Raw genomic sequence first — 57074 nt, 5'->3', positions numbered from 1 at the left:
CGCAGATGTTCATCACCGGCCCCGACGTGGTCAAGGCCGTCACCGGTGAGGAGATCACCCAGAACGGCCTCGGCGGTGCCGACGTGCACGCCGAGACGTCCGGTGTGGCGCACTTCGCGTACGACGACGAGGAGACCTGCATCGCCGAGGTGCGCTACCTCCTGTCGATGCTCCCGCAGAACAACCGCGAGTACCCGCCCTGCGCTCCCTGCTCCGACCCGCAGACCCGCCGCTCCGAGGTGCTGCTGGACCTGGTTCCGGCGGACGGCAACCGGCCGTACGACATGGCCAGGGTCATCGAGGAGATCGTCGACGACGGCGAGTACCTGGAGGTCCACGAGCGCTGGGCCCGCAACATCATCTGCGCCCTGGCCCGCCTGAACGGACAGGTCGTCGGCATCGTCGCCAACCAGCCGCAGGCCCTGGCCGGCGTCCTGGACATCGAGGCCAGCGAAAAGGGCGCCAGGTTTGTCCAGATGTGCGACGCCTTCAACATTCCGATCGTGACCCTCCTGGACGTTCCGGGGTTCCTGCCGGGTGTGGACCAGGAGCACGGCGGGATCATCCGGCACGGGGCGAAGCTGCTCTACGCCTACTGCAACGCCACGGTGCCGAGGATCTCGCTGATCCTCAGGAAGGCCTACGGCGGTGCCTACATCGTCATGGACAGCCAGTCGATCGGCGCGGACCTCACCTATGCCTGGCCGACGAACGAGATCGCGGTGATGGGTGCCGAGGGCGCCGCGAACGTGATCTTCCGCCGGCAGATCGCCGACGCCGAGGACCCCGAGGCCATGCGGCAGAAGATGGTCAAGGAGTACAAGGCCGAGCTGATGCACCCCTACTACGCGGCCGAACGCGGACTGGTCGACGACGTCATCGACCCCGCCGAAACCCGCGAGGTGCTCATCCGCTCCCTGACCATGCTCCGCACCAAGCACGCCGACGTGCCGTCCAGAAAGCACGGCAACCCACCGCAGTGACGGAGCAAGTGATGGTCAAACAGGAACGTGCGGTGCGCACGCGGGAAGCCCTCATCAGGTCCGCGGCCGAGGTCTTCCACCAAGAGGGCTTCACCGCTGCCTCGCTCACCGTGATCAGTTCGAGGGCCGGGGTGAGCAACGGGGCCCTGCACTTCCACTTCGCCAGCAAGGCGGTGCTGGCGGACGCGGTCGAGGACGCGGCCGCCGGCGTACTGCAGACCATCATGGACCGGAGGAGCAGTGCGGCGTCCTGCATCCTCCAGCACATCGTCGACGCCACCCACGAACTCGCCTGCGGGCTGCGGAACGACGCGGTCCTGCGGGCGGGGTTCGAGCTGAGCGGGGAGGCGGGCCGGGTGCCGCGCACCGACCTGCGGCTGCGCTGGAAGAGCTGGGTCACGGACATGGTCGAACGGGCGGGGCACAGCGGCGAGTTGCGCGAGACCGTGGCACTGGAGGGCGTCGCGTCCGCCGTGGTGGCCGCCACCGTGGGCTTCGAGGTGCTCGGCAACCGGGACGCGGCATGGCTGTCCCGGCGCACGGTCTCCCAGTTCTGGCTGCTGCTCCTGCCGGCGCTCACCTCGGTGTCCTTCGCCGGCGACCTGGAGGCCGGGGGGTCCTCGCCACGATAGATCCAGAACCGTTCGGTTTGTTTTGGCGCCCTTCCTTATCCGGACAATCCGGTCATGCTCGAAGGAAGGGCGCTCTTCTTGTCTCCGTGGGCCCCCGCTCCGTCCCGCTCCGTCCATGGCTTCTCGCCGAAGATTTTCAGCCATAGTCTCCCGTCGCTGCACAGGGCTCGATTCCGCTTGCCGGTGACGCGTTGCCGGGGCCCCACGGAGCAGGAACGCCTGTTCCCGGAGCGGATGTGGGCAGACGTTCGACGAGTGTTTGACCGAATCGCGACGGTACCGAGACGTAGCCAAGGGCGCACATTGACAAACCGACTGCGCTGTTTTTTTATCGAGACTGCAACCGCGCACCGGTCCCCGGTCGGCGGGAGATGCACAGGCCGGCCACGGCCTGCGGCCTGAACTCATGGGGGAAACGTGGACATCGAAGTGCTGGGTGCGCTGTCGGTGCGCGAGCACGGAGTGTCGGTCGTACCGACAGCGCCCAAACCGCGCCAGGTCCTTGCCCTGCTCGCGCTCAACGCCGACCAGGTGGTCCCCGTCCCGGCGCTCATCGACGAGTTGTGGGGAGACAACCCTCCGCGCAGCGCACGGACCACGCTGCAGACCTACGTCCTGCAACTGCGCGAGCTGATCGCCGAGGCCCTGGCCCACGACGAGAACGAACGCTGCACCGCCAAGGACATCCTGGCCACCGTCCCGGGCGGCTACCGGCTGGAGACGCGCCAAGGACACGTCGACTACCGGGAGTTCGAGCAGCGCGCGGGCGTCGGCTACCGGGCCATGGACGCCGAGGACTACACCGGCGCGGCCCGCCGGCTGGCCGACGCGCTCTCCCTGTGGAACGGGCAGGCCCTGACCGACATCCAGGCCGGCATCCGCATCGACACGGAGATCAAGCGGCTGGAGGAGGCCCGGCTGTGCGCGCTCGACCAGCGCATCGAGGCGGACCTGCGGCTCGGACGCCACCGCGAGCTGCTGTCGGAGCTGACGGTCCTGGTCAACCGGTACCGGATGCACGAGAGCCTGCACGGGCAGTTCATGCTGGCCCTGCACCGCTCGGGCCGGCGTGGTGAGGCGCTCAACGTCTACCAGCGGCTGCGCGGCACGCTCGTGAACGAACTGGGCCTGGAACCCTCCGCCGCGCTCAGCCGCCTCCAGCGGTCCATCCTCATGGCCCGCCCCGAAACCCCGGTCTCCGCCGGCGGCAGCGGCCGGCTCGTCACCCGCTGAACCGGCCCGTCCCGTCCCAGCCGGGCGCATGACGTGCCGTGAGCCGGTGAGCCGGGTGAACCGTTCGGACAGCTCCCGCTGCTCCTGGTGGAGCAGCTCCACGTGGTCGCGCAGCAGAGCCGACTCCGCGCACAGGGCCCGCGCATCCCCGTCCGCCCGCTCCGCCGGCCATGCCCCGGCCGCGTCGGGCGCCCCCTGCGGAGGCCGCAGGGGCCTCCGCCCCACCGGTGCGGTCCCGTCCACGACGGGGTCGCACCGCCGCACGACCGCCTTCATCCGGCCGCGCGGCACCGGACCCGGTTCGACGCCCTGACCGTGGGCCGGCAGCCGGCTCCGGCTCAGCCCGTAGCCCAGTGGGGAGGTCTCCACCCACGCGCGGGGCGGGGTGCCCGAGCCGGGCGCGGGCACCGGCAACAGGCGGCGAATCCGAAACTCCCTCGCGCCCTTGCCCGGGAAGCACCCGATTCCGCATCTGCGGACCCGTATCACGGCCCAGGTATTCGCTCACGAATAGCGGATGCACTTCCTTCGGCTCGGACACTAGCCGTCCGTGGTGTCCGGCGCGGGATTTTCCGGCGGGCTGCCGCCCCGTGTGGAAGAATCCTCGAGGGTTCTTCAGTCTTCGTGGTCCCGGCTCGTTCAGAGCCGGTCGGACGTCAGCTCCGGAAATCCCACCCGGACCTCCCGCCGGTGATAGGCGCTCAGTACGGCCAGCAGTCGGGGCCAGGGCAGGTCCGGTGCCAGGGCGGCCTCGTCCGGGCGGTCGGACAGCGCCAGACGTTCGAGGAGACCGCGGGTGAGCGGGTCCGCGCCGCGGTCGGCGGCCGTGCTCTGCGATGTCGTCGCCATGGCTGGGAAAGTAACAGCACCCATACGTTCACGACAGTGCTTCACAGCGGAAACTCCCGTCCACGGGCGGTATGTCAGTGATAGGTGGGCACAGAATCACTTCCCGCCTTCCGGGGCGGGTCGAGAATTACTTGAGTCACCCTCGTGCGCCGATACAGGAAACGTCCGGTTCTCCTTGCCGCGGCGTGGCGGGAATGACACGGGCAGGCTCGACGGGACAGTATCTGATTGTTCAATCAACGGCTCAGAACCAACCGCCCTGACAAGTTGCGGAGGGAATCGTGAAAATAAAAGTCCTGGGTGCGTTGAACGCTGAATTCAATGGAATCCCGGTCGTGCCGACCGCCGGCAAGCCCCGGCAGCTCCTGGCGCTGCTCGCCCTGTACCCCGGGCGGGTCGTGCCGGTGCCCACGCTCATGGAGGAGATCTGGGGCATGGACCTGCCGCAGAGCTCGCTGACCACGCTCCAGACGTACATCCTCCAGCTGCGCCGTCTGCTGGGCACCGCGATGGGCCCGGACGTACCGGGCTCGGCCAAGGACGTGCTCGCCACCCGCTACGGCGGCTATCTGCTCCAGATCCCCGCCGAGGCGGTCGACGCGTTCGCCTTCGAGCGACTCGTGGCCGAGGGACGGCAGGCGTTCGAGAAAGGCGAGGACGAGCGTGCGGCCGCGGTGCTGCGCGAGGCGCTCGACCTGTGGGAGGGACCCGCCCTGGTCGACGTACGGGTCGGACCGGTGCTGAGGATCGAGGCGCTGCGGCTGGAGCAGAGCCGCCTGGTCGCCCAGGAGCGCCGCATCGACGCCGATCTGCGGCTCGGCCGGCACGTGGAGCTGATCGCGGAGCTGACCGACCTGATCGCCCGCCACCCCCAGCACGAAGGGCTGCACTCGCAGGCCATGGTGGCGCTGTACCGCTCCGGCCGGCAGGCCGCCGCGCTCGAGGTGCACCGCAGGCTGCGGCAGCGGCTCATCGAGGAACTCGGCGTCGAACCCTCGCCGCAGCTGCAGCGGCTGCACCAGGCGATGCTCGCCGTCGACCCCCGGCTGGACATCGCCGCGGGACCGCGCCGCACCTCTACGTTCGACCTGTACGCGGCGTGAGGACCGGCGGTGGTCCGGCTCACCGCGCACGGGACGCCGAACCGCGCACGGGCCGCCGATGGGACGGGAGACCACCGGCGTCGGTGCAGAGTCGAGCGTCGCGCGAGCCGTGCGGGCCACGCTCGGTGCGTACATGTCCGCACCATGCGGACCGGCGCCGTGCGCGGGCACCACGCGGCCGGCGATGACGACGTCGGCCTCGGCGGTGGCATCACCGCCCCGCACGTCGCACCGCGCCGAGACGCCGTTGTCCCGGACCGCGCCGGGCACAGCCGCTCACGAGGAGGGGGACGGATGGCTTCCCGCACCCAGGTCCACAAGGCGGGGGCCGCACGGGTCACGCTCAACTGCCTCGCCCACGCGGGCGCCGGCGTGGCGAGCTACCGAGGCTGGTCCACGGCGGTCGGCCCCGGCGTCGACGTGGCCGCCCTGCCGTTGCCCGGCCGGGACAGCCGCCGCCGCGAGCCACGCCTGACCGAACGGGCCGGCCTGCTCGCCGATCTGCTGCCGGGGCTGCTCGAGACCGCACGGCGTGGCCCGTACGCGCTCTACGGCCACAGCATGGGCGCCCTCGTCGGCTACACGCTCACCCGGGCCCTGGCCGACGCCGGCGCGCCGCCGCTGTTCCTGGCGGTGGGTGCCTGCCCGCCCCCGCACACCACCACGGCCCTGGCGGGCGCGGCGGACCTGCCCGACGAGGACCTGCTGCCGCTGCTCGACGACATCGGCTCGCTGCCGCCGGGCGCCTCCGCGTCCCCCGGCGGGCTGTGGCGGCGCTCCGTCCTGCCCGTGCTCCGCGACGACCTGCGGCTGGCCACGTCGCTGCGCAACGCGGCCCTCGACCCGGTCACCGGGGGGCCCGTGAACGTCCCCGTCCTCGTCTTCGCGGGCCGGGACGATCCGCTCGCCGCCCCCGCCGCGCTGCGGCACTGGCAGCAGTGGACCACCAGCCTGACCGAGCTGCACACCGTCGCAGGGGGGCACTTCTTCGCGAGTTCCCCGAACCTGGCCGAACGCGTCGGCCGGGCCTGCCGCGACCAACTGGCCGCGCTGCCGACGGGAGGCGGCCTGTGAAACGCGTCGTGATCACCGGGATCGGCGTCGTCGCCCCAGGCGCGGTGGGCACCAAGAACTTCTGGGACCTGCTGACGGTAGGCCGCACCGCGACCCGCAGGGTCACCCTCTTCGACGCCGCCGACCACCGCTCGCGCATCGCCGCGGAGGTCGACTTCGAACCCGCCGCGCACGGCTTCACCCTCGCCGACACCGAACGGCTCGACCGGGCCGCGCAGTTCGCGCTGGTCGCGGCCCGCGAGGCGGTCGCCGACAGCGGAGTCGGCGACCGCCTCGGCCGCGACCCGCTGCGCACCGGCGTGAGCCTCGGCAGTGCGATCGGCTGCACCACGGGCCTGGCCACCCAGTACGCGATCCTCAGCGACTGCGGAAGCACGTGGGCCCTCGACCACACGGAGGCGGCCGAGTCCCTCTACGACTACTTCGTGCCCAGCTCGCTCGCGGCGGCGGTCGCCCGGGACTGCGGCGCGCAGGGGCCGGTCGGCCTCGTCTCCAGCGGCTGCACCTCCGGCCTGGACGCCATCGGCCACGCCGCCGACCTGATCCGGGAGGGCAGCGCCGACGTGGTCGTCGCCGGCGGCGCGGAGGCACCCATCTCGCCCATCGCCATGGCCTGCTTCGACCGCATCCGGCTCACCAGCTCGCGCAACGACGACCCCGCGACGGCCAGCCGGCCCTTCGACCGCACCCGCGACGGTTTCGTGCTCGGCGAGGGCGCGGCCGTGCTGGTCCTGGAGGAGCTGGAGCACGCCCGCGGGCGCGGTGCCCAGCCGTACGCCGAGCTGTCCGGCATCGCCGCGCACAGCAGTGCGCACCACATGACGGGGCTGCGGCCCGGGGCGCAGGAGATGGCCGACGCCATCCGGGCCGCGCTCGACCAGGCGCGGCTGAACCCCGCGGAAGTGGACTACGTCAGCGCCCACGGCGCCGGGACCCGGCACAACGACCGGCACGAGACGCACGCGTTCAAGGCGGGCCTGGGCGGCTACGCCCACCAGGTGCCCGTCAGCTCCATCAAGTCGATGATCGGGCACGCGCTGGGTGCCGCCGGCGCCCTGGACCTGGCGGCCAGCGCGTTGGCCATCCGGCACGACACCGTGCCGCCGACGGCCAACCTGCACGAGCCCGACCCGACCTGCGACCTGGACTACACGCCGCTGTTCGCGCGGGAGCAGCGCACCAGCACCGTGCTCAGCGTCGCCAGCGGCTTCGGCGGATTCCACACCGCCGCGGTGCTCACCCGGCCGCGGCTGAGGGAGGCGGCGTGAGGGAACGGACGGTGTTCACCGAACCGGCCCGGGCGGCGGCGGACGACCGGGAACGCCCGCGGGAGGCCCTGGTCACCGGCATCGGTGTCGTCGCGCCCAACGGTCTGGGGACGCGGGTCTGGTGGGACGCGGTGCTGCGCGGCGACAGCGGCCTCGGCCCCATCACCCGCTTCGACGCCTCCGGCTACCCCGTGCGCATCGCGGGCGAGATCGCCGGCTTCGTCGACGAGGAGCACATCCCCAGCAGGCTGCTGCCCTCCACCGACCGCAGCACGCGCATCGCGCTCGTCGCGGCCAAGGAGGCGCTGGAGGACGCCGGGGTGGAGCCGGAGGGGCTGTCCGGGTACCGGGCGGGCGTGATCACCGCCAGCTCCGCGGGCGGCGCCGAGTTCGGGCAGCGGGGTCTGGCCGCGCTGTGGAGCAAGGGCGCCCAGTACGTGAGCGCGTACCAGTCGCTCGCCTCCTTCCACGCGGCGGCCCCCGCGCAGATCTCCATCCGGCACCGGCTGCGCGGCCACGGCTCCAGCATCGTCAGCGAGCAGGCGGGCGGTATCGACGCGCTCGCCCGGGCCCGGCGGCGGATCCGTGACGGCACGCCGGTCATGGTCACCGGCGGGGTCGACTCGACGCTGTGCCCCTGGGGCTGGGCCGCGCACCTGGCGGACGGCCGGCTGAGCCGGTCCGTCGAACCCCGGGACGCCTACCGGCCGTTCGCGGCGACGGCCGACGGCCACGTGGTCGGTGAGGGCGGCGCGCTGCTGGTCCTCGAGGACGCCCGGACGGCGGCGCGCCGAGGTGCCACCGGCTACGGCGTCGTCGCCGGCTGCGCGTCCACCTTCGACGGCCCTGACGAGCCGCGGCTGCGGGAGGCCGCCGAACTGGCCCTCACGGACGCCGGCCTGACCGCGGACCAGGTGGACGTGGTCTTCGCGGACGGGGCGGGCGAGCGGGCCGCCGACCGGACCGAGAGCCGGGCCCTGTGCGCCCTGTTCGGGCCGTACGGGGTGCCGGTCACCGTGCCCAAGACGATGACCGGGCGGCTGGGGGCCGGCGGGTCGGCGCTGGACCTGGCGGCGGCCCTGCTCGCCCTGCGCGAGAAGGTGGTGCCGCCGACCACCGGCACGACACGCGTCGCGGACGACTGCCCGCTGGACCTGGTCACCGGAGTCCCGCGGGAGCTGCCGGAGCTGCGCGTGGCGCTGGTGCTGGCGCGGGGGCGGGGCGGTTTCAACTCGGCCGCGGTGGTCCGCACGCCGCAGGCCGACTGACCGGGGCTCGCCGGGCGTCTGCGGCCGTGGCTCACCCACCCGGGCCTGGACCGGAGCGTTCGTCCCGGCGGAGCAGCGCCCAGAGGGCGTGTCGCTGGGGCGAACGCAATCGTCCGCTCGACGCCTGCGCCCAGCAGGCAGACCACGCGGGACTGAACCTTGCCGGGCACGAGATCGTCCGCGTACGAGCCGCTCAGCGCCTTTACGGGGTGGTCTGAGCGGTCCGCCGACCTCGGGGTCAGAACAGGGTGGATCCCGGTGAGGCCCCGGCCGGGGGCTGGGCGTAGTCGGCCATCCACGGGTTGGCGGCCAGCAACTCCGCGCGGAGACGTGTGTCTTCCTCGGCCGCGGCCGCCGCTGCCTCCGAGGCGACGTCCTCGACGGCCGGGGCCGCCTCGGCTGCGCGCCGGGCCCTGCGGCGCTTCACCACCGGTTCCAGTGCCTCACGCTCCATCGCCGTGTCGTCCTCCTGCCGTGGAGAAGCCTGCCGTGGAAGAGCCTGCCGTTGAGGGGACTGCTGTTGAGGGGCCTGCCGGGGGAGGCCGGCCGCGAGGGCGGCAAAGGCGGCCGTGGCCTCGTCGGTGCACCGCCGACACACGCCCTCAGCGGGGACGGCACCCGGGAACGGGCGGCCGCAATCGAGGCACTCGGGCGCCCGGGCCTTCCCCGCACCGGACCCGCCCGCGGGCGGGGTCCTCCCGGCGAGGCGGTCGGCCCGGCGAGTCTCGCGGCGCTCCGAGCAGGCCCGGCATTCCTCGCGGGTGTCGATCATGACCCCGTCCTCGCATGACGGGTCCGGGCAGTAGGGCGTCGGGGCGATCAGTTCCAGGGCGACGCCGACCGCCGACCGCAGGCGGCCGTCGTGGAGGGCGGGCTCATACCCGTAGGTCGTCCACCGAGCGGTGATCCGCTCCCGGAGCTGCTCCACCGTGCGGGACTCCAGTGCCTCCAGGACGGCCGTCCGGTTCCGTCTCGGGATGTGCCCGTACGGCAGCTCGGCCACCAGCGGCGGCGGCAGCAGGGCCTCCACAGCGTGCACGGCCGCCGTCTGCTTCCCGGTCACGTCGGCCGGGTCCCGCTGCCCCGGCACCCAGGCCTTGCCGCCCTTCCTCGACGACGAGCCGTCCTTGCCCGACGCGGCGGAGCCGCTGCGCCCTCGCGCGCTACTACCTGCACCAGTCCTACGGACGTCACCGGCGCTACGCGCCGAAGGCGCTGGTTCTTCTCTGGAAGACGGATCTGGAGCAACGGCTTTGGATAGGGCGTCACCCATGACGCCATCGGACGCGTCACCCGTGACGCCACCCGTCGCGTCACCCATGACGCCACCCCCCTCGGGAGTGCCGCCTCCGGGGGTGGCGTCACCCATGACGTCACCCCCCTTCTTGGACTTCTTCCGGCGGGCCCGCTCCCTGCGCCGCTGCTCCTCGCGCTTGGCCTCCTGCGCCCGCAGTTTCTCGTCGTAGGCGGCCCTCCAGTCCGCCAGGTCGAAGCCGGGGGCGTGCTTGCTGATCCACGCGTCGACGTCCAGGCCGGGGACCGTGTGGCCGTACCGGGCGACCAGCTGCGGCGGGGTGCCCGCAGGTGGCGTGACGCCGTGGATCAGCCACGCGTCGTGGATCTCGTAGAGGTTGGCGTCGTTCTCCTCGGGCTTGCCCTCCACCTTCCGGCGGTGGACCGTCACCAGCCCGATCTCTTTCTCCAGGTAGTCCGCGGCCCGGTCCACGGTCTGCTTGGAGCAGTCCAGGCACGAGGCCAGCGCCTCGCGGTACGGGTAGCCCTGTCCGGTGTCGCGGGAGCCGACGTCCGCGTACGTCACCAGCAGGTCGTACAGCGGCTTCGCCTTCCCGGCGTTGAGGCCCGGGTCCGAGTCACGGGAGACGCACACGGCGAACATGCCGAAACGGAGGCCGCTCGAGCCGGGACGGCTCACGGTGGGACGGTGGGAGTTGGACGGACGGCGACTCATCGGGCAGCTCCGGCGAGGACGAGGCGCACGGAGGCGCGGTGTGCGGTGTGCGGGTACGGCAAGGTGATCCCACGGTGGCGAGGGCTTGCTCTGTCTCGCACGCGGTCGACGTGGGCAGTGCGGACCTTTGTGCGAGCGCCGGCCCGAAAGCAGCCCGGGGTGTTCACGCCCGCGGCTCTCCACCAGCCAGGCAGGCGGATGTCACCCGTCACGTCGTGGGCGGCCGCTCCATGGCGACCGCGCTGGTAGTGCAGCACTTCGGGTCCACCTCTCCACCCGATGTGCCCTTGTTGCTTCCGATACGCTGACGAGTCCGCTGGCGCCGCAGCGCGTAACTCTCGTAGGATCAGGGCTCCGACAACGACACGTCGGGTCTTTGGAGCCCGGTCCCCTTCTTCCGCCAAGAATGTCGGGGGGCCGGGCTTTTTCTGTTTGCGGGTGACCCTACCGCTCTGACTACGGAACGAAATATTCCGACTACTTGCTGTAAGTGTTGACCGGTAAACCTCTCCGTCAGCAGCCACGTTGTAGACCTGGGCGGTCAGACCGGCGGAACACGGGCGGCGCGGCCCCTGGCGTTTCGGAGCCAGGGGCCGCGCCCTTCCTACTGAGCCGTCGGCAGGCCGGAACGGATACCGACCGCTGCAGGACTGATGGTCCGGTGTACTCGGCGATTCCTGTACACGGGCGCCAGCGGTCGTACCGGCAGAGTCGCCTTGGCGATCAGCTCGTGCAACTCGCGATCCGCCTGGGCCTCCAGCTCACGCGCCTCAGGGTTCTCATCCTCTCGCGAGCGCCTCAGTAGCGCGCAGTACTCCTCACGCAGCACCTTCCGGTAGACCTCGTTGACCACAGGGTTCATCCGCTCGGTGGTGCGGGCGAATTCCTCGTCGGTCCTCGGAAAGCCGCAGACTCTGATCCATGCTCTGAGCCAGGGCGTCATGCCGAGGCCGCAGACCTTGCACGCCTCCAGGAAGGCCACGTACTGCTGGAGGTCGCGCGGAATGGTCCGCGCGGTGACGATCATGTGCGCGGTGCTGTGGGGCACCCAGTTCTTCGTCTTCCGCTCGATCCGGCGGTACGGCGGCCGTCCGGCATACGCCCACTGATCACGCATCGCTCCACCGAGATCCGCGCGGTTGCGAGCCAAGTCCGGTTTCGCCAGCACGGTCGAGCGGCGCTCGCGGAGCTTGTGCTCGGCTGCCGCATGTTCCGCATGGTCGTGCAGGAGGGCGATCCGCCTCAGGGCGGTACGCCTCAGATCGCCGTCCTCCATCCGGTCGTGGCAGGCCGACGCATAGGCGAACGCCAGCGGGAACGGCGGCAGGTACCTGCCGCCGGCCGCCCGCTTCAACTGCGCGGTCGAGTACGGCACCAGCTCGGCAAGCTCGGCGTACGTCAGATCCGCCGCATGCCGCAGCGCCCGCAGGTGGTGTGCGAACGCGGCCCGCTCCGGCACGGTCTCATCGACGGGAGCCTCGGGACGTCCCACGCCGCCCCCTCAGCTGCCCGCACCGTTGTTCAGCGCAGCCTGAAGGAAGCGCTGAACCAGACGACGGTTCCGCAGCCTCACACTCGCCGAGACCAGTACGGCGACGGCGATCGCGCCGCCGGCCGACAGCAGCACCACGATGTCCCTGATGCTCATGTGCGCGACGATCCGCAGGATGACCGTGGCGGCGACGAAGCCCAGTACTACCAGGGCTCGCGCCATGTCGAAGCCGTACGCGGCCGACGACGAGACGGACGTCTCGTGATTCCTGTCCATGGAAAAATCCTCTGCACCAAGGGGCGGCGCCACTGCGGCGACCGCCCCGTTCCCTGTCCTTGCGCTGCTGACTCCTCGAACCCGGGGGACCGCGCGGGGGTTTGGCCGGCCCCGAAAATCCGCGGTCACGAGTCCGTGACGGAGACCGGTCACGGGCCGGTTGGCATGCGGCCCAGGCGTGACGTCGGTCCTCCAGCCCCTAGCCTTCCAGCAACTCGCCCCGGTAGCAGGTGACTTACTGATTGGCTCATTCTTCGTCCAAGAGGGAACGCCGAGGCCACACACGTCTGGCCTCGGCGTTCACCACGCCGTCGCGGGGTTGGCTCATCATCTGTCCAGCTTCAGAACCCGTTTTTCTGGTTCGCCGTATCTACACTCACATCTAGTAAGTGGCGGGTGAATGCGCGAACTCGGTTCGCGAGCACCTTGCACCACGTCCCCTGTATTGCTGCTGACTCCAACAGTCCGGGGAACAGGATGAGGGTCGCGTGTGGCACGCGGCCGCGGTTCGGGGGCCTCCGCCTGGCAGCGGGGAGCCCCCGAACCGGCATGCATTCATCACCGTCGGCCATGCCACACCGTGCCAGGTGCCCTGACCGAAGGAGCCCTTGATGTCGGAGGCGATCGTGGCCGCGTCCACCATCGACTGAAGCACGCCGACCGTGGTTCGCAGACCGCAGGGCGCTGTCCCCGCTGTTCTGGACACACGTCAATCCCTACGGCCGCTTCGAGCCGGACGCATGGTGTACGCGTCCGTCGGCACCGGGCTGGTGCGCTGCCAGTAGCGGTCGCAGGAGGCGGTGTGCTCGGTCCAGGTCCGCACGGTGGAGCCACGCGGTGCAGTGGCGCGCAGCGCGGCCCCGAACTTCTGCGGGGCCGGGGGCTACGCGGCCTTGCGGTCGTTCTGGGCGTCGTCGGTGAGTTCGCGGGCGAGGCGGCGTTCCAGGTCGGTCAGGGGCAGGTCGGGGCGCAGGCGTTCCGGGTGGCCGGGGGGCGGGTGCCGCCACAGGGCTTTCGGGCGTACCTCTTCCTCGTACGGTGCCGTCTCGCCTACGACGCACAGCCTTCCGTAGGCGACCAGCCCCTCCCACAGGCCGCGGACGAATCGGCGCGGGCACCAGCGCCCCATCCCTGCCACCTCCCGTATCGCTTCTGTGACCGGCGCGGTCGGCCCCGGGAAGCCGGGGCGACGGCGCACGGGAGGTCACGGTCCGCCGCCGGGCTCGAGGATGCGCCGGGTTCCGGTGGAGCGCGCACCGGGCGGAGGGCCGGGGCCGCTCCAGTGGGACGCGAGCGGGGCGCGTGCGGATTCCGAGCGGTTCCGGACAAGGTCGGGGACAGCCGCAGCACGACGGGCCCCGCCGCAGCCGCCTGCCCGGGTGGACTGGACCGCGGCACGCCGGCGGCCGAGCAGGGACTGGGCACGGCTGAGACGGTCTTGGACGACGAAGGGTGTGGACGATGCCGGATGCGCGAGTGCACCGTACTGCCTGTGAAGTGACCGCCCCGGCCCCGGCCGGAGTGCTGTACGGACTGATCGCCGATGCCACCGTGTGGCCGCTGTTCTTCCCCCCGTGTGTCCACGTGGAGCAACTGGACTTCGACGGGACGCGGGAGCGCCTGCGCATGTGGGCCCTGGCGGGCGACAGGATCAGCTCCTGGGTGTCGCGCCGGCGCCTGGACGTCGGACAGCGGCGGGTGGAGTTCCGCCAGGAACTGACCTCCGCACCGGTCGAGTCGATGACCGGGGTCTGGACGGTGCGCCCCTTCGGTGACGTCTCCCGGGTGACCCTGGAGCACGCCTTCACCGTCGCCGGCGACGCGCCCGCCGACGTGGCCTGGGTCGAGCGGGTCACCCGCGCCAACAGCCGCACCCAGCTCGACCGGCTGGCCTGGCTCGCCGAGCGCTGGACCCGCCTGGACGACCTCACGGTGACCTTCGAGGACACCGTACGGGTCAAGGCACCCGCCGAGCTGATCCTCGACTTCCTCCACCGGACCGCGGACTGGCCCGAGGACCTGGCGGACACGCGCCCGCTGACCGTGCTGGAGGACACCCCGGGGGTCCAGGTGCTCACCCTGGACGGCCGGTCCGCGACCGGCACCGAGGCGGTGCGCATCAGCTTCCCGGGCGCGGGCCGCATCGTGCACAAGCACACGCGTACGTCCGGACCGCTGGCCGCCTACACCGGCGAATGGTCCGTCGAGCCCGACGAGTCGGGAGTCAACGTGACCGTGCGGCACAACGTGCTGCTCGGCGACGACGCCGTCGGCCCGGGCGAGAGCGCCGCCCGGCGGGCGTGCGACGAGTTGGGCCGGGCCGGCCGGCGCGTGCTGGACCACGCCGCACGCCACGCCTCCGGCGTGGTGCGGGTCCTGTGACCGCCGCGACCGGCACGGCCACCGGGCCCGCGGGGGAGGGCCGCACCATGGGGCCCACTCCGGGCCCCGCTCCGGGCCGCACCACGGGCCCCGCCTCGGGCCCCGCCTCGGGCCCCGCCTCGGGCCCCGCCTCGGGCCCCGCCTCGGGCCCCGCCTCGGGACCCGCGTCGGGCCCCGCCACGGTGTGGGACACCGGCGAGCCCGAACGCGCCGCCCGGCTGGAGGCCGCGCTCGGCGACCCCTTCGACCCCGGCAACCCGCACGGGCACCTGGCCCTGGTACGGGCCGACGACACCCGCGAGGCACCCGAGGCCACCGAGGCGCTGCTCGCCGACCACGGGCTGTCCGCCGAGTTCGTGCCCCACGACCTCGGCGGCCGGCTGACCGACCTCGAGCAGCTCGCCCGCGTGCTGCGCCCGCTCTTCCGCCGCGACCTCGCGCTCGGCTACGGCTTCGGCGTCACCTCGCTGTTCGCCGCCTCCTCGGTGTGGACCGCGGGCGACGCGCCCCAGCGCGCGGCCCTCGCCGAGGTGCTGCTCGACGGCGGCCGGGTCGCGATCGTGCACCGCGAGGTGGCGCACGCCAACGCCATCCTGCGCCGCGAGGTCGGCGCGGCGCGCACCCCGGGCGGCGGCTTCCTGCTCAACGGGAGCAAGGACGCGGTCATGAACGCCGACCGCACCGACACGTTCGTCGTCTATGCCCGCACCGCCACCGAGGACGGCTCCGGCAGCCACTCGGTACTCCTGCTGCCCGGGCCGCCCGCCTCCGGCGAGGTGCGCCGGCTGGCGCGGGTGGAGTTGCCCGGCATGCGCGGGGCCCGCTTCCACGAACTCCAGCTCACCGACGTGTCGCTGCCCGAGAGCGCCCTGGTCGGCTCCCTCGGCGAGGGCGTGACCCTGGCCCTGCGCAGCTTCCAGATCAGCCACTGCCTCATCCCGGGCACGGTGCTCGCGGGCGTGGACAGCGTGCTGCGGCTGGCCGTGCGCGCCGCCACCGAGAACCGGCCCGACGGACAGCCCGCCCGCCGCTGGCACAGGGCGCTCAGCGGGGTGTTCGCGGACCTGCTGGCCTGCGACGCCATGGCCGTCACCGGGCTGCGCGCGCTCAGCCTCGTACCGCAGGACGCGTACCTGCTCGCGGCGGCCGTCAAGTACACCATGCCGGACCTGCTGCGCGAGGACCTGGAGGAGCTGGCCGCCGTGCTCGGTGCCCGGGGTTACGACCGCGGGCCGCTGTACGGCGGCTTCCAGAAGCTCGCCCGGGACCTGCCCGTGGCCGGACTCGGGCACTCCGGGACGGCCGTCTGCCAGGCGGTACTGGTGCCCCAGCTGCCGGCGCTGGCGCGTACGGCGTGGTTCCGGACCGAGGAACCGCCCGCCGAACTGTTCCGGCCGGGAGCGCCGTTGCCGCCGCTCGACCACCGCAGGCTCACCCACTTCGGGACCGACGACCTGCTCACGGCGACGCTGATCGGGGCCGCCGAACGGCTGGCCGGGCAGGCGGCGTCCGGGCCGCTGCACGCCGCGCTCGCCGCGCTGGCCCGGACGCTGGTGGAGGAACTGCGGGTGCTGCGCGCGCGGTGCGCGGCCCTGCCCGCCGCCGGAAGCACGGCGGTCGACCCGCTGGCCTGCGCCCTGGCCGACCGCTACGCCCTGGTGCTGTCCGCCGCCGCCTGCCTCGGCGTCTGGGAGGGCCAGGCGGGCGGCGACGCCTTCCTGGCCGACCCCGCCTGGGCGGTGCTCGTGCTCAGCCGCATCGGCCGCAGACTCGGCGCCCCGGTGCCGGATCTGCCGGCGGGGGTGCAGCAGACGGTCCTGGCGGAGGTGCTCGGGCGCTGCCGCCACGGGCGCAGCCTGGATCTGTACGGCACGCGACTGGCCTGCTGAGCACGGTGGGCCGGGCGGCCGGGCGGGTCGGGGCGGGCTCGTGCCGAAGAGGGTGGAGAAACGTCCAGGGGCCGTACGAGGCTGTAGCCGGCGGTCCCCTTGCTAGGAGGTTTGATGGACCGGGTCAGATGTGCCGTGCCCCTTCACGTGTCGCGGCCGTCCGGGCCCTGGCCCGGAGTGCGGGAGAACCTCTCCCAGCTCGGCAACGCGCTGGTCTGCACGACCTGGAGCGAGTGGCTGCCCAGCGTGCTCACCACCCGGCGGCTGCGGGAGCTGCTCGGCTCCGACTGGCAGCGCTACCGGCGCACCCCTGACGCGGTGGTGCGCTACCGGTTCGCCGCGTCCCGGCTGCTGATCAAGTACACGGCCGCCGCGGCCCTGGCCGTCCCGCCCGAGTACCTGGACCTCGCCTACCGGCTGGGCGGGCGTCCCTACCTGCGCGGCTTCGACCAGATCGAACTGAGCCTGAGTCACACCGGTGACCTGATGGCCGTCGGCCTCAGCCGTATCGGCCGCATCGGGGTGGACGTGGAACCCGCCGATCGGCCCGTACGCCTGGAGCTGCTCGAGACCCAGGTCTTCACCCCGGCCGAGGCCCGGGAACTGGCCGAACTGCCGGAGGGGGAGCGGCGCGCCCACGCGCTGCGCCTGTGGACCCTGAAGGAGGCCTACAGCAAGGCCCTCGGGCAGGGACTGCGCTTCGGATTCAAGGAGTTCGGCTTCAGCGGTGGCCGGCTGAGCACCCCCGACGGCAGTGTCGTCACGGACGGAGAGTGGGGGTTCGCGACCTACCCGGCGATGGACCGCTACCTGCTGAGCGTGGCCTGCCACGACGCCGGGCTGAGCACCGCCGGCGACACCTCCGTGGGGACCATGCTGGACCAGGGGTTCATGTCGGCGATGACGGCTGAGACACCGTAGAGAGGGGCAGGCAGCTCGATAAGCGGCTGGTCCGCGTCGTCCAGCAAGAAGAGCCGCTCCAACTCCGTACGGGACGGCGCCGTCGTACATCGCGTACTTCGCGGCCTGCTCACCCGTCAGAAGCTCGACCGGCACCCCGGCCCTTCAGAGAGCCAGGGATCAACAAGGCTGGCGAAGGCTCCGGCCCCACCAAAGCCCGAACAGGCGGCACACCCGTCCCGGAGATTGGCCCGGGACCGTAGGGAAGCGTTCCCGCCAGGGACGCTGACCTCAGAACCACGGTAGCGCTCTCCCCAGCGAACATCTGCGGGTCTCACTGCATGGCTCTTCCTCGACCGCCAGCCTCCGCCTGCGTGAGATCAGCGTTCCCCCGAAGCGCGGCAGGGGCCCCAGGAGTCCATCCGCCGATCTCGACGTGCAGGCCGATGTCGCCCCGAGCCGCGGGGACCGGGACGACATGGCTGACCAGCGAGTGAGCTTGCAGAAGTTCTACGATCAGGTCACGGACACCCTCGCAGCTCGGTCCCTACGGCGGTGTGATCTCCAGGTCCTCGGGATCCATCCCGGCCCCCGTCGTCGCTTCTCCCCCTTCAACGACAGTCGGTGGCGCGAGTCGGACGAACCCGGCACCGCTCCTCAGACCAGCGCGTTCGAATCCTGAGCTGGGGAACTCCCACTGGAACCAACGCAGGTACTTTACGAGTCGTTGTCCACGTACAGTCCCCAGGCGCCGCGGCTGGAGCTCCACTCGCAGTACCAGTAGCTATAGGCGGCGTTCTCTCCGTCGGCCTCGCACCGCGCCAAGCTGGAGTACCAGCCGACGCGGATGATGGCGGAGGCGGTGTTCGGTGCGGCTGCCGTCATGTTGCTGTCGGCCTGCGCGGAAACGGCCTGCGCGGGAGCGGCCTGCGCGGGAGCGGCCAGGCCCCCCAGCACAAGGGCGGACCCCAGGGCCGCACCAGCGAGGACATTGCGCATACGCATAACTCGTCCTTCTCTCTCGACGGATGGGTTCTCGCATGGTCATGGCTGGTGCCGGACATGCTGCAAACCCGTGAACGAATGCGATCGGCGCGGGCACAGAGCACGGCCGGTCGCGGTCGTCGTCCAGGTTGCCGAGAGCGGGGGTTCCCGGCCTTGTCATTCCGTGCAGGGTTGTAGACGATTCGCGCGCGTCTCTGGCAGCAGGTCCCTGTAATCCCGCGGTGGTATCCCGTAGGCGGCCCGGAACAGGCGGCCGAAGTGTGCCGTGTCGGTGAACCTCATCGGGCGGCGATGGTCTGGACCTCGTGACGTGGAAGTGTGGATCGGTCAGGTCGAGGCGGCAGCGCTCCAGACGGCGGTGGCGTATCCAGGGCTGGTGGCCCGGGATCGGCCCGGTTGGAGCCCGCTCGGTACCGGAGGGCGGCCGGAGGAAAGGTGCGCCGCCCGGCGCCGCTCCGGGCAGGGGCGGTCCCGGGCGCGGGCCGGGACCGTTGCACTTGCCGGACACGGATACGGCGCGCGCGGGTGGGGCCGGTTCTACGGTGCGCGGAGCGGCCCTGCCAGGAGTCGCGCCGTCATGAGCCGCCCTGCCACTGCAGAAGCGTTTCTCCGGTGGGTTCCGAGCAGCGTCAGCCCTCCGTCAGAGGCCCGGCAGCCGCCTCTGCCACGATGCCCGGGGAGTATCGCGCCCCCGGCCCGCCGCTCCCCGGGACTTCCGTGACCGCGGAGCCCGTTGGAGGGAGGCAGCGACTTCTAGGAGGGCGACCATGGCGAGGCAGAGCCGCCCGCGTGCCGTGCGGGGCCGTCCCGGTGCGCCCCGTCCGCCGGGCGTACCGGTGGTCTGGCCGCAGTACGACCTGCTGGGCGACGCCGGGGTGCGCCGGCGGCACACCGGACGGCACGTCGAGCAGCTGGCCTGGCGCTGGTGCGGGCCGCTGGACACCGAGCGGTTCACCGCGGCCTGGCAGTCGGTCGTCGACCGCGAGACCGTGCTGCGGGCCGCCTTCGCAGGGGAGCCGAAGCCACGCGTGGTCTTCCACGACCACGTCCGCGCCGAGGTCGTACGCCACCGTGCGGGCACCGTCGACTGGGACCGGCTGCTGGAGCGGGACCGCCGGCGCGGCTTCGACCTGCGCCGCCCCTGCCCGCTGCGCGTCACCCTCGTCGACCTCGCCGGCGACCCCGTGGACGCCGGCTCCGGGGCCGTGACCCTGGTGCTTCTCACCTTCCATCACGCGCTGCTGGACGCGTGGAGCGTGTTCGTCCTGCTGGAGGAGATCTGCCGGGCCTATCTCGCGGGCGGAGCGCTGCCCGGCGGCGAGCGCAGGCCCGACCTGCGCGACTGGGTGCGCTGGCTGGAGCGGCAGGATCCCGCCCCGGCGCGGGACTTCTGGCTCGGGGCGGTGCCGGGTGACACCGTCGCCGTGCTGCCCGCCCGGCACGGTCCGCGCACCCGGCAGCGGGGCCTCGGCCGGGCCGAGGTACGGCTGAGCCCCGCCGAGGCCGGGCGGCTGCACCGCTGGGCCGCCCTGCGTTCCGTCCCCGACAGCAGCGCCCTCCAGACGGTCTGGGCCCTGCTGCTGTACCGCGCGGCGCGGCACGACGGGGCCGCGACGGTGGGCTTCGGCGTCACCGTCTCCGGGCGCGGCATCGCGCTGGAGTGCGCCGAGCGGCTGCCCGGGCCGATGCGCAACTGCCTGCCGATGGTGGTCCGCGTCGATCCCGAGGAGACGGTCGGCCGGCTGCTGACGGCGTTGCGGGACCGCGCCCTGGACATGGCCGCCTACGAATGGGTCTCCACCGGCCAGATCCACCGGTGGACCGGCCGCTCGACCGGTGGATCGGCGGGCGGTTCGGCCAGTGGCTCAGCCGGGGGTTCGGACAGCGGTTCGGACGGTGGGGAGTTGCTGGCGAGCCTGGTCTCGGTGGAGAGCGGACCGCGCCCGCTCACCGGTGTGCGGGCCGAACTCGCCGTCGCCGGCATCACTCTGGAGCCGCAGCGGGCGAGCGGCGCGTGGCCCGACCTCCCCGTCGCCCTGCTCGTGCACCGCGGTGGTGACGGCTCCCTGACCTTCACCGTCGTCCACGACCGGAACCGGATCTCCGACGGCGACGCGCACCTGCTGGCCGACCACTGCGCCCGGCTGCTGCGCCACCTGCCCAGCACCGGCGAGACCACCACCGCCGCCGCCCTGCTGGAGGTGCTCGCCGGGGAGGCGCTCCCGCGCATCGCGCCCCGGACACGGGGCCCGGGAGGGAAGGCGTCCCGGCTCCGGCCGCACTCCACGGGCGGCGGGGCGGCCGTCGATCGAGCCACGAGTGAACCTTGACACTCTGGGCCGACCGAAAACCGAGGAGGTGCCCATGCACGACGGCGACAACGAACTGCGTGAGGGCGACACGTCCGTGTTCGTGAGGACGCTCCGGGGCGGTCCGCCACTGCGCCTGGCGGGCGCGGAGGAACGCGAGGACGAGGACGAGCGTGTCATCGTCCGCAGCATCGACTAGAAGGGCGTGCGGGACCGGTCCGACCGCCGCCGGCCGGCGGCGGCAGCCGGCCACGCCCACCCCCGCGTGGGCGAGGCAGCGCGGCCCGACCCCTGTTCCGTCCACCCCCTCGACCTGCGTCAGGAAGCCATCCGTCACCCTCCTCCCGGCACGTCGCGCCGAGTGCCGACCTGTTGCCGGACGGCGGCAGCGCCGCACACCGGGTCACACGAGCCAAGCAACCTCGGCTCGGGCGACACTCGACTCGCTTCGCACGGCGCTAGGCGGCGTACAGGTCGAACGTCGACGTGCGGCGGGGGCCGGCGACGACGTCCAGACGCGGGTCGACGGCGAGCATCGCCTGGTGTATCCGCTGCAGCTGCGGCGAGGGTTCGACGCCGAGTTCGTCGATGAGCCGCTGCCGCAGCCGCCGGTAGACGTCCAGCGCGGCGGCCTGTCGGCCGGAGCGGTACAGCGCCACCATGGCCTGCGAGTGCAGCCCTTCGTGCTGGGGGTGGCGGGCGATCAGGTCGGTGAGCTCGGCGATCAGCTCCACGTGCCGGCCGAGCCGCAGATCGGCGTCGATGCGGCGCTCCTGGGCGACCAGGCGGCTCTGCTCCAGCCGCATCACCTCGATCTCCAGCACCGGTCCGACCCGTACGTCGACCAGGGCGGGTCCCTCCCACAGGTCGAGCGCCTCGCGCAGCACCGCGGCCGCGCGGGCGTCCTCGCCGTCCTCGAACGCCTGCCGTCCCTCGGCGACCAGACGCTCGTACCGGTAGACGTCGATCGCCTCGGCGGGGATCTGGAGCAGATAGCCGCCGTAGCGGGTGGCGAGCACGTCCTTGGCCGAGCCCGGTACGTCCGGGCCCATCGCGGTGCCCAGCATGCGGCGCAGCTGGAGGATGTACGTCTGGAGCGTGGTCAGCGAGCTCTGCGGCAGGTCCATGCCCCAGATCTCCTCCATGAGCGTGGGCACCGGCACGACCCGCCCGGGGTACAGGGCGAGCAGCGCCAGGACCTGGCGGGGCTTCCCCGCGGTGGGCACGATCGATATTCCGTTGACTTCGGCATTCAACGCACCCAGGACTTTTATGTTCATGATTCCCTCCGTGCCGAGATGGCGGCCGTCGGACCAGAGTGCTGATCGAGCCCTCAGATACTGTCGCTTCGCGGTTTCTTGTGGCATTCACACGGGCCGATCACTAGGTGAGTCATAACCATTGCAGAGTGGCACCCCAGATCTGTTCGAGTATGTCTTGAGCCGCCCTTCGGGTCCGGGCCGGAGGGGGAGCGTGAACAGGGGTGACCGCCTTGAGGAACCGTCCACGCGGACCTGTGGGCCGCTGGTGAACGCGGTATTCCGAAATCGGGGACACTATCGTGCGCCGGATAAGCGGTCTCGTCGAAATTCCGGGTGAGGACGAGATGGAGTTCAGGATCCTGGGCCCTGTCCAGATCTACGACGGCGACGCGGACGTGTCCGTCGTGCCCACGGGCGCCAAGCAGCGTGCCCTGTTGGGCGCATTGGTGGTGAAGGCCGGGCAGGCCGTGCCCGTGGAACGGCTGGTCGACGAACTGTGGGCCGAACGCCCGCCGGCGCACGCCGCCAACGCTCTGCAGGCCCATGTGGCCAGGCTGCGCCGCCTGCTGCCCCGGCCCGCGCGCGGCCCGGGCGAACCCCACCACGAGTGGCTGGTGACCCGACCCCTGGGCTACGCCCTGCGTCCGGACCGCACCCTCACCGACGCCCAGCGCTTCCACCGCCTGATCGCCGAGGGACGCGCCCTGGCCGTCACCGAGCCCGTCCGCGCGGTGGACGTCCTGCGCGAAGGCCTCGCCCTGTGGCGCGGCCCCGCCCTGGAGGGCTGCGGCCGCGGCGCCATCTGCTCGGCCGAGGCCGCCCTGCTGGAGGAAGGCCGGCTCGTCGCCCTGGAGACGCTGTACGACGCCTGCCTGCGGGCGGGCCTGGCCCAGGAGATCACCGGTGAACTGGAGGAGCTGACGACCGCTCACCCGCTGCGGGAGCGGTTCTACGAACTGCTGATGACCGCCCTGCACCGCAGCGGCCGGCAGGCCGAGGCGCTCGGCACGTACGAGCGGGCACGCCGCAGACTCGCCTACGACCTGGGCATCGAACCGGGCCCGGTGCTGCGCAGCCGTATGGAGGCGATCCGGCACCACGGGCTTGCGGGGCCGCTGTCGGCCGCCGACGGGCACGCCGGCTCCGGGACGTCCCGCCGGGCCGGGCCCCGGGACACGACGGTGACCCGGACCGGCCCGGGCGGGACGGACCTGGGCCTGCTCCACGACGAGATCGCCGGGCTGCGGCACCGGCTGGAACGGCTCGCCCGCGAGCAGCAGGACCTCGCCGACCGGCTCGCCCGGCTCACCGCCCGGGAGGTTGCGGGGCTGTGACCCGGGCTCGGACGTCCCGGAAGGTTTGGGCGTCCCGGGCGTGCCGGGCGTCCCGGGCGTCCCGGGTGTCCGGGATATCCCCGACGTCCTGGACGCCGCGGCCGCTCGGCTCCTGCCGCATTCTTCGCGCCGGCCGCTGTTCCGGCGCCGTCAGCGGCAGTCGTCGCGGACGCCTCGCGGGCGGCGAGTCGTGCACCGCGTCGCGTCGCGCACAGAGCTCCGGGCCGGTGCCGCCGAGCGCGTGCAGCATCCCGACGGCGACGAGACTGTCCCACACGCCGCACAGATACCGGTACGGGAAGAATTCGTTCTGCCGCCCCATGACCGCTCCCCTCGTGGCGGCACCATGCACCGCCGGGGTCGAAGCGGTGCCGAGCGACGGCGGAGCACGGCTCGGGCGTCCGTCGAGCACCCGTCCGACGCCCGTCACCGTGCGGCCCGCGGGTCGTCCTCGACCACGCCGCGTACCACGCCACCGGCGCGGTACGGGTCCTGTGACCGCCGTCCGGCACGCGGTGGCCGAAGCCGACCTGCGCGGCGCACCACGTCACGGGCGGGGAACAGGAGTCGGCCGCCCCTCCTGGACGCGGCGCCGGGGCACCCCACCGCCCCGGCAACCCGCACGCCCGGCCGGGCCGGTGGCGGCCACGTGCCGGTGCGGTGCCCGGTGCGGTGCTCCCCAGCCGTTCTGCGGCGGATGTCAAGCCGCGTCAGAGAGCTGTCAGCCCGATGGCGGCGCCCTCCTCCATGATGTGCCCGGGAGCAGCGCGTCCGTGGGGCGTGCGCGCGCTCCCCGGGACCGACCGCGGTGAGCCGCCGGCCCGTCCGACAGCAGGCAAGCGGATCCTTCAGGAGGGCGCCGATGGCGAGGCCGAGCCGCCCACGCCGCCGGCGGGGGCCCGACCGACGGACGGCCCGCGCCGCGGCCGTGCGGGTGCCGCGGCCGACCGTGCCGGTGACCCGGCAGCAGTACGACGTACTGCTGGACTCCTTCGCGCACCGGCACACCGGTCGGCACGTCGAGCAGGTGTTGTGGGACTGGCGGGGCCCACTGGACACCGAACGCTTCATCTCCGCCTGGCAGTCCGTCACGGACCGGGAAGCGGTGCTGCGGGCCGCGGTCGACTGGCAGGCCGACCCCCGCGTCGATCCGCCCGGCCCGCGCATCGTGCTGCACGACCACGCGCGCGCCGACGTCGTACGCCACCGCGCGGGGACGGTCGACTGGGAGGACCTGCTCGAACGCGACCGGCTGCGCGGCTTCGACCTGCGCCGCCCCGCACCGCTGCGCCTGACCCTCCTCGACCTGCCCGACGACGGCACCGCCCGCCCGGGCGGACCGCTCGCCGTACCCCCCGACGCCGTACCCCCCGACTTCGCACTCCGCGACGCCGCACCGGCCACGCGGGTGCTGCTCACCTTCCACCACGCGCTGCTGGACCCCTGGAGCGCGTTCGTGCTGGTGGAGGAGTTCGCTCGCGCCTACCTGGCCGGCGGTGTGCTGCCCGGTGGGGAGCGCCGGCCCGACATCCGGGACCGGGCCCGCTGGCTGGAACGTCAGGACCATGCCGCGGCCCGGGACTTCTTCACCCGGGCGGTACCGCCGGGGCGCCCGGTGCTGCTGCCCGCCCTGCCCGGCCCCGAGACGCGGCAGAGCGGCTGCGGCCGGACCGAGGTCCGTCTGAGCGCCGCCGAGACCGGACGGCTGCACCACTGGGCCGGCACCAGGGCGGTGCCCGACTCCAGCGTGCTGCACGCGGTGTGGGCCCTGCTGCTGTACCGGGCGGCCGGATCCGACGGGCCGGTGACGGTCGGCTTCGGCGTCACCGCCTCCGGGCGTGGCATCGCCCTGGACGCCGTCGAACGGCTGGTGGGGCCGATGCGCACCGTCCTGCCCATGGCCCTGAGGGTCGATCCCGCCCACCGGCTGGAACGGTTGCTGACCACGCTGCGCGACCGGGCGCTGGACATGGCCGCCTACGAATGGGCCTCCGTCGGACAGGTGCGGCAGTGGACCGGCCGCACGGCCGGCCCCGAGCTGATGGAGAGCCTGGTGTCCGTCGAGGCCGTCCCGCGCCCGGCGGCCGACCTGCGAGCCGGGTTGTCGGCCGCCGGCATCCGCTTCGAGGGGCAGCGGGCCGGCGGCGCGCACACCGTCTTCCCCCTCGCGCTGCTCGCCCACCACCTCGCCGACGGCTCGCTGGCCCTGTCCGCCCTGCACGACCGGGCCCGCCTCTCCGACGCCGACGCGGCCCTGCTCGTGGCCCACTGCACCCGTCTGCTGCGCCACCTGCCCGACACCGGGGAGAGCGCCACCGTCGCCGACGTGCTGGCCGTCCTCGGCACGGACCGGGCACCGTGCGCGGCATCCGGGCGGCGCCGCGAACGGCCCGTCGAATGGCTTCGCCGGCACTCCACGGGCGGACCGTCCGCCGTCGAGGGAACCGCGAGCGAGCCTTGACACCCTGGGTGACCGGCGGGAGGGAGGCTCCCGGGCGCGAGGGCGAGAAGGGGAGCCGCGGCCGCCCCTTCCGGGACTCGTAGCCCGCCGCCCCGCGGGTGGTGCCCTCCCCGCCCGGGACGGCCTCACGGGCCGGCCCTCATCTCCACGTTCCCGAGAGCGTAAGGACGAAGACGATGTCTCTGCCCGAGCAGCGCCCTGCCGTGCCGGTGGTGTCCGCCTCCCTGGAGGCGTTCCTCACCGACACCCAGCACGTCGCCGCCTTCACCACGATCCGGCCCGACGGGTCACCGCACGTGGCGCCGGTGCGGTTCACCTGGGACGCGTCCTGTGGTCTCGCGAGGGTGATGACGGTCGACTCGTCCCGCAAGGCCCGCAATCTGCTGGCCACGCCCGGCGGCCGGGTGGCCCTGTGCCAGGTGGACGGGTTCGCCTGGGCCACGCTGGAAGGCACCGGTACCGTCGTGCGCGACTCGGAGCGGGTGGCGCAGGGGGCGAAGCTGTACGCCCGGCGGTACTGGTCCGCGCCGCCCCACCCGCCCGGCCGTGTGGTCATCGAGATCGCCGTGGACCGGGTGCTCAGCCTCAACACCTGAGCGCCGACGGCCCCACCGGTACGGGACGCGGTCGGCGCATCCCGTACCGGACGGTGAGGGGAGCGCCCGTCCCGGCGTGCCGGCGCCTGCGCGCTGTCGCGCGGGACAGACTTACGCCGCCGGGACAGACGCCCCCCTCACGCCGCCGGGACGGCAGGTGCGGACCTCACGCCGCCGGTGCGGGGGAGCCGTCCGCCCACAGCAGCCGGAAGGACAGCTCGGACAGCCGCCAGCCCCGGCCGGTGCGGCGGGCCCGGCCCGTGACGAACGTGCCGGTGGCGAACAGCGGGGGCAGCTCTCCCTGCGGAGGGGTGTGCCGCGCGTGGTGCACGTGCGTGGAGATCAGGTTGGCGCGCAGCGTGGCCCGGTCGCCGTCCAGCACCACCACCGGTGCGCCACCCAGGTGCTGCGTGGCCGCGAACGCCGTCAGCGCCGTGCTGTGGTAGGCGGCCATGCCGGCGCGTCCCTGATGCCGGCTCATCGGGAAGGCGACCACCGCGTCCTCGGTGAACAGGCCGTCCGCCCAGTCGTCGTCGAGCGTGTCGTCGGTGTCGTCGAGCGAGACGAGATAGCGGTTCAGCAACGCCGCGACCGAGGCGCGCGACTGCTCCGAAGACTCCGCTGAACTAGTTGCAGATTCGACAGTGTTGCGGGTGTAGGTCATACCTGAGAATTCCATCCTCCGCCCTCCTCCCGGCAACCTCTCTGACGAAGATCTGACATTCCCGAGGTTTCTCTGGCATTCATTGTCGAAGTCCTGTACCAACGGCTATTTACGGCCGTCCGCAGCCCTCGTAATACTGGCCGGACACCAGTGGGGAGAGGGCCAAATGAGCGACTTCGACGCTGACGTCATTGTGGTGGGAGCCGGACCCACCGGACTTATGCTTGCGGGTGAATTGAGGCTCAATGGAGTCTCGGTCACCGTGCTCGACAAACTGAGCGAGCCCATGCGGCAGTCCAGGGCTCTGGGGTTCTCGGCGAGGACCATCGAGGAATTCGCCCAGCGGGACCTCATGGCCCGCTTCGGCGAGGTCGGTGTCATTCCCGTCGGCCACTTCGGCGGCGTGGGCCTGGACTACCAGGTGATCGAGGGAGGCTCGTTCGGCGCCCGCGGCATCCCGCAGGCCCGCACCGAGGGCGTCCTCGGCGGCTGGGCGCAGGAGCTCGGCGCCGAGGTGCGCCGAGGGGTCGAGGTCACCGGCCTGGACACGGCCGAGGACGCGGTGACCGTCACCGCCCGCACCGCGGACGGCGACATCCGGCTGCGCGCCCGCCACGTGGTGGGCTGCGACGGCGCCCGCAGCACCGTGCGCACCCTCGCGGGAATCGACTTCCCCGGCACCGAGCCGACCATCGAGCTGCGCTTCGCGGACGTGGCCGGCATCCAGCTGCGCCCGCGGTTCAGCGGCGAGCGGGTGCCGGACGGCATGGTAATGGTGATGCCGCTCGGTCCGGACCGCAGCCGCGTCATCTACTTCGACCGCACCGAGCCGCTGCGCACCAGCCCGGACCCGATCACCTTCGAGGAGGTCGCCGCGACCTTCCAGCGGCTGTCCGGCGAGGACATCAGCGGCGCCACCCCGCTGTGGGTCAGCTCCACCACCGACGTCAGCCGGCAGGCCGTCACCTACCGCAAGGACCGGGTCCTGCTGGCCGGCGACGCCGCCCACATCCACCTGCCGATCGGGGCGCAGGGCATGAGCGCGGGCGTCCAGGACGCCGTCAACCTGGGCTGGAAGCTGGCGCTGGAGGTGCAGGGCCGGGCCCCCGAGGGCCTGCTCGACACCTACCACAGCGAGCGGCACCCGGTCGGCGCCCGCATCCTGACCAACACCCTGGCCCAGCGCACCCTCTACCTCGGCGGCGACGAGATCGCCCCGCTGCGCGAGGTGTTCGGCGAGCTCGTGGAGAACTACGAGTCCGTGCGACGCCTGCTGGCGGGCATGGTCACCGGCCTGGACATCCGCCACGACGTCGGCGAGGGCGACCACCCGCTGCTCGGCCGGCGCCTGCCGGAGCGGGAGCTGGTCGTGGACGGCGAGAAGATGTCCAGCTTCGCGCTCCAGCACACCGGCCGCCCGGTGCTGCTCGAGCTCGGCGGCGACCACGGGCTGCGCACGGCGGCCGCGGGCTGGGCCGACCGGGTCGACCTGGTGGCCGCCGACTTCGACTGCGAGGCCCCCGTCGACGGCATCCTCGTCCGCCCCGACGGCTATGTCGCCTGGGTCGCGCCCACCGGGGCCGGCGCCGACGGCCTGGCCACCGCCCTCACCCGCTGGTTCGGTCCCGCAGTCTGACCTCCGTCCCGCAGCTGTCGTCCGTACCGTCACAGGAAGCGAAGGAAACCCATGCCCACCGTCTCCGTCGAGGCCAAGCACCTCACCGTCCTCAACCTGTTCACCACCGACGCGCCCGAGAAGCAGGACTCGCTCATCCAGGAGATGACGAAGATCGTCAACGCGGCGACGTACGAGGGCTGGATGTCCAGCACCGTGCACGCGGGCGTCGACAGCCCCGGCACCGCCAACTTCATCCAGTGGCGCAGCGGCGAGGACCTCGAGAAGCGCTACCAGGGCGAGGAGTTCAAGCACCGCACCCTGCCGGTCTTCGGTGAGATCACCACCTCCATCCGGCTGCTGCAGAACGAGATCGCCTACACCCTGACCGCCGACGGCCCGGGCAGCGAGGTGACGATCTGCCCCAACCGCGGCAACTACACCGTCATCGCCGTCCACAAGGTCGAGCAGGCCGACCAGGACGAGCTGGTCGACGCCCTCGGCCCCGGCCAGGCGGGCATCGTCGACGCCCCCGGCTTCCGCGGGCACATCGTCCTCAAGGGCCTGCGCGCCCGCGGCCTGGAGGGCTCCTTCGTCGTCTCCTACTCGCAGTGGGAGAGCAAGGAGGCCTTCGACGCCCACCGGGACCTGCCGGAGGAGAAGTGGCCGGAGGGCCGCAGCAAGGCCCACGCCCGGATCAGTGCCGTCACCACCGAGGTCGACGTCAACACCTACCAGGTCGTGCTCACCCGCTCCGCCGACGACGCGTGAACCGGCGTGCCGCCCGCCGGCACGCCCCGCCGTTCTCCGACGCCCGGTCCTTTCGCGGGGCCGGGCGTCCGCCGCACCCGACGGGGTGCCCGTGAGCGCGGCTCAGGCCGGCCTCAGGTGCTTTGCGGGTCCGGCCCTACCGCCGGGCCGCACCGTCGAGAGCGATGGGGCCGCTCCCGACGGCCACCCGGGCCACCCGGCCGCCCCGTCCGCTTCGCGAAATCTCCCATGCAACCGCCGAGGAGCTGAACCCCTATGCACAGCACGCTGATTGTCGCCCGGATGGCCGCGGCCTCGAGCAACGACGTGGCGCGGCTGTTCGCCGACTTCGACGCGACCGACATGCCCCACCGCATGGGAACGCGGCGCCGCCAGCTGTTCTCCTACCGGGGCCTGTACTTCCACCTCCAGGACTTCGACGAGGACAACGGCGGCGAGCTGATCGAAGGCGCCAAGACCGACCCGCGCTTCATCGGGATCAGCGAGGACCTCAAGCCCTTCATCGAGGCCTACGACCCCAAGACGTGGCGCTCGCCGGCCGACGCCATGGCCGGCCGGTTCTACCACTGGGAGGCCTCCGCATGAACCGGCGACGCGTCGTCATCACCGGGATCGAGGTCATCGCCCCCGGCGGTGTCGGCCGGGAGAAGTTCTGGGACCTGCTGAGCAACGGCCGTACCGCCACCCGGGGCATCACCTTCTTCGACCCCGCACCGTTCCGCTCGCGGGTGGCCGCCGAGGCCGACTTCGACCCGTACGAGCACGGCCTGACGCCCCAGGAGGTGCGTCGGCTGGACCGTGCCGCGCAGTTCGCGGTCGTCGCCTCGCGCGGCGCCGTCGCCGACAGCGGCATCGACCTGGGCGCCCTCGACCCGCACCGCGTCGGGGTCACCGTGGGCAGCGCGGTCGGCGCGACGACGGGCCTGGACGAGGAGTACCGCGTCGTCAGTGACGGCGGCCGCCTCGACGTCGTGGACCACACCTACGCCGTCCCGCACCTGTACGGGCACATGGTGCCCAGCTCGTTCGCGGCCGAGGTCGCCTGGGCGGTCGGCGCCGAGGGCCCGAGCACCGTGGTCTCCACCGGCTGCACGTCCGGCATCGACTCCGTCGGCTACGCCGTGGAGCTGGTCCGCGAGGGCTCGGCGGACGTGGTGATCGCCGGCTCCTCCGACGCGCCGATCTCGCCGATCACCATGGCCTGCTTCGACGCGATCAAGGCGACCACCCCCCGCCACGACGAACCGGAGTTCGCCTCCCGCCCCTTCGACGCCACCCGCAACGGGTTCGTCCTCGGCGAGGGCACCGCCTTCTTCGTCCTGGAGGAACTGGACAGCGCCCGCAGGCGCGGGGCGCACATCTACGCCGAGATCGCCGGGTACGCCACCCGCTCCAACGCCTACCACATGACGGGCCTCAGGCCCGATGGCGTGGAGATGGCCGAGGCGATCGAGCGGGCCCTGGACGAGGCCCGGCTGAACCCGGAGTCGATCGACTACATCAACGCCCACGGCTCGGGCACCAAGCAGAACGACCGGCACGAGACCGCCGCGTTCAAGCGGAGCATGGGCGAGCACGCGTACCGCACCCCGGTCAGCTCCATCAAGTCGATGGTCGGGCACTCCCTCGGCGCGATCGGTTCCATCGAGATCGCCGCGTCCGCGCTGGCCATGGAGTACGACGTGGTCCCGCCCACGGCCAACCTGCACACCCCGGACCCGGAGTGCGACCTCGACTACGTGCCCGTCGTCGCCCGCGACCAGCTCATCGACGCCGTCCTGACGGTCGGCAGCGGGTTCGGCGGCTTCCAGAGCGCCATGGTGCTCGCCAGCGCGGAAAGGAGCCTCGTATGACCACCTCGGTGGTGGTGACCGGCCTGGGCGTCGCGGCGCCCAACGGACTGGGCACGCAGGACTACTGGTCGGCGACGCTGGGGGGCAAGCACGGCATCGGCCGCATCACCCGCTTCGACCCGTCCGCCTACCCGGCCCGGCTGGCCGGCGAGGTTCCCGGCTTCGTCGCGGAGGAGCACCTGGGCAGCCGGCTGCTGCCGCAGACCGACCGGGTCACCCGGCTGGCGCTGGTCGCCGCCGACTGGGCCCTGAAGGACGCCGGCGCCGACCCCCGGGAACTCCCGGAGTTCGACATGGGCGTCATCACGGCGTCCGCCGCCGGCGGCTTCGAGTTCGGCCAGGGCGAGCTCCAGAACCTGTGGAGCCGGGGCAGCCAGTACGTCTCCGCCTACCAGTCCTTCGCCTGGTTCTACGCCGTCAACAGCGGCCAGATATCCATCCGCAACGGCATGAAGGGCCCCTCCGGGGTCGTCGTCAGCGAGGGCGCGGGCGGTCTGGACGCCGTCGCGCAGGCCCGCCGGCAGATCCGCAAGGGCACCGCCCTGATCGTCACCGGCGCGGTCGACGCCTCGGTCTGCCCCTGGGGCTGGGTCGCCCAGCTCACCACCGGCAAGCTGTCCACCAGCGACGAACCGACCCGCGCCTACCTCCCCTTCGACCGGGACGCACGCGGTTACGTGCCCGGCGAGGGCGGCGCCATCCTCATCGCCGAGGAAGCAGACGCCGCCCGGGCCCGCGGCGCCCGGATCTACGGTGAGATCGCCGGCTACGGCGCCACGATCGACCCGCGCCCGGGCAGCGGGCGCGAGCCGGGCCTGCGCAAGGCCGTCGAGGTCGCCCTCGCCGATGCCGGGGCGTCCGCCGCCGACATCGACGTGGTCTTCGCCGACGGCGCCGGCGATCCGGCCGGCGACCTCGTCGAGGCCCAGGCGATCACCGCCGTCTTCGGGGACCGCGGAGTGCCGGTGACCGTGCCGAAGACCATGACCGGACGCCTGTACTCCGGCGCCGCGCCGCTGGACCTCGCGGCGGCCTTCCTGTCGATCCGCGACGGGGTCATCCCCCCGACCGTGCACACCGAGCCGTGCCCGGACTACCCGATCGACCTGGTCCTCACCGAACCCCGCCCGGCGCCCGTACGCACCGCGCTCGTCCTGGCCCGCGGCAGCGGCGGCTTCAACTCCGCGATGGTCGTGCGCGCCGCCTAGTCCCCGTCGTCGATTCCCGCAGTCGAGTCCCGTCGTCCCGCGCCGAGCAGGCGGGGACGACGACAGGGGCCGGCGCGGCCCGTCACCGCACAGCCCGAACCACACACGAAAGGACCCACCATGGCCACCAAGGTGTTCACCCTGGACGACCTCAAGCACACCCTGCGGGAGGCCGCAGGGGTGGCCGAGGGCGTCGACCTGGACGGCGACATCCTCGACACCGAGTTCGAGGTGATCGGCTACGAGTCGCTCGCGCTGCTGGAGGCCGGCAGCCTCATCGAGCGCGAGTACGGCATCTCCCTGGACGAGGAGGCCGTCAGCGAGGCCAACACGCCGCGCTCCTTCATCGACGTCGTCAACGCGCAGCTCGCGCCGGCCCAGGCCGCCTGAAGGGGGACCGCGAGATGACGCAGAACAGCACGCCCCGGGTCGCCCTCGTCACCGGTGCCACCAGCGGTATCGGCCTGGCCTCGGCCCGTCTGCTGGCCTCCGCCGGCCACCGTGTCTTCATCGGCGCGCGCAGCGCCGAGAACGTCGCCGCCACCGTCAAGGACCTCCAGGCCGAGGGCCTCGACGTGGACGGCGCCGTTCTCGACGTCCGCGACAGCGCGTCGGTGGAGACCTTCGTCCAGGCCGCCGTCGACCGCTTCGGCACCGTCGACGTGCTGGTCAACAACGCGGGCCGCTCCGGCGGCGGCGTGACCGCCGACCTCACCGACGAGCTGTGGGAGGACGTGCTGGAGACCAACCTCACCAGCGTCTTCCGGGTGACCCGGGCGGTCCTCAACACCGGCGGCATGCGGCACAAGGACCGCGGACGCATCATCAACATCGCCTCCACGGCCGGCAAGCAGGGCGTCGTCCTCGGCGCGCCCTACTCGGCCTCCAAGCACGGCGTCGTCGGGTTCACCAAGGCCCTCGGCAACGAGCTGGCCCCCACCGGCATCACCGTCAACGCGGTCTGCCCCGGCTATGTCGAGACCCCGATGGCCCAGCGCGTGCGCCAGGGCTACGCGAACGCCTACGACACCTCCGAGGACGCCATCCTCGAGAAGTTCCAGGCCAAGATCCCGCTCGGCCGCTACTCCACGCCCGAGGAGGTCGCGGGCCTCGTCGGCTACCTGGCCTCCGACACCGCCGCCTCCATCACCTCGCAGGCCCTCAACGTCTGCGGCGGTCTGGGCAACTTCTGACCCTCGCCCCACCCGACACCATCCGAGGAGAACCTCATGACGACGCGTGAGGTCGAGCACGAGATCACCATCGACGCCCCGGCCGCCGCGGTCTACGAGCTGCTCGCGGACGTGACCAACTGGCCGCGGATCTTCCCGCCCACCATCCACGTCGACCGGCTCGAGGAGCAGGGCGACGAGGAGCGGATCCGGATCTGGGCCACCGCCAACGGCACTCCCAAGGACTGGACCTCGCGCCGGACCCTGGACGCCGACGGCCTGACCATCACCTTCCGCCAGGAGATCCCGGCGCCGCCCGTCAAGCACATGGGCGGCACCTGGATCATCGAGCCGCTCGGCGAGGCCGCCTCCCGGGTACGCCTGCTGCACGACTACAGCGCCATCGGCGACGACCCGCACGACCTGCTGTGGATCGAGCGGGCCGTGGACAAGAACAGCACCTCGGAGCTGGCGGCGCTGAAGGAGAACGTCGAGCGCGTGCACGCCGCCGACACCGAGCAGCTCACCTTCTCGTTCACCGACACGGTGCAGATCGCGGGCAGCGCCAAGGACGTCTTCGACTTCATCAACGAGGCCGACCGGTGGGCCGAGCGGCTGCCGCACGTGGCCGTCGTACGCCTGGCCGAGGACACCCCGGGCCTCCAGGAGCTGGAGATGGACACCCGCGCCAAGGACGGCTCGGTGCACACCACCAAGTCGTACCGGGTCGTCTTCCCGCACCACAAGATCGCCTACAAGCAGGTCACGCTGCCCGCCCTGATGACCCTGCACACCGGCGAGTGGACGTTCGTCGAGAACGAGGAGGGCACCAGCGCCTCCTCGCAGCACACCGTCACCATCAACACCGACAACATCGCACGCATCCTCGGCGCCGACGCCACCGTCGCCGACGCCCGCGAGTACGTGCACACGGCGCTGTCCACCAACAGCCGCGCCACGCTGTCCCACGCCAAGGCCCACGCCGAGCAGAAGAAGGCCTGACCGTGGCAGCGGAGCGCCTTGCGGCCGATGTGGTCGTCGTCGGGGCCGGTCCCGTCGGGCTCATGCTCGCCGGTGAACTGGCCCACGCCGGCGTCGACGTGGTCCTCCTGGAGAAGCGGCACGCCTCCAACCAGGAGTCCCGGGCCTCCACCCTGCACGCGCGCACCATGGAGATCTTCGACAGCCGGGAACTGCTGCCCGACTTCGGCACCCCGCCCGACGAGCCCCGCGGCCACTTCGGGGGCGTCCCCCTCGACCTCACCCTGCCCAGCACCCACCCGGGCCAGTGGAAGGTGCAGCAGACCAAGACCGAGGCGGTCCTGGAGGAATGGGCGCTGTCGCTGGGCGCCGACCTGAAGTGCAAGCACGAACTCGTCGCCGTCGGCGAGGTGGGGGACGGGGTCGAGGCCGAGGCCGTCGGCCAGGACGGCGTACTGCGCCTGCGCTGCCGCTACCTGGTGGCCTGCGACGGCGAGAACAGCACCGTGCGCCGGCTGCTCGGCGCCGACTTCCCCGGACAGGACGCCGGCCGCGAACTGCTGCGCGCCGACGTCTCCGGCATCGACGTGCCGAACCGGCGCTTCGAACGCCTGGAGCAGGGGCTGGCCATCGCCGCGCGCCGCCCCGACGGCGTGACCCGGGTGATGGTGCACGAGTTCGGCTCGACCGCGCGCGAGCGCACCGACGAGGCCCGGTTCGACGAGATCGTCACCGTCTGGAAGCGGGTCACCGGCGAGGACATCAGCGGCGGCACACCGCTGTGGGTCAACGCCTTCGGCGACGCCTCCCGCCAGCTCACCCACTACCGGCACGGCCGGATCCTGTTCGCGGGCGACGCCGCCCACCGGCAGATGCCGATCGGCGGGCAGGCCCTCAACCTCGGCCTCCAGGACGCCTTCAACCTCGGCTGGAAACTCGCGCTGCGCCTGGCCGGCAAGGCCGGCGACGAGTTGCTGGACACCTACCACACCGAGCGGCACGCGGTCGGCCGGCGGGTGCTGGCCAACATCCGGGCCCAGGCCCACATGCTGCTCGGCGACCGCACCGTGGAACCCCTGCGCACGGTGCTCGGCGAGCTGATCGCCCTGGAGGACGTACGGGCCCGTCTCGCGGGCATGATCAGCGGCCTGGACGTGCGCTACGACGTCGGCGGCCCCGCCCACCCGCTGCTCGGCGCCCGGATGCCGCACACCGCGCTGCACGTCGGCCGGCGCCGGCTCCACCCCGCCCGTCTGCTGCGCAGCGGTGGCGGCGTCCTGCTGGACCTGCGCGGCGGCGACGCCGCCGAGCCGCCCGCCGGATGGACGGACCGGGTGAGCACGACGGCGGTCCTCCCGGAGGACCCCGGCGCCCTGCACGGCGCCGACCGCGTGCTGCTGCGCCCCGACGGCCACGTCGCCTGGGTGGGCGAGGGCTCCGGGGAGGAGGGACTGCACGCAGCCCTCCGGCGCTGGTTCGGCCCGCCCGGGCGTCGGTAGGCCGCCCCGGACGTCCCTCCACCGCAAGCGTCAAGTCGCATCCGAAGAAAGGGAACACCATGAAAGGGACAGCGGTGGACACCGATGTCGTCATCGTGGGCGCGGGGCCGACCGGCCTGATGCTCGCCGGGGAACTCGCCCTGGGCGGAGCACGCGTCGTCGTGGTCGAGAAGCTGACCGAGCCCGCCATGGAGTCGCGCGGCCTGGGCTTCACCGCCCGCACGATGGAATCCTTCGACCAGCGCGGACTGCTGCCCCGCTGGGGCGATCTGGAGACCATGCCGGTCGGGCACTTCGGCGGCGTGCAGTTCGACTACTCCGTGCTCCCGGACGCCCACTTCGGCGCGCGCGGCGTGCTGCAGTGGAGGACCGAGGAGGTCCTGGAGAAGTGGGCCGCCGAACTCGGCGTGGACATCCGGCGGGGCTGGGATTTCACCTCGCTCGCCGACGGCTTCCTGGACGGCGACACCGTCGAGATCGCCCTGGACACCCCCGACGGACCGCAGCGGCTGCGCGCCTCGTACCTGGTGGGCTGCGACGGCTCGCGCAGCCGGATCCGCAAGGCGGCCGGCTTCGACTTCCCCGGCACCCCGGCCTCCCGCAAGATGTACGTCGCCGACGTCGTCGGCTGCGACCTGCGCCCCCGCTACCTCGGTGAGCGGCTGCCCAAGGGCATGGTCATGGTCGGTCCGCTGGGCGACGGCGTGAACCGGCTCATCGTCTGCCCGCACGGCACCCCGGCCAGCGACCGTGACGCGACCGTCCCGTTCGAGGAGGTCGCCGACGCCTGGGAGCACATCACCGGGGAGGACATCCACCACGGCGGCGCGAAGTGGGTCAGCTCCTTCACCGACGCCACCCGCCAGGTCTCCGAGTACCGGCGCGGCCGGGTCTTCCTGGCCGGTGACGCCGCCCACATCCACCTTCCGGCCGGCGGGCAGGGACTGAGCACCGGTGTGCAGGACGCGGTCAACCTCGGCTGGAAGCTGGCCCTGGTCACGCGCGGGGCGGCACCGGAGGCGCTGCTCGACACCTACCACGCCGAACGGCACCCGGTGGGCCAGCGGCTGCTGATGAACACCCGCGCCCAGGGCACCATCTTCCTCGGCGGCGAGCAGGCGGACCCGCTGCGCGAGCTGTTCGCCGAGCTCGTCCAGTACGACGACGTCAAGAAGCACCTGGCGGGCATCGTCAGCCACCTCGACATCCGCTACGACCTCGGGGCGGAGGCCGGCGCCCACCCGCTCGTGGGCCGCAGGATGCCGCCGCGGACACTGGTGGGCGAGGACGGCGCGATCCGTGTCGCCGAACTGCTGCACGACGGGCACGGGGTGCTGCTGGACCTGGCCGACGACGCCGGGGTACGGCGTACGGCGGCCGGCTGGCAGGGCCGCGTGGACGTGGCGACCGTGACCGCCGCGGACGCCGCCGGCACGGAGGCGCTGGCCGGTGCGACGGCCGTGCTGCTCCGCCCCGACGGCTACGTGGCGTGGACCGGCACCTCGGCGGACGAGGGACTCGCCCCCGCCCTGGAGCGCTGGTTCGGCGCGGCGGCCCGCTGAACCACTCCCTCGGGACGACCGGGGCGCTCGGTGCGCACCCCTTTCCCGCCCCGGCCCCTCCGGGCGGCCGGGGCGTCCGGTGCGCACCCCCCACCCCTCCCTCGCGCCGAACGCCCCGCGTCGCCCTCCCCGCCCGGCTTCGAAGGCACCGCTCTCACACCGGGCTGCCCCACCGGCCCGCACGGCCGAGGCCCCACGGGACGTTCGGGGACCACCAGCGAGGCCGTTCACACGATCGAGGCCCCGGCCGCTCCCCGCGAGGGAAGCGGCCGGGGCCTCGACGTGGCCGGCGGGGCGATCAGACCGGTACGGCCTCGACGACCGACACCGCGGCCGCCGTCTCCACGACGCGCTCCAGCCTGAAACCGGCGCGGGCCAGGAGGTCGGCGTACTGGGTGGCCGTGCGCTCCCGGCCGCCGACGAGCAGCATCAGCCACAGGTCGACGAGCTTGCCCGAGTGCGGCTCGTCGCCCTGCTCCGGCACGACCATCTCGACCAGCAGCAGCTTGCCGCCCGGCTGCACGGCCGCCCGCACGTTCTTCAGGATCCTCAGCACGTCCTGCTCGGGCCAGTCGTGCACGATGTGCTTGAGGACGTAGGCGTCGGCGCCGGTGGGCACCGGGCCGAACATGTCACCGGCCACGGTCGTACAGCGGTCCGCGACTCCCTGCCCGGCCAGGTACTCGGCGGCCCCGTTACCCTCGACGCGCGGGTCGAACAGGATGCCGCGGGCCTGGGGGGCCCGGCGCAGGATGCCCGACAGCAGCCCGCCCTGTCCGCCGCAGAAGTCCAGCACGGTGCCGAAGGCGGAGAAGTCGTAGGCGGCGGCCACCGGCTCGGTCTCGGTGGCGGACATGTTGCCCATGCCGTTGATGAACACCGCGCCGTACTCCGGATTGCTCTCCAGGAACTCGAACGCGCTCATGCCGCGCAGCTTCGGCAGGCTCGGCTCGCCGGTGACCACCGTCTCCAGGAAGGCGCTCCAGTCCTCCCAGTGGGTCGGGTGGCCCATCAGCAGCGCGATGTCCCGCATCGTCATCGGATGGTCGGCACGCAGCGCCTCCCCCATCGGGGTCAGCCCGTACGTGCCGTCCGGGTGGCCCGTGAAGACGCCCTGACTGGCCAGCAGCCGCAGCACCCGGTCCAGGGCGTCCGGGTTGGCACCGACGCGCCCGGCGAGCTCCTCCGGGGCGAGCGGACCCTCCGACAGCGCCTCGGCCACGCGTAGTTCGGCGGTCGCCCGCAGGGCCTGCGTGATCATCGAGCCCATGATCAGTTCCAGCAGGGCGAAGGGTGGCGGCGCCATTTCCCGGACCTGCTTCTGAAGTTCCGCCCGCTGTTTTTCCAGGTCGCGGACCACTGAGGGGGGCGGCAGTTCGAGCATGCGATTCCTCCCGTGCGGTATATGCACATTCCGTCCCAGCCGCCGAACGGGCAAGGGACCCGACTGACCACGGTAGGAATAATTTTCGGGGCTCACTGGAGGGTTGCTCGAATGACGATCGCGTCTGAATTAACTCTGTTTGAGTGCGGAAAATAAGCGGTCATACACACCCGTCCGCTCCTCTATGGTGGCGCAGGTTTCGCATCCAGCTCTCCGATCAATTGGGGGAAGCATGCAGCAGCGAAGGAGAGACATGTCGAATTCACGCACCTCCTGGAAGAAGGTCCTGCCGGCGGCCGCCGTCGCGGCGGTGATGACGGCCCCGATGGCCGCCGCCGCCCCGGCGCAGGCCCAGACCGACGAGACGCACACCGTGGGGCTGACGGTCGTCGCCTCCGGCCTGAAGAACCCGCGCGGCATCACCGCCCAGTCCGACGGTTCGCTGCTGGTGGCCGAGTCCGGCGAGGGCCTGCCGGGCTGCGCCGCGGGCACCCGCTGCCTGGGCGCCACCGGCGCCATCGTCAAGGTGCCGTTCGGCGGCGCCAAGAGCCGTGTGGTGACCGGCCTCCCCTCCACCGCCGTCGGCACCGCCGACCCCGCCGCCGTCAACGCCAGCGGCCCGGCCCAGGCCGTGCGCGACACCGCCAACGGCGGCTACACCGTGCTGGCCAGCCTCGGCGGCCCCGGCACCCCCGAGCTGCGCTCCTCGCTCGGCGACGCCGCCAGGACGCTGGGCACCGTCTTCCGCACCGGCGACGGCAAGGTCCTCGGCGACCTGGTCACCCACGAGGCCACCCTGAACCCCGACGGCGGGGACGTCAACGGCAACCCGTGGCGGTTCGTGCAGGACGGCTCGGGCTTCCTGGCCACCGACGCCGGCTCGAACGACGTGGTCGCCGGCCCGGGCGACGGCACCACCTCCACCAAGTACCTGCTGCCGAAGAACGGCACCGCCGAGTCGGTGCCCACCGGCATCGTCAAGAAGGCGGACGGCACGCTCTACATAGCCGACATGGGCGGCGGGCAGGTCGGCGGCTCGCGCATCTGGAAGGTGCCGCCGGGCCAGCAGCCGGAGGTCCTCGTCTCCGGGCTGACCAACATCGTGGACATCGCCTTCGACTGGAAGGGCGACCTGCTCGCCCTGTCCTACAGCTCCTCCTCGCTGGCCGGGGCGCCGACGGCGGGCTCGCTGTCCGAGATCGACCTGAGCACCAACGCGGTCACCACCATCCCGACCGGCGACAAGCTGAAGCAGCCCTCCGGGCTCGGGGTCGACATCTTCGGCTGCGTGTACGTCACCAACAACTCCGTCGGCACGAACGGCCAGCTGGTGCGCCTCTCGTACTGAGGGCGGCCGGCGCGGCGGCACGGGCTCCCCTGTGCCGCCGCCCGAGACGCACACCGCACCCCCCTCGCGGCCCCGCCGGGTTCCCCCGCCGGCGGGGCCCACGCCTTGCCCCGGCCGCGCGACCCGAGCTGCCCGGTGGCCTGGCGTCCGCTGTGCGATCCGGACGCCGCCGACGAGGAATGACGCCCCCTCGCCGGGGTGAAGGCTGGAGGCGAATCAGCCGGCCTGGCCGGCGGCCGCCGCGTCGGTGACTCCAGGGGCAGCCGGCTTCGCGGCAGCGGACGGCGTGCGGTAGGCGCGGAGGGGAGCGTTGGTCGCGGCCACGGCGGCGACCGCCAGGACGGCGGACAGCCCGCCGAGGACCAGGGAGAAGGACGCGGAGGTGGCCGACGCCACCAGGCCACCACGGAAGTTGCCGAGTTCGGGGCCCGCGACACCGCTGACGTGTTCCACCGAGGAGACCCGCCCCCGGTACGCGTCCGGGGTCTCCCACTGGACCAGGGCACCGCGGGTGACGACGGACACGGTGTCGGCGGCGCCCGCCACGGCCAGGCAGCCGAGCGCCAGCCACAACGGCCCCGCCAGACCGAAACACGCCAGCGCCAGGCCCCAGACACCGGCTGCGCACAGCTGGACCAGGCCGCCACGGCGCCGGCGCGTCACCGTGCCGGAGAGCAGGCCGGCCGTGATCCCCCCGACCGCGACGGCCGAGAGGAACAGGCCGAGGGTCTGCGGGTCTCCCTCGAAGCGGATCTCGTTGACCAGCGGGAAGAGCGCGACGGGCATGGCGAGGAGTGTCGCGGACAGGTCGGTGGCCATCGAGCCCCACAGCGTCGGGCGGCGCAGGACGATCCGCCAACCGCCACGCTTCGGTCGGCGCCGGCCGCCTGCCGCGTCGGCGCCTTCGGGCCGCATGGCGGGCAGCCGGATCACCGCGAGCATCGAGATCGCCGTGGCCACGGCCTGGGCCGCGTATGCGGCGGGGAAATCCCAGCGGGCGATGATCAGCCCGGCCATCGCGGGCCCGGTCAGCATCGCGGCCTGGAAGGAGACGTTGGTCAGCGCAAGACCGGCCGCGACCTGGTCGCCCGGCAACAACCGGACCGGGAAGGTGCGCCGGGCAGGAGCGCCGAGAGCGCTGCAACTCGTCCCTACGGCTACCAGGGCGAGCAGCACCAGCACGTCGCGGTTGTCCGCCAGCGCCTGGGCGCACAGCCCCGCGGCGGCCAGTAGTTGGCCCGCGGTGGTGGCCCGTACCACCGTACGGCGGTCGAAGGTATCGGCCAACGTGCCGCCGAGCAGTCCGAACAGCACCATCGGCAGGCCGGTGGCGAGCCCGATGGCGCCGGTGCCCACGGGGCTGCCGGTCAGGTCCCAGACCTGGGCCAACACCGCCACGTTGGCCATCTGTCCCCCGAGTTGAGAGGCGGAGGTGCCGATCCACAGATCACGGAACGACCGACTGCCGCGCAGCGGGCGGGTGTCGAGGAACCGGACGCGGACACGTCCCCTCATCGCGGTGGCTCGACGAGGTGGTGGAGGATCCGCTGCCGCATCGACCGGCGTTCCAGTGCCCGCCGTACCTCCTCGACCACGGCGGTCATCGCGTACGGGACCTCGCGGTCCAGCTCGGCGACCGTCTCGTGGGTGGCGCGCCACTCCGCCTCCAGGAACGGCACCAGCGACCGGCCCCGCTCGGTCAGGTCGATGCGCCGGGTGCGGGCGTCGGGCCCCGGCTCGGAGGTGACGAGATCCTCCTTGCGCATGGCGGCGATGGTCTGGCTGATCGCGGAGTGCGAGCGGTTCAGGGACTTCGCGAGCTCCCGAATGGTCAGTGGCCCGGTGTGGGCGAGCCTGATCAGCGGATAGGCGAACCGGGGGCGCACCCCCTCGATGCCACGCTCGACGTAGACCTGCTCGATCTCGGCGTCCATGGCCGCCAGAAGCTCGTGCAGGGAGTGCCAGGGATCGGGGAGCGCCGTGGGATCCGAAGATGATGTCACAGCGCTAATATAACAGTGCTGTGATAAACGTGCTCGTGGAAATCCCCGGGCCCTCACGGAGCGGTGCTCCGTGAGGGACGCGTGGGCGAGCCGCGTCGGAGCGCTCAGCGGTAGAGCACCTTCGAGGACGTGTAGTTCATGCTTCCGACGCCGGTGTAGTTGCCGACGTGGGTCCAGCGCTCCTGGCAGTTGGACCAGCGCTGGTAGCGCTTGACGGCCCAGGTCTGCTTCCAGATGCCGCGCTTGGCGACGAACATGCTGCGGGCCGGGACGCTGTAGGTGATGGCCTCGGCGGTGTTGATGCTGGCGGACAGCTCGAGCTCGAAGCCCTTCATGGTGGAGCTCTTCTGCTGGTTCTTCTTGTTGATCTTCGCCCTTGCCTTCTTCTGCAGGCTGGGCAGGGAGGGCAGGTCGCCGGTGAGCATGCCGCGGGCGGAGTAGGTCTGGGTGAAGGTGAACTGGTGCTGCTGCTGGGTGGAGGCGCCGTTGCGCCAGGTGATCTTCTCAGGGGCGCTGTCCCAGCCCTCGCGGATCAGGACGGGCGTGACGCGGTCGACGGGCTGGCACGTGTCCCCGCTCTTCGCCTTCGTACCGGCGAGGGCGACCTGGTCGGCGGTGCCGCCCTGTTCGGAGGCGGCGGTGAACACGTCGGTGACGGAGGTGCCGGCCACGACGCCGGTGACCAGGGTGCCGGCGAGTACGGCGATGACCAACGGCCGGGCCTTGCGGTTCTTGACAGCGGACATGCGGATGCTCCCTCGAGGAATGAGTGGGTGATGTGGCACCCCTGGGCCGGTGCCTCGGGGTGGGCCGTGTGAACGGCGGCTCGCCGCGGTCGTCGACACCGCAACGGCGAGAGAAGACGTGGCGGACCCGGATGCGCTTCGACGGCCGCGTCATCCGGGTGAGCCGGTCGATGGCAAGAGCGTGCCGGGTGGGGCCGGCGGTGGGCAACGCATGACGGCGTCTGGGACAGTCCTGAGTCGTCCATGCAGGTCACAGGCGGTTTCCGGGGGTGGGACGCCGCCCTTCCACCAAGGTGCCGCGGGGCGTGGACAGGCCGGGACTGTCCTGGACGCCCGAAGGCCTGGCGGGACACCCGCACGGCGCAACAGCCTCCTCTCCGGGCCGCGAAATCCCGGCCCCGCGAAGGAGGTTGTGATGACACAGCAGACCCTGCTCCCGTCTCGGCGGCAGACCACCGGGGAGCCGACCGCCAAGAGGCACGCCCCCGGGAGGCACGCCCCCAAGAGGCACGCCCCCCAGAAGCAGGCCCTCAGGAAGCAGACGTCACAGAGGGAGCCCCGGCCCGCGCCGGCGTCGCACCGCCGGCCGCGCACCCCGGGCCCGGGCAGCAGAAAGGGCCGCCTCGCCGTGTCGGGCGTGGCGGGACTGGTCCTGGCGTTCGTGCTGTCGCTGCTGGCGGGCGTGCTGCTGGCCGTGCACGGTCCGTCGGGCGCACCGGCGGCCGACGGTCCGTCGGTCACGCTCCAGCCGGAGACACCGGCCGAGCCCACACCGACGAAGCCCGCCGAGCCGACGAAGCCAGTCGAGGGGGGAACGGCGGAAGCCGGGCCCGCGAAGGCCGAGAAGGTCGCGCTGCGGTCCGGCGACACGCTCTGGGAGCTGGCCCGCACGCACGGCACGAGCGTGAAGGTGCTGCAGCGGCTCAACGACCTGGGCTCGTCGACGCTGATCTACGCCGGGCAGACGCTGGACGTGCCCGCCGCACCAGGCTCCGCCGGCTCGGCGCGACAGTCCTCGGCGGCGGCGCCCGCAGCGGTCGCAGCGGGCGGGCAGCCCAGCGCGACGTCCGCGGACAAGCCGGCCGAGACCGAGACCGAGACCGCCAAGCCGACCAAGCCGACCAAGCGGGACCGGTCGGCGCCGAGTGCCGTCATCGCCTACGCCCGGGCGCAGATCGGCAAGCCCTACGTCTGGGGCGGCACCGGCCCCGGCGGCTTCGACTGCTCCGGCCTGGTGATGCGGGCCTGGGAGAGGGCCGGGGTGAAGCTGCCGCGCACCACCTGGGACCAGATCCACGCCGGAACCGCCACCACCCGCAGCCGCCTGGTCCCCGGCGACCTCGTCCTGTCCTACGGCGGGGGCCACGTCGGGCTCTACATCGGCAACGGACGGATCATCCACGCCCCCAGGCCCGGCACCACCATCACCACCGCCCCCCTGCCCGCCCCCAGCGTTGTCACCGCTTACCGCCACATACATCTGTGAACGACGCAAAAGGGCAGTGCGGATGACGCGACCTCAAGCGGCCGGCAGCACCCCGCCCGCGCAGACGGCCGAACAAATGGAGAACAGCCTCATGTACAGATCAATGGCCTTTAAGCTTCCTTGGTACCCACGGGACAAGGGAGTGGCGATGGGACGGGGGCCGGATCCGGCAGCGGCACACAATCCTGCGGAGTTCATGGAATTCATGCGGCAGTTACGCCGCTGGGCGGATCTGAGCTACCGGCAGTTGGAGCGCAACGCCACCGACGCCGGCGACGTCCTGCCGCGCGCGACCATCTCCGCCGCCCTCACCCGCGACGAGCTCCCCCGCGAGGAACTCCTGGCCGCCTACGTGCGGGCCTGCGGCGGTGACGACGGCACGGTGTCCGCCTGGCTGGAGGCCCGTCGAAGCCTGGTCATGACCGGTGCGGGAACACCACCGGCCGTCTCCGAGGACGTCCCGCGGACCACTGCCCTCCAAGCGGATGACGACACCCCGCAGGGAACCCCGCAGAGCGGCGAGGAAGCCGCCGACGAGAAGCAGGACCCGGCCACCGACCCGGCCGACGAACCGATCCCCCTCCCGACCGCAGCATCGGCCACCGGACCGGCCGTCGACAGCCCCGGTCTCCCACATGCCCGGTCGAACTGGCGACGGCAGGGCCCGCTGGTCGCGATCGCCGCCTGCACCGTCGCCGGAATACTGACCCTGGCCCTCTGGCCGCACGACAACGGCACCGGCGACGACCGCGCGGACAACGCGCCCACGAGCGCCCCGCCTCCCAGCACCGCGGCCGGCACCACGCCCAGTGCCGCCCCCAGCGACGACGCCGAGTCGAAGCAGCCCGGTTCCTCGCCCACCGCGAGCCGTTCGGCCACCGCCGACCCTGCGGCCTCCCCCCTCGCCTCGCCGGTCGATCACGAGGAAACGACCCCCAGCTCCAGCCGCCCCTCTCCCACGCCCAAGCGGACGGATGACTCCGCCCCCCTTCCGGCCACCGGATGGACCGGTATCCACCCCGCCTCCGCCCCCTCCCGGTGCCTGACCGAGGGCCGCGAACGCAACGGCCGCACCACCCGGGAAATCGCCGTCCAGCACTCCTGCGCCGACGCCCCCCTGCCCCGTGTCTACCTCGAGAAACTGGGCGGGCAGACCTACCGCATCCAGTGGCACCACCCCGAACACGGCACGGGCTGCCTGGCCGTCGACGGAGCCTCCACCACCTCCGGCGCCCTGCTCGCTCCCAGGGACTGCGCGGACAGCGACAGCCAGAAGTTCCGCCTGGAAGCCGCAGGCGGCGGCTTCCGGCTCCGGCCGCTCCACAGCGGCCTGTGCGTCGGATTCCTCCCGCCGGTCACCGACGGCGCCGAGGCCGTGCAGACCGCGTGCACCGGCACCTCCGGCCAGGCCTTCACCTTCACCCCGAGCTGAAGCGCGAGGGTGCGGGGCACTGCCCGCCGACTAGCCGCGCACTTCCAGGGTGATGTGCGGGGACAGCGCGCGGAGGAAGTCGGGCGCGTCGAAGATCTCGCCGGCGGAGGCGACTCCGGTCGCCCTGGTCCGACCCGTGAGGATGCGGTCGAGCGCTTCCACCACGAGCGGCGCGGTGACGGCGTAGATGTCCCGGCCCCTGGCCACGGCACGCCGTTCACCGGCGCCGGAGCGCACGACCGCGTCGACGAGGAAGGTCTGCCCGGACCGTCCGCGCTCGTCGGCCGCGGCCGGTGACGGCGTGTCCGGGGCCGAGAGGTCCCGGGCCGCCTCGATCGCCATGTAGGTGCGCACGTCGGGGATGGACAGGTGGCTGGGAACGGTGACGACATCGGCCATCGTGAACTCTCCGATGACGGCCCGGGGGCCCATCGGGGCGGGAAAGGGCCATTCCAGGGTGGGCAGGTCGTCCTGGTGGTACTCCAGCCGTCCGTTCCGGTAGCGGACGCTCCGGCCGTCCCGCCGCTGCCGGGAGACCGCGCCCGCGGCACGGGTCCCGGCGGTGGGGTGCCAACTGCTCAGCCCGTAGGCGATGTGCGCCTCGTCGGCCGCCGTCCAGTCGCCCATCGCCGTGGTGATCAGCAGGTCACCGAGGCCGCCGTAGAAGGCCATCGCGGGAACGATCACCGCGGCGGCCTCTCGTGCCCGGTCGGCGAAGTGCGTGAACGTGTCGGCGTTGGCCTCGATCTCGGCCGCCACGTCCACGTACGGGATCCCGGCCCGCAGGGCCGCCTCGACCACCGGGGCGGCCGTCGTGGCGAAGGGTCCGGCACAGTTGATCACGGCTGCCGTGCCGGCCAGCATCCGGTCGAGCGCCGCCGGTTCGTCGACCGACGCCGGGTGGGCGTCCAGCCCGGTTTCGTACGCCAGTGCCTTCAGCTTGTCGGCGTCGCGACCGGAGAGCACCGGGACGAACCCGCGCTCCCGCAGCTCCGTCACCACGAACAGCCCGGTGTGTCCGTACGCGCCGTACACCGCGACCCTGGGCCCCGTCGTCATGGGTGCTTCCCTCGCTCGAATGATCCGTCCTGCTCCGTCGCGACCATCCTGGCGGGGGCAGGGGGCCCGCACGAGTGTCCGGAACGACGTGACCCGTACACTTCCGGACGTGGACACTGTCGCGCTGGCCGTCACCGACGGGATGCTTCACTTCGAACTGGCCACGGCGTACGAGGTCTTCGACGCCGCCCCGGCCGGCGTGGCGGGTCCGTGGTACCGCCTCGTCGTCTGCGGGCCCGGCCCCGTACGGGCCGGCCGGTTCCTGCTCGAGCCCGATCACGGACTCGACTGGCTCTCGCACGCCGACACCGTGATCGTCCCGGGCTGGGCCGACATCGACGAGGCCCCGCCCGCCGACCTGGTCGACGCGGTGCGCGCGGCCCACGAGGCGGGCGCACGCCTGGTCTCCCTGTGCACGGGTGCCTTCGTACTGGCCGCCGCCGGCCTGCTGGACGGCCTGCGCGCGACCACGCACTGGGCGCACACCCGGGCCCTGGCCGACCGCCATCCGAAGGTCGACGTGGACCCGGACGTCCTCTACGTGGACAACGGCAGCGTGCTCACCTCCGCCGGCAAGGCCGCCGCGATGGACCTGTGCCTGCACCTCATTCGCCTCGACCGCGGCTCGGCGACCGCCAACGCGGTCGCCCGCCGCCTGGTCGTGCCGCCGCACCGGGACGGCGGGCAGGCCCAGTTCGTCACCGCCCCGGTGCCCGCCCCGGACCATCACCCGCTCGCCGAACTGCTCCCCTGGGCGCTCGAACGGCTCGACCAGCCGCTGACAGTCGAAGACCTGGCCCGCCGGGCGCGGATGAGCTCGCGCCACCTGGGCCGCCACTTCAGGGCCGCGACCGGTACCACGCCCCTGCAGTGGCTGCTCACCCAACGGATCCGCCGCGCCCAGGAGCTGCTGGAGACCACCGACGACAGCGTCGAAACCGTCGCGGTGGCCACCGGCATGGGAACCGCCACAACGCTGCGCCGGCACTTCAACCGCACGGTCGGCCTGCCCCCGAACACCTACCGCCGCACGTTCCGCACGTTCGGCACGCGACACCACTCCGGCCCCGACGACAGCGAACAGCACCACAGCCCCTGAGCCGGTCACGGGAGCACCGCACGCGCCCCACACGTGCCGCCGCGCAGAACACGTGGTGGTCGAGCGGTGGCCGGGCCTCCGGTGGGAAACCGCTCGGTCGCGGCTCGACGGCGACCGGAGACGGACCGCCGTCGGCCGCTCGGATCGGCATTCTGGCCGGGCATCCGCTTGTGCGGACCTCACCCGACGCCCAAGGAGGCCGTCCGTGTCCGTTGACGCCCACACTCCCGCCGCAGCAGGGCCCACCGGCGTGTGGCTGGTCGGCGCCCGGGGCTCGGTCGCCACGACTGCCGTCGCCGGCTGTGCCGCCCTGGCGGGAGGGCTGCTGCCGCCCACCGGCCTGGTCACCGAGACCCCCGCGTTCGCCCACAGTGGTCTGCCCGCGCTGTCCTCCCTGGTCTTCGGCGGCCACGACACCGCCGGCGGCCCGCTGCCCAAGCGGGCCGAGCAACTCGCCGCCCAGGGCGTGCTGCCCCACTGGCTGCCGGGCGCCGTGCACGGCGAGCTGTCCGCCGCCGACGACCGCATCCGCCCCGGCGGACCCTCGGTCGGTGACGAGCGCGGCACCGAGGAACTGATCGACGCGTTCGCCGAGGACCTGCGGGAGTTCGTCCGCACCACCGGCGCCGCCCGCGCCGTCGTGGTGAACGTCGCCTCCACCGAGCCCGTCCCCGGTCCCGGCGAGTGGCCGGCCAGTTCCCTGTACGCGGCGGCGGCTCTGCGCGCCGGCTGCTCCTACGTCAACTTCACGCCCTCGGCCGGACTGCACCACCCGGACCTGGCCGTCGCCGCCGCCGACTCGGGCCTGCCCCACGCGGGCCGGGACGGCAAGACCGGCCAGACCCTGCTGCGGGCGGTGCTGGCGCCGATGTTCCGTCAGCGGGCCCTCGAGGTGCGGGCCTGGTCGGGCACGAACCTGCTCGGCGGCGGCGACGGCGCCGCGCTCGCCGACCCGGCGGCCGCCGCCGCGAAGAACGCCGGCAAGGAGCGGGTGCTGGTCGACAACCTGGGCACGCGGCCCGAGGGCGACGTGCACATCGACGACGTACCGGTGCTCGGGGACTGGAAGACGGCGTGGGACCACGTCGCCTTCGACGGCTTCCTCGGCACCCGCATGGTGCTCCAGACGATCTGGCAGGGCTGCGACTCGGCGCTCGCCGCGCCGCTCGTGCTGGACCTGGCGCGGCTGCTGGCCCGCGCCCACGAGGTCGGCCTGTCCGGGCCACGCCCCGAACTCGGCTTCTACTTCAAGGACCCCGACGGCGACAGCATGTCCCTGGCCCAGCAGTACGAGGCCCTGCTGGCGTTCGCCGGCCGGCTGGGGGAGCACCGGTGAGCCTCGCCTCCACCGGCGTGGTCCGGCGACTGCGCTCCGGGTTCTCCCGCAGCGCCGCCACGGCCGCCGGTCCCACGGCCCCTGGTCCCACGGCCGCCGGTCTCACGGCCATCGGTCCCACGACCGCCACGCCCGGCCGCGCCGCCCGCCCGGCGGTCACCGTCGCCGCCAAGGCCCGGGCCTGGGCCGAACTGCTGCGCCTGCCCGCGGTGCTCACGGTGCCCGGCGATGTCCTGGCCGGCACCGCGGCCGCCGGGGCGCGGCCCGGGCGGGCGACCGCCCTCGCGGTGGGCGCCTCGATTTGCCTGTACGAGGCGGGCATGGCCCTCAACGACTGGGCGGACCTCGACGAGGACGCCGTGGCGCGCCCGCACCGCCCGCTGCCCTCGGGCCGCGTACGGCCGCGGGCCGCGCTCACGGCGGCGGGCGCGCTGACCGCGACGGGTTTGGCCCTGGCCGCCTGCGCGGGCCGGCGGACCCTCGCCGTCGCCGCGCCGCTGGCGGCCACGGTGTGGGCGTACGACCTGAAGCTGAAGCACACCGCGGCCGGTCCCGCAGCCATGGCCGCCGCGCGCGGCCTGGACCTGCTGCTGGGCGCGGCCGCCGCGGACCGTCCGCTGCGCCCGGCGCTCGTCCCGGCGGCCACCCTGGCCGGCCACACCTGTGCCGTCACCCTGGTCTCCCGCCGTGAGACCGAGGGCGGCTCACCGGCGGCCCCGCTCACGGCCCTGGCGGCCACCGCGGCCCTCACCGCAAGCCTCCTCTCCGCCCCACACCACCCGGCCGCGGACCACCCGGCCCCACACCACCCGGCCGCGGACCGCCCGACCGCGCACCACCCGACCCCGCACCATCACGCCGTACGCACCGCCCTGGCCCTCGGCTACCTCACCACGGCCGCCGGGCCTCTGGTGCACGCCGCCCTCCATCCTTCCCCCGCGCTCGTCCAGCGGGCCGTCGGCGCCGGGATCCGGGCCACCGTCTGTCTTCAGGGGGCGTTGGCGGCCCGGGCCGGGGCGCCCGCGACCGGGTTGCTGACCGCGGCGCTGGCCCCGGCCGCGGCCCGGCTGGCGCGGAAGGTGAGCACCACATGAGCCGGCTGCGCCTGGGCTACGGCACCAACGGGCTGACCGACCTGCGTCTGGACGACGCGCTCGCCCTGCTCGCCGATCTCGGCTACGACGGTGTCGGCCTGACCCTCGACCACATGCACCTCGACCCGCTGGCCCCCGACCTGGCCTCGCGCGCCGCCCGCGTCGCGCGCCGCCTGGGCCGGCTCGGGCTGGAGGTCACGGTGGAGACCGGCGGCCGCTACGTCCTCGACTCGCGCCGCAAGCACGCCCCGACTCTGCTGGACGACGACGAGGACGCCCGCTGGATGCGCGTCCGGATGCTGATCCGCGCCGTGCGGGTCGCCGCCGACCTCGGCGCACACGCCGTCCACTGCTTCAGCGGCGTACGGCCGGCCGAGACCGACCCGGACACCGCCTGGAAGCGACTGGCGAACGCGCTGGAACCGGTCCTGGACGCCGCCGAGGAGACCGGCGTCCCGCTCGCGATCGAACCCGAACCCGGCCATCTGCTGGCCACCCTGGCCGACTTCCACCGGCTGCGGGCCGACCTCGGCGACCCGCCCCTGCTCGGCCTGACCCTCGACATCGGCCACTGCCAGTGCCTGGAGCCCCTGCCGCCCGCCGACTGCGTGCGCGCCGCCGCGCCCTGGCTGAGGCACGTGCAGATCGAGGACATGCGCCGCGGCGTCCACGAGCACCTGCCGTTCGGCGAGGGCGAGATCGACTTCCCGCCCGTCCTGGCCGCGCTGGCCGACACCGGCTACCAGGGGCTGACCGTGGTCGAACTGCCCCGCCACTCGCACGCCGGCCCCGAACTCGCCGCGCAGTGCCTGCACTTCCTGCGAAACGGAGGCACCGGATGACCGCCGCCCACGCCGAAACGGACACCGCCGTCCAACCCGCCATCCATCCCCCCGTCCCCCCGGCCGCACCCGGCACCGACCAGGACGCGCACCACTGGCTCGCCCGGGCGTGCGCCGCGGCCGCCGCCGGGGACCCCGCATGGGAGCTGCGCTTCGCGGAGGCCGGCCGCCGGTGCCGCGTCCTCGGCGACGCCGCCCGGGTGGACCTGCTGGCCGCCGCCCGGCCGGACGCCCCCACCGTGACCCGGCTGTACCGGCAGGGCACGGCCGCCGAGCGCCGCGCCGTACTGCTGGCCCTGCCTCGGCTGGACCTCGCGCCCGCGCACGGGGTGCCGCTGGTCGAGGACGCCCTGCGCACCAACGACACCGGCCTCCTGGCCGCCGCCGTCGGCCCGTACGCCGCCCGGCACCTGGACGCCCACGCCTGGCGGCACGCGGTGCTCAAGTGCCTGTTCACCGGCGTGCCGGTGACCCGTGTCTCCGCTCTGGCCGACCGGGCCCGCGGGGACGGGGAGCTGGCCCGGATGCTGCACGCGTTCGCGGACGAGCGCACCGCCGCCGGACGTGCGGTCCCCGCGGACCTGCACCACGTGCTCGCCCTGACCGAGGAGGAACGGTAATGCGCATCTTCGACCCGCACATCCACATGACGTCCCGGACCACCGACGACTACGAGGCGATGTACGCCGCGGGGGTCCGGGCCGTGGTGGAGCCCGCGTTCTGGCTCGGCCAGCCCCGCACGTCGGTCGCCTCCTTCCAGGACTACTTCGACGCGCTGCTCGGCTGGGAGCCGTTCCGCGCCGCCCAGTACGGCATCGCGCACCACTGCACGATCGCCCTCAACCCCAAGGAGGCCAACGATCCCCGGTGCCTCCCCGTCCTCGACGAGCTGCCCCGCTATCTCGTCAAGGACCAGGTCGTGGCGGTCGGTGAGATCGGCTACGACTCGATGACCCCGGCCGAGGACACCGCGTTCGCCGCCCAGCTCCAGCTGGCCGCCGACCACGGCCTGCCCGCCCTGGTGCACACCCCGCACCGCGACAAGCTCGCCGGGCTGCGCCGCACCCTCGACGTGGTGCGCGAGTCGGCGCTGCCGACGGACCGGGTGCTGGTCGACCACCTCAACGAGACCACCGTCGAGGAGGCCAAGGACAGCGGTGCCTGGCTCGGCTTCTCCGTCTACCCGGACACCAAGATGGACGAGGCCCGGATGGTCGCCCTCCTGCGCGAGTACGGCCCGGAACGGGTCCTGGTGAACTCCGCGGCCGACTGGGGCAGGAGCGACCCGCTCAAGACCCGCAAGGTCGGCGACCTGATGCTCGCCGAGGGCTTCACGGAGGACGACGTGGACCTCGTGCTGTGGCGCAACCCCGTCGCCTTCTACGGGCTCAGCGGCCGCCTCGCCCTCGACGTCGCCGCCACCGGCCCCACCCACGAGGGCAACTCGATCCTGCGCGGCGCCCCGGCGCACCCCGTGCCCACCGGGCGGTGACCCGGTGCGCTTTCGCCACCCGGACGGCAGCGTCGTCCACCTCGCGTACTGCACCAACGTGCACCCCGCCGAGGACCTCGACGGCGTCCTCGCCCAACTGGGCGCCCACTGCGCGCCCGTCCGCCGCCGCCTGGGCGTGAACCGGCTCGGCGTCGGCCTGTGGCTGGCCGCCGACGCCGCCCGCACGCTGGACACCGACCCCGGCGCCCTGCGCACGCTGCGCGACGCCCTCGCCCGCCAGGGACTGGAGGTCGTCACCCTCAACGGCTTCCCCTACGAGGGCTTCGGCGCGGGCGAGGTCAAGTACCGGGTGTACGAGCCGGACTGGTCGGATCCGCGCCGGCTCGCCTACACGCTCGCGCTCGCCCGGATCCTCGCCGGGCTGCTGCCCGACGACGTCACCGAGGGCAGCATCTCCACCCTGCCGCTGGCCTGGCGGACCGCGTACGACGCGCCGCGCGCGGCCCGCGCCCGAGCGGCCCTGACCGAACTGGCCGGTCGTCTCGAGGAGTTGGCCGAGACGACCGGCCGCTCCATCCGCGTGGCCCTGGAGCCCGAGCCCGGCTGCGTGGTGGAGACCTGCGCCGACGCGATCGGCCCGCTCACCGCCGTGGGCCACGACCGCGTCGGCATCTGCGTCGACACCTGCCACCTGGCCACCTCCTTCGAGGAGCCGGAGACCGCCCTGCCCGCGCTGACCGCGGCCGGGGTCGGCGTCGTCAAGGCCCAACTGTCCGCGGCCCTGCACGCCGAGCACCCGGACCGCCCCGACGTACGGGCCGCCCTGGCCGCGTTCGCCGAGCCGCGCTTCCTGCACCAGACCCGCACCCTCACCGCGGCCGGCCTGCGCGGCACCGACGACCTCGGGCCCGCCTTGACCGGCGCAGGCCTGCCCGCCGGCAGCCCCTGGCGCACCCACTTCCACGTGCCGCTGCACGCGGCACCCGCCCCGCCCCTGACCTCCACCCTGCCCGTGCTGCGCCGCGCGCTGTCCGTCCTGGTCGGCGGCGACCGGCCGCTGACCAGGCACCTGGAGGTGGAGACGTACACCTGGCAGGCGCTGCCGCAGGCACTGCGTCCCCGCGACGCCGGCCGGCTCGCCGACGGCATCGCCGCCGAACTGTCCCTCACCCGCGACCTGTTGACGGACCACGGCCTGAAGGAACTGCCATGACCCGCCCCGAAGGGCCCACCCCCCTCCTCGTCCTGGACGTCGTCGGCCTCACCCCCGGGCTGCTCGCCCACATGCCGAACCTCGCCGCCCTGGGCGAGCGGGGCTCCCGCGCCCCGCTGGACACCGTGCTGCCCGCGGTGACCTGTTCGGCGCAGGCCACCTTCCTCACCGGCCGCACCCCCGCCGAGCACGGCATCGTCGGCAACGGCTGGTACTTCCGCGACCTCGGCGAGGTCCTGCTGTGGCGGCAGAGTCACCACCTGATCGAGGGCGAACGCGTCTGGGACGCGGCCCGCCGCGCCCACCCCGGCTACACCGTCGCCAACATCTGCTGGTGGTACGCCATGGGCGCCGACACCGACTACACCGTCACTCCCCGCCCCGTCTACTATGCCGACGGCCGCAAGGAGCCCGACTGCTACACCCGCCCCCCGGCCCTGCACGACGAACTCACCGACGCGCTCGGCACCTTCCCCCTCTTTCACTTCTGGGGCCCCGGCGCCGACCTGGTCTCCAGCCAGTGGATCATCGACGCCACCCGGCACGTCATCCGCACCCGCCATCCCGACCTCACCCTGTGCTACCTCCCCCACCTCGACTACGACCTGCAGCGCTTCGGCCCCGACGACCCCCGCTCGCTGAAGGCCGCCGCGGCCCTGGACGCGGCACTGGCCCCGCTCCTGGACGACGCCCGCGCCGAGGGCCGCACCGTCGTCGCCCTGTCCGAGTACGGCATCACCCGCGTGAACCGGCCCGTCGACATCAACCGCGCCCTGCGCCGCGCCGGACTCCTGGAGGTCCACACCCAGGACGGCATGGAGTACCTCGACCCGATGGCCTCCCGCGCCTTCGCGGTCGCCGACCACCAGATCGCCCACGTCTACGTCCGCCGTCCCGAAGACCTCGACGCCACCCGCGCCGCCCTCGCCGGCCTGCCCGGCATCGAGCGACTCCTCGACGACGAGGGCAAGAAGGCCCACCACCTCGACCACCCCCGCGCCGGCGAACTCGTCGCCGTCGCGGAACCGGACGCCTGGTTCACGTACTACTACTGGCTCGACGACGCCCGCGCGCCCGACTTCGCGCAGCTCGTCGAGATCCACCGCAAACCCGGCTACGACCCGGTCGAGCTGTTCATGGACCCCCTCGACCCCTACGTCAAGGTCAAGGCGGCCGGCGCCCTGGCCCGCAAGAAGCTCGGCATGCGCTACCGCATGGCGGTCGTGCCCCTGGACCCCTCGCCTATTCGCGGCAGCCACGGCCGCCTCCCCGCGAGCGACGACGACGGCCCGGTGGTGCTGTGCTCCACCCCCGGCACCCTGCCCGGCCGGATGGCGGCCACGCAGATCAAGCAGCTGCTGCTGGACCTCGCCGACGCGAGCGACGGCACCGGCCGGCGCATGAACGCCCGCCGCGACGCACGCGACCGCGAGCGCCCGCCCCAGCACTCCGAAGCCCACCTGAACCGGGCGCGCTGGACGAAGACATCTCAGCCCGCCGACAGCTGACCCGGCCCGATCCGGCGTCCGCGGTGATCCCACCGGGCAGGTCAGTGTGCTGCGTAGTCCGGGGAGGCGGATCGCTTCCGTGCGGGTGTTCTCCGAGGCGCTGGCGGCGCGACGGCTGTGTCGGCGGTGCCGACGGGGTCGTGGTGACCGTCCGCTGCCTCGGCGACTGATGTCTACTGGCCGGGGTGAACGGCTTGGACGCCTGTGCCGGCGTAGGCCTTGGGGGCCAGGGTGAGAAGAAACCGCCCGGCGGGGTGGGCCGCGGAGGGACGGGCGGCGTGGATGGCGTGGACGGCGGCCCAGGAGTGCCCGAAGCGCAGCAGTTCGGTGGCGGTGACCGCGGCGTCGGTGTCGAAGGCCTCGATCCGGATGAACCGCAGTCCCGTGATGTAGCCCAGCAGCCCGGTCTCCTCTGCTGCCATTCCCTTACCCTGCCGCGCCCCTCTACTGCTGGTAGAGGGGCGTGCCGCGAGCTGGATGTGAAAACAGACGCCCCCGGCCCCGGAAGGCCCCTGGGCCGCAGTCGGCGGCTCGATCAGGTTCGCGCGCATCTGCCGCAGCAGCTCGGTCCGTACCTGCTCCTCGCGATGCTCGTCGTGCCAGGTCACGTCCACCAGGTGCGAGACGAGCCGCAGCGCGCTCCGCTCGGGCGCACCTCGACCTCCGATCCACAGATCCGCGGCTCTGCGCAGCCATCGTCGACCGCCTCACCTTCGGTGGGAACATCATCGAGACCGGCACCGATTCCTACCGGCTCGCCGGCACCAGGGCAGCCCGAGCCCGGGACGCTGCCGCGGGCTGACCAACACCACAGTGATCATCCACGGTCGGTGGTTCCCGGTCTTCACGTCGGCGACTGGGGCCGGGGCCTGGTTGGATGCCACGACCGCTCGACGTAGTTACCATGCCCCAGCCGCGCAGACCACAGGTGGCGGCACTCGCCGCCTGTGACGCTCAGGGGATTATGTCTGTGGCTGGCGACGGGACGTGTCTTCAGTCGTGCCAGGTCTTCACGGCCGCTTTGACGTAGTCGGTGAAGTCGCGCGGCTGTCGGCCGAGTGCGCGCCATACGCCGTCGGAGATATGGCTGTCCATTCCGCGCCGGATGGGGCTCACAGCCTCCGCATAGTCCTCCGCCTCGGCAGCCGGCCATCCCTGGCCGGTGAGTTCGGTGACGAACTCACCGGGAGAGAGCGGGACATAGCGGATGCGGCGGCCGGTCGCCTCGGAGATTTCGGTGACGGCCTCGGCGATGGTCAGAGCCCGGGACCCGGAGAGTTCGTACGTCTGCGCGCCGTGGCCGTCCTCGGTGAGCGCTGCGACCGCGACCGCGGCGATGTCCTCGGCATCGACGAAGGAGGCTGCGCCGTCCCCGGCCGGCAGTCTCAGTTCACCGGCAAGGATCGCGTCCCGGAAGATTCCCTCGCTGAAGTTCTGTGCGAACCAGGCGGGCCGCAGGAT

At 72.9% G+C, this 57074-nt stretch carries 51 protein-coding genes and 2 pseudogenes (2 of these 53 cut by a window edge); 37 read left to right on the top strand and 16 right to left on the bottom strand.

From position 1 onward, the window contains the following. The 3 genes from RM812_RS21390 to RM812_RS21380 all read left to right on the top strand — a co-directional run. A protein-coding gene (locus RM812_RS21390) for an acyl-CoA carboxylase subunit beta (protein WP_394816497.1) crosses the window boundary here: on the top strand, nt 1-983 show its 3' portion. It extends 610 nt beyond the left edge of the window; the window shows 983 of its 1593 coding nt (coding positions 611-1593); its start codon lies off the left edge, out of view; the stop codon is at nt 981-983. Between the two features lie 11 nt (nt 984-994). Beyond that, nucleotides 995-1615, top strand: coding sequence for a ScbR family autoregulator-binding transcription factor (locus RM812_RS21385; RefSeq protein ID WP_311574820.1), 621 nt, complete (start codon nt 995-997; stop codon nt 1613-1615). Between the two features lie 417 nt (nt 1616-2032). Further along, nucleotides 2033-2848, top strand: coding sequence for an AfsR/SARP family transcriptional regulator (locus RM812_RS21380; RefSeq protein WP_311574819.1), 816 nt, complete (start codon nt 2033-2035; stop codon nt 2846-2848). A 639-nt stretch (nt 2849-3487) separates the two neighbouring features. Here RM812_RS21380 and RM812_RS21375 read toward each other — a convergent pair. Next, nucleotides 3488-3697, bottom strand: a complete 210-nt coding sequence (locus RM812_RS21375; protein WP_311574818.1) for a hypothetical protein — start codon at nt 3695-3697, stop codon at nt 3488-3490. 281 nt (nt 3698-3978) lie between these two features. Between RM812_RS21375 and RM812_RS21370 the strand changes: the two genes are divergently transcribed. The 4 genes from RM812_RS21370 (at nt 3979) to RM812_RS21355 (ending at nt 8410) form a co-directional block, all read left to right on the top strand. Then, entirely contained in the window at nt 3979-4800 is an 822-nt protein-coding gene (locus RM812_RS21370) for an AfsR/SARP family transcriptional regulator (protein ID WP_311574817.1), read from the top strand. 294 nt (nt 4801-5094) lie between these two features. After that, on the top strand, nt 5095-5874 hold the full coding sequence (locus RM812_RS21365; protein ID WP_311574816.1) for a thioesterase II family protein: 780 nt from the start codon (nt 5095-5097) through the stop codon (nt 5872-5874). After that, nucleotides 5871-7142 (top strand): beta-ketoacyl-[acyl-carrier-protein] synthase family protein, encoded by a 1272-nt coding sequence (locus RM812_RS21360; protein ID WP_311574815.1) that lies wholly within the window; start codon nt 5871-5873, stop codon nt 7140-7142. The genes RM812_RS21365 and RM812_RS21360 overlap by 4 nt, the downstream gene beginning before the upstream one ends. 11 nt (nt 7143-7153) lie before the next feature. Beyond that, nucleotides 7154-8410, top strand: coding sequence for a ketosynthase chain-length factor (locus RM812_RS21355; RefSeq protein WP_311574844.1), 1257 nt, complete (start codon nt 7154-7156; stop codon nt 8408-8410). Between the two features lie 238 nt (nt 8411-8648). Here RM812_RS21355 and RM812_RS21350 read toward each other — a convergent pair whose 3' ends face one another. From RM812_RS21350 to RM812_RS21335, 4 genes are all read right to left on the bottom strand, one after another. Continuing rightward, the gene (locus RM812_RS21350) at nt 8649-10343 is read right to left on the bottom strand and encodes a hypothetical protein (RefSeq protein ID WP_311574814.1); all 1695 of its coding nucleotides are present in this window, start codon (nt 10341-10343) and stop codon (nt 8649-8651) included. Between the two features lie 640 nt (nt 10344-10983). Further along, a complete protein-coding gene (locus RM812_RS21345; protein WP_311574813.1) occupies nt 10984-11838 on the bottom strand; it encodes a helix-turn-helix transcriptional regulator in 855 nt (284 codons plus the stop codon). Nucleotides 11839-11880: 42 nt separating this feature from the next. Beyond that, nucleotides 11881-12147, bottom strand: a complete 267-nt coding sequence (locus RM812_RS21340) for a hypothetical protein (protein WP_311574812.1) — start codon at nt 12145-12147, stop codon at nt 11881-11883. An 883-nt stretch (nt 12148-13030) separates the two neighbouring features. Continuing rightward, complete coding sequence (locus RM812_RS21335; protein WP_311574811.1) at nt 13031-13276, bottom strand: DUF6059 family protein; 246 nt, start codon at nt 13274-13276, stop codon at nt 13031-13033. Between the two features lie 368 nt (nt 13277-13644). Between RM812_RS21335 and RM812_RS21330 the strand changes: the two genes are divergently transcribed. From RM812_RS21330 to RM812_RS21320, 3 genes are all read left to right on the top strand, one after another. After that, complete coding sequence (locus tag RM812_RS21330; protein ID WP_311574810.1) at nt 13645-14529, top strand: aromatase/cyclase; 885 nt, start codon at nt 13645-13647, stop codon at nt 14527-14529. Then, nucleotides 14526-16418 carry an acyl-CoA dehydrogenase gene (locus RM812_RS21325; protein ID WP_311574809.1) on the top strand — a complete coding sequence of 631 codons (1893 nt, stop codon included), beginning with the start codon at nt 14526-14528 and terminating at the stop codon, nt 16416-16418. The genes RM812_RS21330 and RM812_RS21325 overlap by 4 nt, the downstream gene beginning before the upstream one ends. A 114-nt stretch (nt 16419-16532) precedes the next feature. After that, nucleotides 16533-17339, top strand: a complete 807-nt coding sequence (locus RM812_RS21320; protein WP_311574808.1) for a 4'-phosphopantetheinyl transferase family protein — start codon at nt 16533-16535, stop codon at nt 17337-17339. A 696-nt stretch (nt 17340-18035) separates the two neighbouring features. Here the strand turns inward: RM812_RS21320 and RM812_RS21315 are convergent. Further along, a complete protein-coding gene (locus RM812_RS21315; RefSeq protein ID WP_311574807.1) occupies nt 18036-18323 on the bottom strand; it encodes a hypothetical protein in 288 nt (95 codons plus the stop codon). Between the two features lie 767 nt (nt 18324-19090). On the opposite strand from RM812_RS21315, the gene RM812_RS21310 reads away from it, so the two are divergent. Both RM812_RS21310 and RM812_RS21305 read left to right on the top strand, forming a co-directional pair. Next, nucleotides 19091-20653 (top strand): condensation domain-containing protein, encoded by a 1563-nt coding sequence (locus RM812_RS21310; protein WP_311574806.1) that lies wholly within the window; start codon nt 19091-19093, stop codon nt 20651-20653. Nucleotides 20654-20687: 34 nt separating this feature from the next. After that, nucleotides 20688-20831, top strand: a complete 144-nt coding sequence (locus RM812_RS21305) for a hypothetical protein (protein WP_311574805.1) — start codon at nt 20688-20690, stop codon at nt 20829-20831. Between the two features lie 259 nt (nt 20832-21090). Here the strand turns inward: RM812_RS21305 and RM812_RS21300 are convergent, their stop codons facing one another. Next, on the bottom strand, nt 21091-21912 hold the full coding sequence (locus RM812_RS21300) for an AfsR/SARP family transcriptional regulator (RefSeq protein WP_311574804.1): 822 nt from the start codon (nt 21910-21912) through the stop codon (nt 21091-21093). 326 nt (nt 21913-22238) lie between these two features. Between RM812_RS21300 and RM812_RS21295 the strand changes: the two genes are divergently transcribed. Further along, nucleotides 22239-23228 carry an AfsR/SARP family transcriptional regulator gene (locus tag RM812_RS21295; protein ID WP_311574803.1) on the top strand — a complete coding sequence of 330 codons (990 nt, stop codon included), beginning with the start codon at nt 22239-22241 and terminating at the stop codon, nt 23226-23228. Here RM812_RS21295 and RM812_RS21290 read toward each other — a convergent pair. Continuing rightward, nucleotides 23200-23550 carry a hypothetical protein gene (locus RM812_RS21290; RefSeq protein WP_311574802.1) on the bottom strand — a complete coding sequence of 117 codons (351 nt, stop codon included), beginning with the start codon at nt 23548-23550 and terminating at the stop codon, nt 23200-23202. The genes RM812_RS21295 and RM812_RS21290 overlap by 29 nt on opposite strands. 540 nt (nt 23551-24090) lie before the next feature. Between RM812_RS21290 and RM812_RS21285 the strand changes: the two genes are divergently transcribed. Both RM812_RS21285 and RM812_RS21280 read left to right on the top strand, forming a co-directional pair. After that, nucleotides 24091-25689: a condensation domain-containing protein gene (locus tag RM812_RS21285; RefSeq protein ID WP_311574801.1), complete on the top strand. Its 1599-nt coding sequence runs from the start codon at nt 24091-24093 to the stop codon at nt 25687-25689. A gap of 176 nt (nt 25690-25865) precedes the next feature. Further along, the gene (locus RM812_RS21280) at nt 25866-26285 is read left to right on the top strand and encodes a pyridoxamine 5'-phosphate oxidase family protein (protein ID WP_311574800.1); all 420 of its coding nucleotides are present in this window, start codon (nt 25866-25868) and stop codon (nt 26283-26285) included. Between the two features lie 166 nt (nt 26286-26451). Here the strand turns inward: RM812_RS21280 and RM812_RS21275 are convergent, their stop codons facing one another. Beyond that, nucleotides 26452-26964: a nuclear transport factor 2 family protein gene (locus RM812_RS21275; RefSeq protein WP_311574799.1), complete on the bottom strand. Its 513-nt coding sequence runs from the start codon at nt 26962-26964 to the stop codon at nt 26452-26454. A gap of 151 nt (nt 26965-27115) precedes the next feature. Here RM812_RS21275 and RM812_RS21270 point away from each other — a divergent pair, with 151 nt between their 5' ends. From RM812_RS21270 to RM812_RS21225, 10 genes are all read left to right on the top strand, one after another. After that, nucleotides 27116-28585, top strand: coding sequence for an FAD-dependent monooxygenase (locus tag RM812_RS21270; protein ID WP_311574798.1), 1470 nt, complete (start codon nt 27116-27118; stop codon nt 28583-28585). A gap of 51 nt (nt 28586-28636) precedes the next feature. Next, nucleotides 28637-29335 carry an antibiotic biosynthesis monooxygenase family protein gene (locus tag RM812_RS21265; protein ID WP_311574797.1) on the top strand — a complete coding sequence of 233 codons (699 nt, stop codon included), beginning with the start codon at nt 28637-28639 and terminating at the stop codon, nt 29333-29335. A gap of 255 nt (nt 29336-29590) precedes the next feature. After that, on the top strand, nt 29591-29920 hold the full coding sequence (locus tag RM812_RS21260; RefSeq protein WP_311574796.1) for a TcmI family type II polyketide cyclase: 330 nt from the start codon (nt 29591-29593) through the stop codon (nt 29918-29920). Continuing rightward, nucleotides 29917-31188 carry a beta-ketoacyl-[acyl-carrier-protein] synthase family protein gene (locus RM812_RS21255; RefSeq protein WP_311574795.1) on the top strand — a complete coding sequence of 424 codons (1272 nt, stop codon included), beginning with the start codon at nt 29917-29919 and terminating at the stop codon, nt 31186-31188. Before RM812_RS21260 ends, RM812_RS21255 begins: the two co-directional genes overlap by 4 nt. After that, nucleotides 31185-32396: a ketosynthase chain-length factor gene (locus RM812_RS21250; RefSeq protein WP_311574794.1), complete on the top strand. Its 1212-nt coding sequence runs from the start codon at nt 31185-31187 to the stop codon at nt 32394-32396. Before RM812_RS21255 ends, RM812_RS21250 begins: the two co-directional genes overlap by 4 nt. Before the next feature lie 120 nt (nt 32397-32516). Further along, the gene (locus tag RM812_RS21245) at nt 32517-32786 is read left to right on the top strand and encodes an acyl carrier protein (RefSeq protein WP_311574793.1); all 270 of its coding nucleotides are present in this window, start codon (nt 32517-32519) and stop codon (nt 32784-32786) included. Between the two features lie 14 nt (nt 32787-32800). Further along, a complete protein-coding gene (gene fabG, locus RM812_RS21240; RefSeq protein ID WP_311574792.1) occupies nt 32801-33589 on the top strand; it encodes a 3-oxoacyl-ACP reductase FabG in 789 nt (262 codons plus the stop codon). Nucleotides 33590-33625: 36 nt separating this feature from the next. Further along, entirely contained in the window at nt 33626-34570 is a 945-nt protein-coding gene (locus RM812_RS21235; RefSeq protein WP_311574791.1) for an aromatase/cyclase, read from the top strand. A gap of 2 nt (nt 34571-34572) precedes the next feature. After that, complete coding sequence (locus tag RM812_RS21230) at nt 34573-36048, top strand: FAD-dependent oxidoreductase (protein WP_311574790.1); 1476 nt, start codon at nt 34573-34575, stop codon at nt 36046-36048. A gap of 59 nt (nt 36049-36107) precedes the next feature. Further along, nucleotides 36108-37610, top strand: coding sequence for an FAD-dependent monooxygenase (locus RM812_RS21225; protein WP_311574789.1), 1503 nt, complete (start codon nt 36108-36110; stop codon nt 37608-37610). 298 nt (nt 37611-37908) lie between these two features. Here RM812_RS21225 and RM812_RS21220 read toward each other — a convergent pair whose 3' ends face one another. Then, nucleotides 37909-38994: a methyltransferase gene (locus tag RM812_RS21220; RefSeq protein WP_311574788.1), complete on the bottom strand. Its 1086-nt coding sequence runs from the start codon at nt 38992-38994 to the stop codon at nt 37909-37911. A 253-nt stretch (nt 38995-39247) separates the two neighbouring features. Between RM812_RS21220 and RM812_RS21215 the strand changes: the two genes are divergently transcribed. Further along, nucleotides 39248-40342 carry a ScyD/ScyE family protein gene (locus RM812_RS21215; protein WP_311574787.1) on the top strand — a complete coding sequence of 365 codons (1095 nt, stop codon included), beginning with the start codon at nt 39248-39250 and terminating at the stop codon, nt 40340-40342. A gap of 216 nt (nt 40343-40558) precedes the next feature. On the opposite strand, the gene RM812_RS21210 is transcribed toward RM812_RS21215, so the two are convergent. The 3 genes from RM812_RS21210 to RM812_RS21200 all read right to left on the bottom strand — a co-directional run bounded on the left by RM812_RS21210 (nt 40559) and on the right by RM812_RS21200 (nt 43091). Continuing rightward, the gene (locus RM812_RS21210) at nt 40559-41857 is read right to left on the bottom strand and encodes an MFS transporter (RefSeq protein ID WP_311574786.1); all 1299 of its coding nucleotides are present in this window, start codon (nt 41855-41857) and stop codon (nt 40559-40561) included. Beyond that, the gene (locus tag RM812_RS21205) at nt 41854-42345 is read right to left on the bottom strand and encodes a MarR family winged helix-turn-helix transcriptional regulator (RefSeq protein ID WP_311574785.1); all 492 of its coding nucleotides are present in this window, start codon (nt 42343-42345) and stop codon (nt 41854-41856) included. Before RM812_RS21205 ends, RM812_RS21210 begins: the two co-directional genes overlap by 4 nt. A gap of 104 nt (nt 42346-42449) precedes the next feature. Beyond that, on the bottom strand, nt 42450-43091 hold the full coding sequence (locus RM812_RS21200) for a hypothetical protein (RefSeq protein ID WP_311574783.1): 642 nt from the start codon (nt 43089-43091) through the stop codon (nt 42450-42452). 415 nt (nt 43092-43506) lie between these two features. Between RM812_RS21200 and RM812_RS21195 the strand changes: the two genes are divergently transcribed. Continuing rightward, the gene (locus tag RM812_RS21195) at nt 43507-44577 is read left to right on the top strand and encodes a C40 family peptidase (protein ID WP_311574781.1); all 1071 of its coding nucleotides are present in this window, start codon (nt 43507-43509) and stop codon (nt 44575-44577) included. 205 nt (nt 44578-44782) lie between these two features. Next, nucleotides 44783-46009 (top strand): RICIN domain-containing protein, encoded by a 1227-nt coding sequence (locus tag RM812_RS21190; RefSeq protein WP_311574779.1) that lies wholly within the window; start codon nt 44783-44785, stop codon nt 46007-46009. Nucleotides 46010-46039: 30 nt separating this feature from the next. On the opposite strand, the gene RM812_RS21185 is transcribed toward RM812_RS21190, so the two are convergent. Then, entirely contained in the window at nt 46040-47068 is a 1029-nt protein-coding gene (locus tag RM812_RS21185; RefSeq protein ID WP_311574778.1) for a saccharopine dehydrogenase family protein, read from the bottom strand. A 109-nt stretch (nt 47069-47177) separates the two neighbouring features. Here RM812_RS21185 and RM812_RS21180 point away from each other — a divergent pair, with 109 nt between their 5' ends. From RM812_RS21180 to RM812_RS21145, 8 genes and pseudogenes are all read left to right on the top strand, one after another. Further along, complete coding sequence (locus RM812_RS21180; RefSeq protein WP_311574776.1) at nt 47178-48167, top strand: helix-turn-helix domain-containing protein; 990 nt, start codon at nt 47178-47180, stop codon at nt 48165-48167. Nucleotides 48168-48372: 205 nt separating this feature from the next. Further along, nucleotides 48373-49503 (top strand): inositol-3-phosphate synthase, encoded by a 1131-nt coding sequence (locus RM812_RS21175; RefSeq protein WP_311574774.1) that lies wholly within the window; start codon nt 48373-48375, stop codon nt 49501-49503. Further along, a complete protein-coding gene (locus tag RM812_RS21170) occupies nt 49500-50597 on the top strand; it encodes an SCO3242 family prenyltransferase (RefSeq protein WP_394816496.1) in 1098 nt (365 codons plus the stop codon). Before RM812_RS21175 ends, RM812_RS21170 begins: the two co-directional genes overlap by 4 nt. Continuing rightward, on the top strand, nt 50594-51439 hold the full coding sequence (locus RM812_RS21165) for a sugar phosphate isomerase/epimerase family protein (RefSeq protein WP_311574772.1): 846 nt from the start codon (nt 50594-50596) through the stop codon (nt 51437-51439). Before RM812_RS21170 ends, RM812_RS21165 begins: the two co-directional genes overlap by 4 nt. Beyond that, nucleotides 51436-52059: an EboA domain-containing protein gene (locus tag RM812_RS21160; RefSeq protein WP_311574770.1), complete on the top strand. Its 624-nt coding sequence runs from the start codon at nt 51436-51438 to the stop codon at nt 52057-52059. Before RM812_RS21165 ends, RM812_RS21160 begins: the two co-directional genes overlap by 4 nt. Continuing rightward, the gene (locus RM812_RS21155) at nt 52059-52931 is read left to right on the top strand and encodes a TatD family hydrolase (RefSeq protein ID WP_311574768.1); all 873 of its coding nucleotides are present in this window, start codon (nt 52059-52061) and stop codon (nt 52929-52931) included. Before RM812_RS21160 ends, RM812_RS21155 begins: the two co-directional genes overlap by 1 nt. A 4-nt stretch (nt 52932-52935) precedes the next feature. Then, nucleotides 52936-54105 (top strand): metabolite traffic protein EboE, encoded by a 1170-nt coding sequence (eboE, locus tag RM812_RS21150; protein WP_311574766.1) that lies wholly within the window; start codon nt 52936-52938, stop codon nt 54103-54105. Beyond that, nucleotides 54102-55478 (top strand): annotated as a pseudogene (locus tag RM812_RS21145) (alkaline phosphatase family protein); the annotation flags it as partial. The gene eboE and the pseudogene RM812_RS21145, both read left to right, overlap by 4 nt. Nucleotides 55479-55786: 308 nt before the next feature. Here the strand turns inward: RM812_RS21145 and RM812_RS21140 are convergent. Next, nucleotides 55787-56035 (bottom strand): PIN domain-containing protein, encoded by a 249-nt coding sequence (locus RM812_RS21140; RefSeq protein WP_311574764.1) that lies wholly within the window; start codon nt 56033-56035, stop codon nt 55787-55789. Nucleotides 56036-56283: 248 nt separating this feature from the next. Between RM812_RS21140 and RM812_RS21135 the strand changes: the two are divergent. Then, nucleotides 56284-56415, top strand: a pseudogene (locus RM812_RS21135) (IS21-like element helper ATPase IstB); the annotation flags it as partial. Between the two features lie 191 nt (nt 56416-56606). Here the strand turns inward: RM812_RS21135 and RM812_RS21130 are convergent. Beyond that, a protein-coding gene (locus RM812_RS21130) for an NAD(P)H-binding protein (RefSeq protein WP_311574762.1) crosses the window boundary here: on the bottom strand, nt 56607-57074 show its 3' portion. Its footprint extends 408 nt past the window's final position; 468 of the gene's 876 nt are visible here — the last part of the coding sequence; its start codon lies off the right edge, out of view — the gene reads right to left on this strand; it ends in the stop codon at nt 56607-56609.

Origin of the sequence: Streptomyces lancefieldiae (assembly GCF_031845825.1) — a bacterium.
Classification (GTDB): Bacteria; Actinomycetota; Actinomycetes; order Streptomycetales; family Streptomycetaceae; genus Streptomyces; species Streptomyces lancefieldiae.
This window is presented reverse-complemented; position numbering and strand designations above follow the sequence as displayed.

Bases quoted from the DNA above. Each gene is read 5' to 3' on its own strand.
- RM812_RS21340 (WP_311574812.1), bottom strand. From the start codon at position 12,147: ATGGACAGGAATCACGAGACGTCCGTCTCGTCGTCGGCCGCGTACGGC.
- RM812_RS21310 (WP_311574806.1), top strand. From the start codon at position 19,091: ATGGCGAGGCAGAGCCGCCCGCGTGCCGTGCGGGGCCGTCCCGGTGCG.
- RM812_RS21385 (WP_311574820.1), top strand. From the start codon at position 995: ATGGTCAAACAGGAACGTGCGGTGCGCACGCGGGAAGCCCTCATCAGG.
- RM812_RS21320 (WP_311574808.1), top strand. From the start codon at position 16,533: ATGGACCGGGTCAGATGTGCCGTGCCCCTTCACGTGTCGCGGCCGTCC.
- RM812_RS21195 (WP_311574781.1), top strand. From the start codon at position 43,507: ATGACACAGCAGACCCTGCTCCCGTCTCGGCGGCAGACCACCGGGGAG.
- RM812_RS21160 (WP_311574770.1), top strand. From the start codon at position 51,436: ATGACCGCCGCCCACGCCGAAACGGACACCGCCGTCCAACCCGCCATC.
- RM812_RS21255 (WP_311574795.1), top strand. From the start codon at position 29,917: ATGAACCGGCGACGCGTCGTCATCACCGGGATCGAGGTCATCGCCCCC.
- RM812_RS21250 (WP_311574794.1), top strand. From the start codon at position 31,185: ATGACCACCTCGGTGGTGGTGACCGGCCTGGGCGTCGCGGCGCCCAAC.
- RM812_RS21235 (WP_311574791.1), top strand. From the start codon at position 33,626: ATGACGACGCGTGAGGTCGAGCACGAGATCACCATCGACGCCCCGGCC.
- RM812_RS21190 (WP_311574779.1), top strand. From the start codon at position 44,783: ATGCGGCAGTTACGCCGCTGGGCGGATCTGAGCTACCGGCAGTTGGAG.
- RM812_RS21245 (WP_311574793.1), top strand. From the start codon at position 32,517: ATGGCCACCAAGGTGTTCACCCTGGACGACCTCAAGCACACCCTGCGG.
- RM812_RS21155 (WP_311574768.1), top strand. From the start codon at position 52,059: ATGCGCATCTTCGACCCGCACATCCACATGACGTCCCGGACCACCGAC.
- RM812_RS21335 (WP_311574811.1), bottom strand. From the start codon at position 13,276: ATGGGGCGCTGGTGCCCGCGCCGATTCGTCCGCGGCCTGTGGGAGGGG.
- RM812_RS21375 (WP_311574818.1), bottom strand. From the start codon at position 3,697: ATGGCGACGACATCGCAGAGCACGGCCGCCGACCGCGGCGCGGACCCG.
- RM812_RS21225 (WP_311574789.1), top strand. From the start codon at position 36,108: ATGAAAGGGACAGCGGTGGACACCGATGTCGTCATCGTGGGCGCGGGG.
- RM812_RS21280 (WP_311574800.1), top strand. From the start codon at position 25,866: ATGTCTCTGCCCGAGCAGCGCCCTGCCGTGCCGGTGGTGTCCGCCTCC.
- RM812_RS21260 (WP_311574796.1), top strand. From the start codon at position 29,591: ATGCACAGCACGCTGATTGTCGCCCGGATGGCCGCGGCCTCGAGCAAC.
- RM812_RS21270 (WP_311574798.1), top strand. From the start codon at position 27,116: ATGAGCGACTTCGACGCTGACGTCATTGTGGTGGGAGCCGGACCCACC.
- RM812_RS21290 (WP_311574802.1), bottom strand. From the start codon at position 23,550: ATGGGGCGGCAGAACGAATTCTTCCCGTACCGGTATCTGTGCGGCGTG.
- RM812_RS21365 (WP_311574816.1), top strand. From the start codon at position 5,095: ATGGCTTCCCGCACCCAGGTCCACAAGGCGGGGGCCGCACGGGTCACG.
- RM812_RS21315 (WP_311574807.1), bottom strand. From the start codon at position 18,323: ATGCGTATGCGCAATGTCCTCGCTGGTGCGGCCCTGGGGTCCGCCCTT.
- RM812_RS21215 (WP_311574787.1), top strand. From the start codon at position 39,248: ATGTCGAATTCACGCACCTCCTGGAAGAAGGTCCTGCCGGCGGCCGCC.
- RM812_RS21275 (WP_311574799.1), bottom strand. From the start codon at position 26,964: ATGGAATTCTCAGGTATGACCTACACCCGCAACACTGTCGAATCTGCA.
- RM812_RS21200 (WP_311574783.1), bottom strand. From the start codon at position 43,091: ATGTCCGCTGTCAAGAACCGCAAGGCCCGGCCGTTGGTCATCGCCGTA.
- RM812_RS21210 (WP_311574786.1), bottom strand. From the start codon at position 41,857: ATGAGGGGACGTGTCCGCGTCCGGTTCCTCGACACCCGCCCGCTGCGC.
- RM812_RS21140 (WP_311574764.1), bottom strand. From the start codon at position 56,035: ATGGCAGCAGAGGAGACCGGGCTGCTGGGCTACATCACGGGACTGCGG.
- RM812_RS21220 (WP_311574788.1), bottom strand. From the start codon at position 38,994: ATGCTCGAACTGCCGCCCCCCTCAGTGGTCCGCGACCTGGAAAAACAG.
- RM812_RS21305 (WP_311574805.1), top strand. From the start codon at position 20,688: ATGCACGACGGCGACAACGAACTGCGTGAGGGCGACACGTCCGTGTTC.
- RM812_RS21300 (WP_311574804.1), bottom strand. From the start codon at position 21,912: ATGAACATAAAAGTCCTGGGTGCGTTGAATGCCGAAGTCAACGGAATA.
- RM812_RS21295 (WP_311574803.1), top strand. From the start codon at position 22,239: ATGGAGTTCAGGATCCTGGGCCCTGTCCAGATCTACGACGGCGACGCG.
- RM812_RS21185 (WP_311574778.1), bottom strand. From the start codon at position 47,068: ATGACGACGGGGCCCAGGGTCGCGGTGTACGGCGCGTACGGACACACC.
- RM812_RS21285 (WP_311574801.1), top strand. From the start codon at position 24,091: ATGGCGAGGCCGAGCCGCCCACGCCGCCGGCGGGGGCCCGACCGACGG.
- RM812_RS21165 (WP_311574772.1), top strand. From the start codon at position 50,594: ATGAGCCGGCTGCGCCTGGGCTACGGCACCAACGGGCTGACCGACCTG.
- RM812_RS21265 (WP_311574797.1), top strand. From the start codon at position 28,637: ATGCCCACCGTCTCCGTCGAGGCCAAGCACCTCACCGTCCTCAACCTG.
- fabG (WP_311574792.1), top strand. From the start codon at position 32,801: ATGACGCAGAACAGCACGCCCCGGGTCGCCCTCGTCACCGGTGCCACC.